The sequence below is a fragment of the Paenibacillus pasadenensis genome (assembly GCF_023715725.1).
Lineage (GTDB): Bacteria > Bacillota > Bacilli > Paenibacillales > Paenibacillaceae > Paenibacillus_O > Paenibacillus_O pasadenensis_A.
The window spans coordinates 230,159-287,829 of sequence record NZ_JAMBOT010000005.1 but is presented as its reverse complement, the minus strand read 5'-3'; the positions used below and the strand labels follow the sequence as shown (position 1 = coordinate 287,829).

Here is a 57,671-nt window from a genome sequence, read left to right as displayed (position 1 = left end):
CTTGGTCGGCTCTTCGGCAAAAGCAAACTTCCAGGAGCCGTTAAGCGACTTGCAGCTGCGGGACGCCGGGCGGTCGTTGCGGAGCGCTTCCTCCACGGAATCAAAAGGCATCAGCGTTGCGTGTGCTTTCATGCGGTTCAATTCAAAAATTTCCGGGTTATTGTTCCATTCCGGATAGCCGTTTGCCGGCGCGTTATACTTGAATTTCTGTTTCATCATCGGCAACCTCTTTCGTCTTTATTAATATAATTTTGACTATAAATTAGACTGAATGCGGCTGTAAATATAAGAAAAATGGCCTATATGAAACGATATTGATCATTTACATCTGACGCTTAAACAAAATAAACGCGCTCGTCTTTTTAAGATGAGCGCGTTCTTTTGGGCAGTCCCGTCCGCATGAACGGCAGCAGCACAGAATGCTTTTAAATTCCAAGTCTTTGAATCCGCCAGGCCGCCGCAAGCCGCAGTCAGCCGGCTTTATGCAGCCTTCGACCGACCGCCTCCCGGCAGAAATACCGCCAGCAGACCGGCCAGCGGCAGCACGCTCGTCCAGAGCATCATGCTTTGCAGGCCGTACAGATCGCCAAGCCTTCCCAGCACAACCGCGCCAAGCGCGCCCATGCCAAAGGCAAGGCCGGTAATCAGGCCGGAAGCCATGCCGACACGTCCGGGCATCAGCTCCTGCGCATAAATAACGCTTACGGAGAAACCGGATTGCAGCACAAGGCCAAGCAGCGCAATTGCCGGATAAATCCAGAACTGCGGAAGATGAGGCAGCAGCAGCGCAAACGGAGCCGAACCTAACAGTGAAAGCAGCATCATGCGCTTTGCGCCGATCCGGTCTGAAATAATGCCGCCAAAAAATGTGCCGATAACGCCAAAAATCATAAACAGATATACCGGAATCTGAGACGCCTTTGTTGATAACCCATAATCATGAATTAAATAAAACTGGTAAAAGGTTCCGATCGCCGCAGCGTACCAGGAGCGGGCGAAAACGAGCGTAATGAGCAGCGCAAGCGCTAGAGCCACCGTGTTTTTGCGTGCGCGTGCCCCCATCGCCGCTGCTCCTGCGGCAGCAGGTTTTTTAACCGGCCTTCCGTGCTCCTCCAGCTGTCCCCGGTACCAAGGCACCACTTTAAGCAGAACAATGATGCCTGCAGCCGCCAGTAAAGTGCCCCAAATGGCCCCTTGCTGTCCAAGCGGGATAAACACAAATATCGTCATGAGCGGAGCGAGCGACTGGCCGAAATTGCCGCCGACCTGGTAAATCGACTGAGCGAAGCCGCGCCTTCCTCCAGCAGCAAAATACACGACTCGAGAGCCTTCCGGATGAAAGACGGCCGAGCCCAATCCGACGAACACGATAAAAAAAACAAGCGACCAAAAGCTGCCGGCGAAAGCCAGTCCAGCCATGCCGATCATGCTCAGCACCATCCCGCCGGGCAGCATCCACGGCGACGGTTTACGGTCGGACATGAGACCGACTACCGGCTGCATTACAGAGGAAGTCATCTGCAATGCGAAGGTAAGCCAGCCGATCTGAGTGTAGGAGATGGACAGCGTATTCTGAAAGATCGGATATAAAGCAGGAATGACCGATTGCATGGAATCGTTCAACAGGTGAGCAGCGCTTATCGCGATTAAGATCGCATAGACGGTCCCGGTGCGGGCAGTGCCGATCCGGGCCGTTTGCGAGGCTGACATGGACAGGACTTCCTTCCTTTGATTTCTTCGTTAATTAAAGAAACTGGATGCAAACCGGAGATGGAACATTTAAAACCGTATTCGTCGCTTCCAGCAAACCTGTGTGCGGATCGCGGCGCAGCACGTTTACGCTTCCGCTGTTCTGGTTTGCCGCAAGCAGCCATTGTCCGTCCGGCGAAAGCGCAAAATTGCGCGGATAGCTTCCCCCAGTCGAGATATGCTGGATCGGCTCCAAGCGGCCGTCATGCTGCTGCACCGCAAATACCGCTATGCTGTCGTGACCGCGGTTGGACGTATACAGAAACCGGCCGTCATCCGACAAATGGATGTCCGCCGCCCAGCTCTCCCCTGCATAACCTTCCGGCAAAGCCGACAGCCTCTGTACCGTTTCCAGCGTTCCTTCGCTGCCGAGCTGCGCTACGGTGACATGTGAGTCCAGCTCGCCCATAATATAGATATAAGAAGATCCTTCGCGAACCGCCACATGCCTTGGACCGGAGCCCGGTTCCACCCGCAGCGCGGATGTTGTCAGCAGGGACCGGCCGTCAGCGGAACGGCGATGGATATATACCGTATCGGTGCCAAGATCGGCGACATAGACAAATGGCGTGCCCGGGATCGGAGCCGCGCTGTGGGCATGCGCCTTGTCCTGGCGGTCGCGGTTCGGCCCCAGCTCTCCCTCGCTGGCAATGACGGCCGAAGCCGGTTCCTCTAGTCTCCCATTTTCAGACAACGGAAATACAGCAGCGTTTCCTCCACTGTAATTCGCCGCATACAGGGTGAGCCCATCGGACGAGACGCTCACATAACAGGGATGCTCGCCATGCGTCAGCTGATCCTCCAAAACCTCCAGCTCCCCTGTTGACGGATCAAGCGAAAGCGCATAAACAGAACCGCCTGGCTCGCCTCTCGTCTCGCCGGTTTCACTGCAGGCGTAAAGAACGTTGCCGCTTGGATGGACAGTCAAAAAAGACGCCTGCTCGATACCTGCAACTCTCTGAAACACCTTCAATTTGCCGCTCTGACTGTCCAGTCGGCAGCCATACACGGTAGGATTTGCGGCTTCGCCGTAAGAACCGATATAAAAAATGCCGGAATTGTTAGCCAAAATCGTCGCCTCTTTTCATCCCTGGCGGGTCTGTTTTCAGTGAACATACCATAATCTGCCGACTCCTACAACCGCATGTCTCTTCGACTTTTTGCGCCAATCTCTTACATTAAACGTAAACATGATATACTTATTCATAGCTATTATTTCCCGGGAAAAGGGAGGGAGCTCGACGGATGAAACCTTTTGTCCGATGGTGCAGAATAACGGTTATAGCCGCCCTGCCGCTGTTCATCATGCTGATTTATACCGCCGGTCCGACGCCTAAAGCGCATGCCGGGCTTTGGAGCGATTTGAAAAGTATTTACGATACTCCCGCAAAGGTAGATGAGCTGGAGCAGCAATATAAGGATTCGATTGACCGCCTTCAGGAATTTTCCGACAAACAGGCGGAGCTGGAGGCTCTGCAACAAGAGCTGACTCGGCAAAATGAGGAATACCGGCTCCAAAACGAACGTCTGCTGGAGCAAAACAGAGAGCTTGAGGCGAAAATGCAGCAAGCGGAAGAACGCAGAGCGTCGCTGAAACAAGGCGTAGCCTGGACGGTGCTGGCCGTGTCCGCCGCGCTCCTTGCCTATATGGCGGCAACCCGCATTTGGCGTTACCGGGTATACCGGTCGCAGCGGCGCGACGAAGGCGGGACCGCGTTATGAAGGTTGAAGCCCCGCCGCCGCAAGGGCATGTCCGCATTGGACTTCAAGCGGATGAGGCGCTGCAAGTCCTTCATCCCAAGGCAATCCTCGCTTACCGCGGGGCGCCAGGAAGCCGCGAGGACAAGCTTATGGATGCTGCGGGCGTTTATCGCAAGCGCAAATGGATTCGCTCCCGGCTGCAAGGGCCGAGCGAGCTTCTGTTAGGCTTGCCGCCCGGTTATGGGCTGGAAGCGGTGGATGTGCCGGATGGAAGCGATCTGCTGTTCGATTTCCGCCATGTCATCTTTTACAGTGACAGTATGACGCTGAAGCCGCGCGTTCAGAAGCTCAAGACGGCCTGGATTACGCGTGAGCTGACCCGCATGCGTTTCAGCGGGCCCGGCACACTCGGCATTTTGACTGCCGGAGGTCTTGCTTCCATCGCCCTCTCGGAGGATCAGCCCCTTTACGCCGACGCCGCCTCGCTTGTCGCCTTCCCGGAATCCGCAAAGGTCCGCCTTGCGGTATACGGCAATCCGCTAGCAAGCCAGCATATGAACGTGCAATGGGAGCTGACCGGAAGGGGTTCCGCGCTAATTCAGACCGGCTCCTTCGACCGCTCGCTGCCGGAGCTGCTGGAGAAGGGCGGCTTCCTGCGCCGCACGCTTCGCGAGCTGCTGCCTTTTGGCGGCGTGTACATTAAATAAAACAAGCGAAGCCGCTGGCATCCTTTTGAGGATGAGCGGCTTCGCTTGTTTTTTCGGAGAGTCAGACCATCTACTTTCAGCGATAGAGATGAAGATGGATTAAGACCATTTTCGGTCTTATTTCAGGCTATTTGCCCTTGGCAGCCTTATTTAAGACCAAAAATGGTCTTATTCCAGACTTTTTGCCCATCGCAGCCTAAAATCAGACCATAAATGGTCTAATTTTGCTGTCAGCACCCTCCTCGCACGTCCCCGAGCAGAGAAATGGCTGGTCGGTGTAAGAACACCTCTGGCCTGTCGAGATCAACCACGCAGAGAACCGGGCTTTGACCCAACGAGTGTTTGTTATTCGCAGTGTTTGTTACCCAAAGTGTTTATTACCTGGAATTTTTGGTACCCGGACTTAAACCCTTCAAATCCAGCTCGGATGTTCAACATCCTCGCGGTTGCGGGCTTCTGACGGCGCGTAGCCCCGATATTTGCGGAAGGTACGGCTGAAATAGCTAATATCGTTATAACCGGCGGCCATCGCGATTTCGGCAATCGTTTTTTCGCTGCTGCGCAGCAAATATTCCGACTTGTTAATCCGGATCCGATTTACATAGTCGGTAACGGTACGGCCAGTCAGCTGGCGGAACAGACGGCTGAAATGAAACCGGCTGAGCGAGGCCTGCGCCGCCAAAGCCTCCACCGTAATATCCTCTGTATAGTGATTCTCGATGTAGTTAAAAATCGGCTCGAACCGTTCCAGATTGCGCAACCGCGTATGCGATTCATTCTCCGTAAGGCGCAGCTCCACATAACCCCTCAGCAGCTCCGTCAGCATGCCGTACAGCAGCGATTTGACCGACAGCTCAAAGCCCAGACGCCGATTGGCAAACTCATCCGACAGACGGTCGAGAATTGCGCTCAAACTGGCATCGCCGGAAATGTGGTTGCGGAACAGAATCCGGTTTTGAGCCATCGGAGTAATATATTTTGTTTCGGCCGCGTCAGGCGACTGGCTCTGCAGCAGCGTCAAATCGGCAATCAGGATATCGTACTCCACATGCTCCGACTGCAGAATTCCCATATGGATATCATTGCTGTTGAAAACAAGAATATCTCCAGGGCCCGCCTCAATCGGTACATAATTGACCTCCACGAGCGCATTCCCGGAGCGAAAACGCAGCAGCTCGATATGGTTGTGCCAGTGCGCGTTAAATAGCGTAATCCCTCTGCCGGACTGATGGGAAACACTGTGTTTAACCGGAAAATGAGGGTCCGGCATATTCATTGGCTCCCACAGGGATAATGGTCGTTGCTGCATCGTTCCGGCTCCTTCCGGTTCTTCATGCTCCAGCTGGCCGCGTCCGGGCGGCGGGCGAGTTGCAGCGGAGACTAGCATAATTTTAAAAGGCAAGATCCGGCGCAGCAGCAGCTTCCTCCTGCGCCCTTACGGCGAAGCGCACATTTGTGCAAATTGTGCGCATAATCGCCCATGCGGGATGCCGGGCGCGCCGTTATACTTGCCCTATATCAAGGTGAAACGCTGCCGCCGCTTTTAGTGTCACAGTGCGTTTCATTCCGAGAAATATAAGCTTCGTAAAATTTTACAATCTTATATTTCAAGGTTACCAAGTCAATAGGGAGTGAAGCAAGCATGAGTATTCGAATCGGAGTCATCGGAACGGGATCGATTTCGGAATTTCATTTAAGCTCTTATGCCGCCAACAAAAGCAGCGAGGTATACGCCATTTGCGATTTAAACCGCGAACGCGCGGAAGCGGTTGCAGCGAAATTTGGAGCCTCCAAAGTGTTTACGGATTATAATGAGCTGCTTGCCGACCCGGATGTCGATGCGGTTAGTATCTGCACATGGAACAATACCCATGCCGAGATCAGCATCGCAGCGCTTGAAGCCGGTAAACATGTGCTTGTCGAAAAGCCGCTCTGCCGCACCGTTGAAGAGGCTCTCCAAATTCAGGAAACGGTCCGCAAAACAGGCAAAAAGCTGATGGTCGGTTATGTGCGCCGTTATGACCCGAACGCTATGATGCTCAACTCCTTCGTTGAAGAGGGCGAATTCGGCGATCTCTACTTTGCTAAAGCGTCCTATATCCGCCGTATGGGCAATCCAGGCGGCTGGTTCTCCGACAAATCCCGCTCTGGCGGCGGCCCAGTCATCGACATCGGCGTTCACGTCATCGATCTGTGCTGGTATCTGATGGGCCGTCCGAAGGTCAAATCCGTGAGCGCCAACGAATATAAACATCTCGGCAACCGCGCCAACGTCAAACATTTGACCCGCTACATGGCGGCTGACTACAATGCAGAGCAAAACGACGTTGAGGATATGGCTAACGCCCTCATCCGTTTCGAGAACGGAGCCTCCCTGCTCGTTGACGTGAGCTTCTCGCTACATTCCGTCAAGGACGAGGGCATCGTCAAGCTGTTCGGTACAAAAGGCGGTTTCGAAATCGATCCGGCTGTCGTTATGGTAACCGAGAAACACGATACCATTATGAACATCTCCCCGCAAACGGACAGCTCCGGGCTGCAGATCGGCCGCGCCTTCCAAAGCGAGATCGACCATTTTGTCGACTGTATCGTGAACGACAAACAGCCAATCAGCCCGGTCGAAGACGGCGTTGAGGTGATGAAAATTTTGTGCGCGATTTACGAATCCGCAGCTAAAGGTGCCGAGGTGACCTTTTCATGAAAATCGGCCTGAGTACGTACAGCCTGTCCGGTGCAATCCACAAGGGTGAAATGACCGTGCTCGACGCCATCGATTTTACAGCTGACAACGGCGGCGAGCATGTGGAAATCGTCCCGATCGGCTTTGAGCTGACCCCGGAGCTTATCGGAGCGATTGTCGACAAAGCCGCTTCGCGCGGCATTGAACTGTCCAACTACGCCATCGGCGCGAATTTTCAAGGCCTGACGGACGAGGACTACCAGGCCGAGATTGAACGCGTGAAAAAACAGGTGGATGTCGCTCATGCGCTCGGCATCCGGTTCATGCGCCACGATGTCGCCAGCGACTCCGATCTGTCCATCCAGAACTTCAATCGTTCGCTCGACCGGCTCGCCGCTGCATGCCGTGAAATCGCCGATTATGCCGCCGGCTTCGGCATTACAACGAGCGTTGAAAATCACGGCTACTTCATTCAAGCTAGCGACCGGGTACAGGCGCTCGTCGCCGCTGTCGACCGCGCGAACTTCAGGACGACGCTGGACGTCGGCAACTTTATGTGCGCGGACGAAAACTCCGTTGCAGCTGTCCGCAAAAATTTGCCGATCGCCTCGGTCGTGCATGTGAAGGACTTTTATCTTCGTCCTTCCTACCGGAATCCGGGCGAGGGCTGGTTTACGACCGCCTCCGGCAACTTCCTGCGCGGAGCCGTCGTCGGCCAAGGCGATATCGATATGCCGGAAGTAATCCGCACGATTAAAGCTTCCGGTTACGACGGATACATTTCCGTTGAATTCGAAGGTCATGAGGACTGTCGGTTCGGCTCCCGCGTCGGCATGGCGAATGTCCGGCGCTTCTGGGAAGAAAGTTAGCTTCAACCTATAAAAAGGCTGCATTCGCGGCGCCGGAAAAAGGCGCTGCAAATGCAGCCTTTTTTATCACAACTATTAATCCTCTCTTTTCAGAGCAGCAGTCAACGTATGCATAAGGTAAAATCGGCGAACAGGCTTGACGAGCAAACCTATTGCCTGTTCATGCAGCTTCGGGACCAACTTAACGCCAAGCGGCGTTATGACGATAAGCGGTAAACTGCAAAGCTCCGCTTCCGACAAAAGAGCCAGAAACGCGCCCGATTCAGCGAAGCTATGATCAACAATTAGGACATCAAAAGCCGGCTCGCGCTGAAGCTGTTGAAGAGATTCAGCGGGACTGAGATTTGAAGTCACCTGGACGCCCCAGCTGCTCATTAAGCGGCTGAGAATGTTTGTCTGTTCTTCACTCTCGCCGAGAAGCAGTACTCTTCTGCCGGAGACAGGCTCGTGATTGAGCTGCACAAGGGGAGTTGGCTCGGCCCTCAGCTGCAGCTGGAGAAAGAAACAACTCCCTTTCCCGCTTTCGCTTGAAGCTTCCAGGCTGCCGTTCATCAGCTCCGCAAGCATCCGCGAAATATACAAACCAAGCCCGGAGCCCGGGTCTTGCTTGCGACGGTCTTCGTGAGGCCGGCTGTATTTGCGAAAAAGCATATCCTTTTCCACATCCGCCATTCCGATTCCGGTGTCAGAGACCGTAATCAGCACCTTCAAGGAGCCGTGTCTGTCTGACGCAGGCTCGCTTCTTACCCGAACCATAACACTGCCCTGATCTGTAAATTTAATCGCATTGCTGAGCAAATTCAGCACAATCTGCCTGATTTTCCCCGCATCGCCATACAGCAGAGGAAGCTCTTGATCCAGATCGAGCAGCAGCTCCAGATTTTTCAGCTGTGCCTGAGAAGCGTAAAGCAGCAGGCTGTCCTCCATTGTCGACAACAGATCCATCGGATGGACTTCGAGCATCATTTCGCCCTCATCCAGCTTGCTGTAATCCAGCATATTGTCGAGCAGCTGCAGCAAATTTTTGTTGCTCTCCTCCATAAAACGGATGTAGAGCTGCTGCTCCTCCGTCATTGGCGACTGCTGCATCAGCTCAGTCATGCCAACGGTTCCGTTGAGCGAGTTGCGCACCTCATGGCTCAGCATGGCAAGCAAATCGGAGCTGCGGTCCAGCTTCGCCTGATCGGACAGCTGCCGCTGCTTGAGCTGCTGCAGCTGTCTCTCCGTCTCCTGCTTGTGCCAAGCCAGCAGCTCGCTGCGCTTCTGCTGCCGGACGTTCTCGGCTTCAAGCTCAACGACGTACGCTAGGAACATCGCCATGGAGTGCAGCGTGCGAATCTCCCAATCGCTAAACGGATAGTCCGGCTTGTCCATTGCGCATAACGTGCCATACAGTGTGCCGTCCGAGCGGTGAATCGGCACGCCGAGAAAAGAGCTGTCGCCAAGCGCTTTCGTTACCGCCATCTCGGCTGCGGCGGGATGGCGCCGCGTGCTCGGAATTACAGCCGTGCCTCTTGCCGAGTTCGGCACAAGACTGCAATAGGCTTGTTTAAATGGCAGACTCGTTCCTTCCCGAACGAGCTGCCGGCTCCGGTTATGAGCTTTAATGATTCGATTGGTCCGGCCGTCATTGGTCGCGATAAACAAGGTGTCGAGATGCAGGACCCGGCTTAACACATCCAGAATATGATCAGCAGCTTCATCAAAAGAGCTGAAGATCAATTGCTCTCGATTCATTTTTCCACCCGTTTTCTTTTACGACGTTAATTGAATATCTTCATTATAACAGAGGGCACTGGGCTTTGATATGACTTGAGGCTCAGACAGCTGTGAAGCATCCTTAACGGCCATGTTCCATGCTGAAGGATATGATTGGTCATTTTTTATCGTGTTATGGTAAACAAGCACTGCACTCTTTCCAAAACCGTTTCGGTATGCTATGATATGTAAGCGTTATCAATTGTTATTTTAATATGTTCAAGGGGGAGACGGAATGGTTAACGTGCCATTAAAGGACCGCAACGTGTACGAGGACTTTGATGTTGAAACGGACATTCTGTACTATAAGCTCGGTTCCCTGGGTCTGGTCAGCTTTCACGGCAGCAACTACAATATAAAAAAGAAACTGTCTGCCGAACAGATTAACCGATTGCGCGGGATTGAGTCGTTCTATCCCGTAAACTCTGTCTGCTACATCAACACCGCACTGATCAGCTCCGTTGAAGACAGCACCGTCTTTTTCGGCAGCAAAGGTCCGGAAGCCAAACGCGTGCATCTTTCACGCTGGAAGGCCTATTTGTTGCGCAGCCATTTGAGCCGGGCTCAAAGCCATTCCGCTCAATAACCGACCGCAATCGCCTCAACCGACGAACAAGGAGCTCCCGCCGTCACATTTGTGACAGCTGGAGCTCCTTGTTCGTTTCACCGCTCCGGTTAAGGCAGCGGATGCTCGGAATCGGGGCGGCTTGATTTAAGTATTTTATATTCCGGCTCTGGTCCGTAAAGTTTGGAGTTAACCATGAACCAGCGGAATAGATGCGTTACAAATACTTTCAGGACAGCATATCCGGGAACAGCGAGAATAACGCCTAACACGCCGAACAGTTTGCCAGAGGTCAAAATGACAAAAATAATGGTAATAGGGTGAATGCTGAGCGTTTTGCCCATGATTTGAGGCGAGATAAATTTTCCTTCAATCAGCTGCACGATGGTCCAAACGGCAATCATTTTGAGCAGCATGACCGGTGAGGTGAACGCTGCGACGACAAGCGCCGGCGTAATTGCGATAGCAGGACCGATATAAGGCACAATGGCGGTGCAAGAAGCAACAAGCGCCAGTACAAGCGAATATTGAAGACCGATAACCAAATATCCGACATACAATAGTAATCCAATGCAAAGGCTAACGATGATCTGACCGCGGATGTAGGAGCTAATCTGATCATTGGATTCACTCAGTACACGCCGGGTTTCGGGACGAATTCCGGTTGGAAGCACCTTTAAAATGAATTCCGGCAGCTTTTTGCCGTCGCGCAGCATGTAAAACAGAATAAAAGGCAGCGTGACGAGCGCCAGCACAAATTCCGTCACTGTACCGATGAAGCCGCCAATATTGGTCAGTGTAGACTGGACAATTGTCCCGGCCCGCTGCGAAAGCTCATTCATAATCTTTTGAAGGTCAAAGTTGAAAAACTGCTGGAAATCCGTGGCGATATCGCTTCCGAGATATTCCGTAACCGTGTCCTGCACGTATTTCACATACATAGGAAAGTTTTGGATCAATCCTTCGATCTGTACGCGAATAACCGGAACAACGATGGTTATAAGCAGCGTCAAAAGGCCGATAATAATGATATAAAGCGCTGCGATGATCCATCCCCGCTTCATTCCGCGCTGTTCCATCCAGTTCACAAGCGGGTTCAGCAGGTAATAAGCGACGCCAGCCAGCAGCAGCGGCAGCAGTACGGTTTTCGCCAGGACAAGCAGCGGCGCAAATACAAACTTAATTTGTGAAAATAAGTAGATATTAACGGCAATCAGCAGCAATACGAGCAGAAACAGAACAAACTGGTTGTTAATAAAAAATTTGCGGAACCGGTTCAGGCGAGCAGCCTCCTGGCGTTCCTGCTGAGTTGAATCCACGTTTTTTCCCCCCGATAGCTCCAAAAATTACTGTTTCCCAAATCATAATCATCCAACGGCCTAACTGCAAATACTACGCAATGGATATCCTAGCTTATACGTCCGAAATGCCTTGGGGATTCAAGCCTTCATCCCTTTACGAACCATATGGTTCCGTTTATAATAAGTTTAAAGCGGTTTTGAAATGAAGTTTTACTGTATGAAACAGAAACCAATTTTGCAGCCAATGCCGGATTAATGGTTTCCCGGCGTTTTTGCATGCTCGCCGTGAGAATTCTGTTCCATGCCCTGCCCGGAGTCTCCCACCGCTCCCGCAGCCTACTTTCGTTTCAACAATTGCAAATCCGTCTGAGGGGAGCAAGCCAGATGCCATTGCAGAACCAGTATTCCGTCCGTTCTACGCTTGAAGTTGGCGGCAAGTCCTACACGTATTACCGCCTTCAAGGTCTTGAAGAAAAAGGACACGGATCCATCGCCAAGCTGCCAGTCTCCATTAAAGTCCTTCTTGAAGGCGCCATTCGCCAGTTCGATGGCCGCGGCATTACCTCCGAACACGTTCAACAGCTCATGAACTGGGCAGAGAAACGCGAAGACAAAGAAATTCCGTTCATTCCTGCACGTATCGTCCTGCAGGACTTGACCGGCGTCCCGGTTGTTGTTGACCTTGCCGCCATGCGCGAAACGGTCAAAAAAGCCGGCGGAGATCCAAAACAGATCAATCCGCTCGTACCGGTCGACCTCGTTATCGACCACTCCGTCATGGTTGACGCCTACGGTTCGCCTGACGCTCTCGAAATCAATCAGCGCATTGAATTCGAACGTAACGCCGAGCGTTACAAGTTTTTCCGCTGGGCGCAAACAGCGTTTGACAACTTCCGCGCTGTACCGCCGGATACCGGTATCGTCCACCAGGTTAACCTGGAGTACCTTGCATCCGTAGCGGCTACTAAAGTCATCGACGGCGAAACGGTTGTATTCCCGGATTCCCTCGTTGGTACGGACTCCCATACGACGATGATCAACGGTCTCGGCGTTGTAGGCTGGGGCGTTGGCGGCATCGAGGCGGAAGCCGGCATGCTCGGCCAGCCGCTCTACTTTGTCGCTCCTGAGGTTATCGGCTTTAAGCTGACAGGCATGCTCGCGGAAGGCGCAACAGCGACCGACCTTGCTCTGACGGTTACGGAAATTCTCCGTAAACGCGGCGTAGTCGGCAAATTCGTCGAGTTCTTCGGACCTGGCCTTTCCAACATCAGCTTGCCTGACCGTGCTACGGTTGCCAACATGGCTCCGGAATACGGCGCAACGGTCGGCTTCTTCCCGGTAGATGCCATTACGCTGAACTTCCTGCGGCAAACAGGCCGTACGGAAGAGCAGATCGAACTGGTTGAAGCTTACTACAAAGAACAAGGCATGTTCCGTACGGACGATACGCCGGATCCTAAGTTCACCGATGTGATCGAGCTGGATTTGTCCACAATCGTACCTTCCCTGGCTGGCCCGAAACGTCCTCAGGACCGTATCGAGCTGACCCAGATGAAGGAAGCTTGGAACAGCACTGTCCGCACTCCAGTCGACAAGGGCGGTTACGGACTTTCCGACGCCAAAATCGAAGAAGTTGTTGAAGTAAAACACAACAACGGCAAAGTAAGCCGCATGGGTACAGGCGCAGTTGTGCTTGCAGCTATTACAAGCTGCACGAACACCTCGAACCCGAGCGTTATGCTTGGCGCCGGTCTCGTTGCCAAAAAAGCAGTAGAAAAAGGCCTCGTTAAGCCGGAATACGTGAAAAGCTCCCTTACTCCGGGATCGCTCGTCGTAACCGACTATCTCGTGAAAGCCGGCCTCCTGCCTTACTTGGAGCAGCTTGGATTCCACGTTGCCGGCTACGGCTGTGCAACTTGTATCGGTAACTCCGGCCCGCTGCCGGACGAAACCAGCCAAGCGATTGCCGATAATGACATGACGGTTGCTGCCGTACTGTCCGGCAACCGGAACTTTGAAGGCCGTATCCATGCTCAGATCAAAGCGAACTACCTGGCTTCTCCACCGCTGGTCGTCGCTTACGCTCTGGCCGGCACGGTCAACATCGACTTCGCAAACGAGCCGATCGGTCACGATCAGCAAGGCGAGCCGGTATTCCTGCGTGATATTTGGCCTTCCTCCGAGGAAATTGCCAATGCCGCAAGCGCCGCGATTACGCCGCAAATGTTCCGCGACAAGTACGACAACGTCTACACGCATAATGAACGCTGGAACCAAATTCCGGTACCGGAAGGCGAGCTGTACGAGTGGGATGAAGATTCCACGTACATCGCTAATCCGCCGTTCTTCGATAACCTGGCTGACGGCATCCGCGATGTAGCGGATATCAAACATGCCAAAACGCTCCTGCTTATGGGCGATTCCGTTACGACGGACCATATCTCTCCAGCAGGCAGCATCCGTGCCGACTACCCGGGCGGCAAATACCTGATCGAGCACGGCGTCGAGAAGAAGGACTTCAACTCCTACGGCTCCCGCCGCGGTCACCACGAGGTTATGGTTCGCGGTACGTTCGCCAACATCCGTATCCGCAACCAGGTTGCTCCGGGAACGGAAGGCAGCTTCACGACTTACCTGCCTACGGATGAAGTCATGTCCGTTTACGAAGGCTCGATGAAATACCAAGCCGACAAAACGAACCTGATCGTAATCGGCGGTAAAGAGTACGGCACCGGCAGCTCCCGCGACTGGGCGGCTAAAGGTACGTTCCTGCTCGGCGTCAAAGCTGTTATTACCGAAAGCTTCGAGCGGATTCACCGCGCCAACCTGGTCGGCATGGGCGTACTGCCGCTTTGCTTCCAGGAAGGCCAAGGCTGGAAAACGCTTGGCATTACGGGCCGCGAAACGTTTGATATCGAAGGCCTGAACAATGATGTGAAGCCTGGCGACAGCGTAACCGTTACCGCTACCCGCGAAGACGGAAGCTCCTTCCAGTTCCAGGTTACGGTACGTCTGGATTCCCTTGTTGAGGTAGACTACTACCGCAATGGCGGCATTCTGCAAACCGTTCTGCGTCAAATGCTGAACGAGCAAAAATAATATTTATGCACAAGAAACGCCGGAGAGCCCTTAGGCTCCCGGCGTTTTTTTATATTTTCGGCCTCATTTCGGCCCTCCACTAGTCTGAAAATTGACTCTTATCACACTTCATTTCGGAATTTCCGCACATTTTTTTCTTACATAGCCCTCTCTTTCCAACGACATAATTCGACATTCAAGCCTGATTCAAGGAACCGAAGTATTAGATTTAGCGCTTCAATGGGTCAAAGAGAATCTCCCTCCTCCCTTCCGAAGGAACCAGATATGTCAGCTTTTCACGGGACTCCAAGCACGGGTACCAAAAAAGTGATCTAAACCGTATCCATACCAGAGAATCAATTATTAAAATTACCATTTTCTCTTATTTACCAAAAACTTTACGTCATGGTATAGTCATTTTCGCAACCTTAATCAACAATTAACAAAATGTTCACAATTAATGGTTGCGAATATTTATGCAAGGTGGGATGAATGTAGTTTGTTTCATCACTTTTTCATCACTTTTTCATCTTTTTTTAGTATTACAAAAAAACTTGTCAGGAGTGAATTTGTGTAATGAAAAAAATGGTTCCTACTCTTCTTGGCGGCGTTCTCCTGTTATCCTCTGCAGCTCAAATCCATGCGGAAGGACCAACGATGAGCGTCGTAACGGACGGTCAGCTTACCCCGCAATTCATTGAGGCGACCGATTCCAAAATCGCTCCGGGAACCTCGGAGGAAAAAGTATGGGCATTTTTGAGAGGGCAACAGGCTAAACTGGGCATTTCCGTAACGGATCTTGGAAATTCCATTCGAATCAAAGATAAAGAGTCTAACTCAGCCACCGGCATGGAACATTTCCGCATGCAGCAATTTGTAAATGGAATCCCGGTATACGGCGGAGACCAGACGATTCATTTGGATAAATCCGGTAAAGTAACTTCTTTCCTCGGCGCTGTTGTGCCGACTCAAAATAATAAAGCGCTGGCTGCTGCGGCTGCCGAAGCTCCTTCTCTTACAGCGGAAGATGCGATCGCTATTGCAGCGGATGAAGCTACCACCCGTGTCGGCGAGCTTGGCGAGCCTCAGATTGAGCCGTCTGCGAAGCTGTTTGTATATCCTGAAGGGGCTTCCTACCGCCTTGTATATGAAACAGAAGTCAACGTGCTTGAGCCTGAGCCGATGCGCACACGTTATCTCATCGACGCTAACGACGGCAGCATTGTGCTCCAATACGAAATGATGAACCATGCAACAGGCACAGGAACCGGCGTGCTTGGCGATACCAAAAGCTTCGAAACGACGCTGTCCGGCGGCATCTACTATCTCGTAGACCAAACGCGCGGCGGCGGCATCTATACTTATACCGGCAACAACCGCAGTACGCTCCCAGGAACGCTGTTAACCGACGCCGATAACAAATGGACGGATAAAGCGGCTGTCGACGCTCATGCCTATTCGGCAAAAGTATATGACTTCTTCAAAAACAAGCTGGGACGCGACAGCATGGATGACAACGGAATGGCGATCCGTTCGACCGTTCATCACCGCCTTAACTACAACAACGCAGGCTGGAACGGCGTGCAGATGATTTACGGGGATGGAGACGGCAATGTGTTCAGATCCCTGTCCGGCGACTCCGACGTAGTCGGCCATGAGCTTTCTCACGGCGTCATTCAATATACGGCGGATCTTCAGTACATCAACGAGTCCGGCGCGCTTAACGAATCCTACGCGGACATTATCGGCAACTCCGTCGAAGCGAAAAACTGGGTGATGGGCGAGGATGTATACACGCCTAACATTTCTGGCGACGCTATGCGCTCCTTCTCCAACCCGACTCTTTACGATCAGCCTGACCATTACTCCAACCGTTATGTCGGCTCCCAGGATAACGGCGGCGTTCATATCAACAGCGGGATTACAAACAAAGCGTTTTATCTGCTGGCGCAAGGCGGAACGCAAAGCGGCGTATCCGTTACAGGCATCGGCCGCGACGCTGCTCTGAACATTTTTTACAACACGCTTGCTTACTATCTGACTTCTACATCCAATTTCGTTGCGGCTAAAAACGCCACCATCCAAGCAACAAAAGATATCTATGGTGCGAGCTCCCCTTATGTAACCTCGGTTACGAACGCCTTCAAGGCGGTAGGCTTGCAATAATAAAATAAATGCCGGCGAGCCAATGGCTCCCGGCATTTTGTGTTATTCGCGTTTCTCCGTTATGTCCGTTGTCTCACTTTTGGCTGGCTGCAGTTGATTCCCTATTCCCTCAAGCTGCTTCAGTATCTCACGGCTCACCTTGAGCTGTTCACGATGCACGGCTTTCATTGCCACACTATCCGACTGAAGTTTAAGTAGCACAAATAATATAAGTCCGACCACGATAGCAAAATAAATGAGCATTTGCGACCTCCCTGCCTGTGATTGACGATTGAAGCAGCGCTTCCGGTGCTAATACTAAGCATAACCGGATTTTAACAAAGGAGATTTTACCATGGACTTCCAGGAAGAAACAACAACTTTTTCCAATAGACTCCCTGTACGTTTTATTAACACGATCGAAGAGATTGCCGGCACACATCCCGGTCAGCGGCGCGCGCATGCCCGCGGCATTTGCGCCAAAGGCGTGTTTACCCCATCTGGCCGAACGATCGGAATGACCTTTGCGGCGCATCTTCAGCAGGAGCCTTGCGAAGCTGTTATCCGCTTCTCCAACAGCGCACCTGACCCGGCCACCAGCGACCTGATGTCGCCAGTCAAAGGCATGGCCGTCGAATTTCAACGGCCGGACCGGCATGGCGTTAAGCCGGTTATCGTTGCTGCGACAATTCCGGTGTTTGTTACCCGGACGCCGGAATCCTTTCATGAAATGATGATTGCGGCAAGAGACTTGGCCAAGCAAGGCCATTCCTTTAAGGAAAGGATAAATGGACTTCTTCATCTTTTTCCGCATGCAGGTAAAGCACTTACGCTGCTTGACGACATAAAACCTCCCGCCAGCTTTGTTTCCATTCCGTACTATTCCGTTCATGCTTTTTACTTTGTGGATGAGAGCGGTACAAAAAGAGCGGTAAAGTATGAGTGGGTTCCCGATGCGGAGGCGCATATGCCGTTGATTAAAGCCGCAGTAAGCTCCAAGGATTATCTGGAGGACGAGCTGCGCGAGCGGCTTAATTCCTCTCCTGCAGGCTTTACGCTTAAACTGACGCTTGGCGAGGAAGGCGATTCTGTCGACGATTGCAGCGTGAGCTGGCCTAGCGAGCGGGAAACGATAGAGGCGGGCCATCTATCGATTCAACAGCTTATTGAAGAACCGGACGGGCTGTTAATGGACCCCACCGCTACAGGTGAAGGCATTGAGGTGACGCCAGACCCGATTCTGCTGTTTCGTCACGATGCGTATGCGGAAAGTTATAGGCGGAGGCAGGAAGGATGCTGACGCGAGTACCCGCAAAAGTTGAGACAAAAAAACCGCAGAGCTGCTGGAATTAATCCTGCAGACCGACCGCTGCGGTTATTGCTATTATTTCAGACGCATCCGATCCGCGCTGATTTTGTAATGCAGCGACTGATCGGTTTTCAGCTTATCAAAAGCGCCGAGATTTTGATTCGCAGGCGCTTGTCCGACGCCAACTTTGCCGAGCGGAGTGCGTCCGCCTTTATAGTAATTTTCGACTGCAAAACGCACACTAGGCACATCCCCGGCGATATCGTTAATGGAGAGCGCAAGCGTATACGTGCCCGCTTTAAGTCCCGCCGGCAGCGTAAAGCTTCCCGTGACGCGGTTTTTGAGCGGTTGAACGTCATAGCTTTGGGTGGCCGAATTCCACTTGTCTCCCGGAAGCCATTGGCGGATATCCGTGTTCTGGAACTTGCCTTTCCACGCGACCGATTTATCGGCTCTGAGCAGCGCAGCTTCAACCTTCCAGTTGTAATACATTGGCGCGGAGCCTGTATTGGTAACATCAAACGATACATCCAGCTTGCCGCCTGGAGCCGTCTGCTCACTGAAGCTCACTTCGTTGATGACATAACGGTACCCGAGCGTTTTTTGCATCTCGGCCGCACCGACTGCAACCTGCGGATCGTTCTGATCGTACTCCGAAATCCAGCCAAGGCTGGACGTATGGGTTTTGCGAATCCAATCGTTCAGATAAGCCGTATTATTTGGCACTTTCAGGCTGTCGTCCGGAGTTTCGCCGATATTGTCCCGCGTTCCCCAGTTATAGGCTACTTCGCCGCCATGAACCGCTGTTTTCCAGTTGTTTTTGGCGATAATGCCTTCGCCGGTCTCTGCATCTTCAGGCAGGCCGAAGGAATCCCAGAAAAAGCCGTAATTATAATTTTGGAACGTTTCCGGATAGCGAACCTGCACTTTTTTGTTTTTGAATGCAGTCTTCGCCGCATCTCCAAGCGCTTTCTGGAATTCCATCGTAATGCGGTCTCCGCCGTCCGCCATTACGGCCGGATAGATATGGTGCTCGCCCCAGTTGCCCCAGAGTCCAAGCTCGATATAAGCGACGCGGGAATCATAATCCCAGGCCTCGCCAAGCTTTTTAATAAAGCTCACGAGACGCTCTTTCACTTGCGGCGTCAGCCAGCGGGCCGCTTCCGCCTCTGGCGTGCTCTTGTCATGCGGAATATCGTTCGGCCAGTACTCGCCAACGTCAGGGTAAACGATAAAAACTCTAGGAATGACTTTGATGTTTTTCTTTTCAATTCCCGCCCACGTATTGTTGCTCCACAGTTTGATTTTTTCTACCGTGTCAGAAGCATTCGTTTCCAGATCCGAGTATTTAATATACTGTTTGTACACGGACCCGTATTCATGATCAACAAAAGAAGTATCATGCACGTACCGCGACGGGCGGAAGCCGATGAACGGATTTTTAAATGCTTCATCGGTTTCCTGCGGATTTACGGTAACGATTCCAGATTGCGCTTCAGCAGGCGGTACGAGACGCTCTCCTCCTGTTACAACCGACGTCAGCATTAACGCTGATGCGGCTGCCGCAGCAATTTTGATTCCAAGCTTTTTCATAACATGACCCCTTTGAATTTATAGCAAACGCTTTTGGCTTATGTTCGGCAGCGGATTCTATGTTTGCCGAAATTAACGATAACATAGCTTATTCGGCAAATCTCCATGTAGAAATTTACAGAAAAAGGTTGACCCTTCAATTAACTTTTAAATGGAATAGAGGGCGACCGAGTTTTCCGCTTCTGTTTCCTGTCAGAGAAGGTTAATCACCTAACACCAATCTATTACAACCTCCATATATTATTTTATCAAATAGGAGGTGATAGAGATGGCTATTCAATTTTTGGATCAACGCTTGTCCACTTATCTGATCGATAGCAGCGGTACCGGACTCATCGCCGCTACCCCGCTATTAATTGGAGATATTGGCCTCCAGGTTGCAGCCGCTCAAGACGTAAATAATGTTCGAGTGGCGCTGACTGGAATGGCGGGGATTGTAGCTAATTCAGAACTCGATGCAATCATTACGCTTGTCGTTGAAAAAAATGGGACGGATACGTTGGGTTCCGGCACCGTAATATTTAGTGAAGACTTTGAAACAAACTTTTTGTCTGCATTCAGCCCATTAGCCGTTGTTGCGGGTGACTCGCCTACTGCAGCGGAGGTATTGGCAGGGCAAATTCGCTATACCTTGTTTGCCAGCGCTTCAGCAGGAGCATTTGTAGTATCCGGTCCAGTAACTTTTAACGGCTCTGCTGCGGCTGGAACAACTTAAGGCCAGAAATTCCGTTATAAAGCAGTTATTGGCTGTCCCATTCACAAAAAGAAACAGCGGCATACTTAGACTAGAACATATAGTCTTAAGTTGCCGCTGTATTATTTAATCATCTATGTTCCTACTTTTAATACTCCAGACCCCATTGGGCGCGGACTGCGTCCAAAGTAGCCATAATGTCTACGCTTTCTTGAATCGGCATCACAGGACTTACCGTTCTGCCTTCGCGGATCGCTGTCATGCACTCTTGAGCCTCATGCACATATCCGTGGAATTTGCGGTCGTCCGTAACGATAACCGGTTCCTGATCTGGAATATGAAGCTCAACGCGGTTGGACCACAGGAATCCCGGGAGATAGATTTTACCCTTTGTCCCGTAAATCCAGGCTCCAGTATCCAGGTTCAGCTGAATCGATCCGTGCAGCGAAGCTGCTTTTCCGTTTCCATAGTCAAACAGTAAGGAGAACTGCTCGTCTACGCCGGTTTCGCCAATTTTCGCCACGCTGTGAATGCGCTCCGGTTTATCTCCAAAAACGAACGACGCAAAGGAGATTGGGTAAATGCCCACGTCGAGCAGGGTGCCCCCGCCTAGCTGTTTATCCAGCAGTCGATGCTCGGGATTCCAGCCCAAATCAAAACCGAATTCGGCCTTAAGCAGTTTTACCTCGCCAATGACGCCTTCGTCCAGCCATTTGCGCACCTGCACGATGGTTGGCAGGAAACGCGTCCACATGGCCTCCATGACAAATACGCCTTTTGCTGCGGCCGCCTCCATCACCTCGCGCGCCTCGTCCGCGTCCATTGTCAGCGGCTTTTCGCACAGTACATGTTTGCCGCCCGCAATTGCGTCGAGCATATTATCCTTGTGTACGGGATGCACCGTGCCGACATAAACAATATCTACCTCGGGATCAGCCGCTAGCTCCGCTGCACTCCCGTATGTGCGCGGAATGCCATGTTTTTCAGCAAACGCTTTCGTTTTCTCCGCGTTACGGCCCGCTACAGCCGTTACAACCGCACCCGGCACATGGCCGAGATCATTTGTAAAGCTGTCTGAAATGCCTCCCGGCCCCATAATTCCCCAACGGATTACCTGATCTTTATCGCTCATGATGCGCCTCCCTCTCCAGTTGCAGCTGTATGTCCCGCTACGAGTGTCTACTTGGACTTCATTCTGTTTCGCGGTAAAGAGGAAAAGTCCTGCCTGAACGCGTATTTTGTCAAGAATTTAAGAAATGCGCTTTATCGCGAGCGGGACGCAGAGTAAGGGACGTTGATAGGCCATTAGTAGAACTGCTAGGCTTCTATTTAGCCCGCAGGCTTTGCTCTCTGGCTTAGCTCTCCGGCGCTAACGCAACTGACAAGCGTTATTAGCGTATTTTGCACCTGTTTCAACTTCTAACGCAACTGACAGTCGTTATTTTGGCGTTTTTGGGCTTTCTAGCTACTCTTTCGCTCGAATAAGGCGTCTCAGTTGCGTTGCGCAGCAAAAAAGAGGAAAAACCTCGAATAAGCCCTTTCAGTTTCGTTAGAAATTTTACAGGATTCGATCAGGCCCCGTTTTCCAAGCCGCTCACGATCAAAATAAAAAAGCTTGTTAAACCGCCGCAGAGGCAGGTTTAACAAGCTTTTTTACAGGTGGCGCATCACAATTTGCTCGACATGCTCCAAATGAGCTCCCATCTCCGCTGCGGCCAACCCGGCATCACCGCGCTCCACCGCCTGCAAAATGAGTTCATGAGCATCAGCCAGCTGTCCGGCAACTTCGCGGCTGGCATATAGCTCCGCCCGTCGCACCGCGCGAATGGTGCGCTCGATGGGAGCCATGAGCGACTCGTACAGCTGCACCATCATCCGGTTATGCGTGGCATGGGCCAGCGCCAGATGAAATTCCATATCAAAGCGCTCACCGTCCAGATCGTCGCCGAGCGTCTGCCGCATGCCCTCCGCCAGCTCTCGCAGCCGGGCAATATCCCCATCGCTTCGCTTATGGGCTGCGAGCTGGGCGTTCGCCAGCTCCAACGAGCGGCGCGCCTCTAGCAGCTCCAGCAGCTCCTCGCGGCTGGCCTCAGCAGCGGCGAGCAGCGCAGGCGTTCCCGCCGCCATGCGCTCCTCCGGCGGGCGCACAATGCTGCCGCCGCCTTGACGGATGTCGATATATCCCATCGCCTTAAGCGCACTTAATGCCTCGCGCATCGTGGAGCGGCCGACGCCAAAGCGCTCGGACAGCTCCCGGGCCGAGGGCAGCTTATCGCCCGGGGCAACGCTGCCTTCGTCAATCAGCGTCCGGAGCTGCTCCGCAATCGCCTCATAATGATTTTGCTTGCTAAGCGGTTTGACCTGCACGGCATATGCCCCCTTCGCCCTTCATCCTAACCGATGATCAGAGCGTACACAATACCCGGCCCATGCACCCCGATCGTCAGGTCGTTCTCGATGTCCGCCGAGCGGCTCGGTCCTGATATAAAATGAATGCCTGCCGGCAGCGCTTCCCGTCCCGCCTCATCAAACGGCTTAAGCACTTCGCCGAGCCGCGTTTTGAGCCGGTCGCGCGGAATGAGCACAAACAGCGCCGTTGGCAGCAGACTGACGCTGCGTCCCTTATTGGCAGCTGACTTCACGACGACAGAGCCGGTATAGGCAACGGCATGATCGGCAAGCACCACGCCGAAATCAGCCTCCGCTGCATGAGCGAGCCAGCGCTCGCGGCTGTTTGATGCTGCACCGCCAGCGTTCGGCCAATCAGCCGTATTCGAAGCACTTACGCCCGGTGCTGCGTTGCCCGCTGTCCAATCCGCAGCGGCTGCGTCCAGCTCGACGCTGACCGCAGCCGCAGTATTTGCACCGGTCTCTCCGCTGTTCGCAGTGCCGTTCCCAGCGCTTGCACCCAGCTCGCCGCTGTCCGCAGCAGACTCGCCGTCACGGTTCCAGACGCGCACCTCCTGCTCCGGCAGCGCCGCTTCCAGGCCGAGCCGATCCAGCTCCGGCTGATCCTGGCGCAGCACCCGCTTCGCCTTCATCACACTTGCTTTCTCCGCAATGAAGTCTCGCGCCGCCGCCAAATCCGGCAGCTCCTCCACATATCCTCCAGCCGCCGTAAAATACTGCCGGAACCGCTCGGCGCGCTCCGCCTCGCTCCATTCAAAGCTGCGCCACAGCTCCGGCGCTCCACGGAACGGCTGCAGCGGCTTCTCCAGCTGGCGGGGCCGTCCGAGCTTAGCCGCGATGCCGTCCATGAACGATTGCTGACGCTGCTTGGACTGCTTTTCCAGCTCCTGAAGCCACAACCGGCGTTCTTCCGCCGTTACGGCCGATTCCCGTTTAGTGTCCGCCATGTCCGCTCTCTCCTTTCCGCTGCGCCGCCTCGCGGGCCTTTTTTGCTATTTCCTCCATGCGCCGTTTCGTCTCAGGGTTCATCTCTCTCAGCCCTGCCGTCAGCTCTTCCTCCAGCGTTCCCCAGCCCTCCCGGAACGTCTGCTTGGGCAATGCAGGCGTGACGCGGTACGTATTCCAGCCCTTAAGCGGGCCGATGCGCGCCTTAATCTCGCCGCCCCGGGCGACGAGCCGCTGACCGATTCTGCCCGCCTTAATCGCGGCTCCCATCAGCTTTGAGCTGCCGGCGACCGCTCCGAATCCTTTCATGCCAACCGTCTCCAGCGGATTTCCGCGTCCGGCCTCCACCTTGCGGCGGCGAAGAGAAACGAGCATGTCATGCAGCGGAATTTTGACCGGGCAAGCCTCGTAACAAGCGCCGCACAGGCTGGAAGCATTGGCGATATCGTCCCACTCCGCAACGTTGCTTTTCAAAGCAGGAGTGAGAACTGCGCCGATCGGCCCGCTGTAAGTGCCGCCGTAGGCATGGCCGCCGATATGGCGGTAAACCGGACAAGCATTCAAACAGGCGCCGCAGCGAATGCAGTTCAGCAGCTCCTGGAATTCCGGGTCGCCAAGCTGGTTGGAGCGGCCGTTGTCGAGAATGATAATATGCATCTCGTCCGGGCCGTCCGCATCCGCGCTGCGGCGCGGGCCGGAGATGCCGGACATGTACACAGTAAGCCGCTGGCCGGTCGCCGAGCGCGGCAAAAGCGTAGCCATCGTCTCTAAATCTTCCCAGGACGGAATAATCCGCTCCATTCCCATCAGGGTGATTTGCGTTTTGGGCACGGTGGATACCATGCGTGCGTTGCCTTCATTTTCGAACAACACCATAGAGCCGGTCTCCGCAATTGCAAAATTGCAGCCGGTCATCCCGATGTCCGCCTCCAGAAACTTCTCCCGCAGCTTGCGCCGCACAAAACCAGCCAATATCGTCGTATCCGGCGCGAGCGTCTCGCCCGCCTCGGCAGACAGCAAATCCGCGATCTGGTAGCGGTTTTTGTGGATGGCCGGAATGATAATATGCGACGGCGTCTCGCCAGCCAGCTGGATGATGTATTCGCCGAGGTCGGTCTCCACCGCTTCTACGGCGATTGACTCCAACGCATGATTGAGATGAAGCTCCTCCGTCACCATCGACTTGGACTTTACGACCGAGCGCGCTCCCGCCGATTCCGCAATGGCAAGCGACAGCGAGACGGCTTCCTCCGCCGTGGCGGCAAAATGAACATGCACTCCGTTCGCGCGGGCGTTATCGGCAAACAGATTCAGATAATAATCCAGATGCGCGATCGTATGCAGCCGGATTTGACGTCCCTGCTCCCGCCAGACGTCCCAGTTGCCATGCGCCTCCGCAGCATCCTTTTTGCCTGAGCGCAGCCGCTCAGTCGTAAACTTCACCGCCTGGCGGAGAAACTCGTCGTTCAGCGCCAGTCCCGCCCGCTCGCGAACGGTATCGGGCTGCTCTTTATGCGCCTTTTCCTGCGTAGGAACACTCATCCGGCCTTCACTCCTTCCTCAAGCAGCTCAGCCAAATGCATCACCCGAACAGGCTCGCCCCGGCGGCGTAGATTGCCCGCAATATTCATCAGGCAGGCCATGTCAAGACCGACGAGCACTTCGGCTTCGGTTTCTTTGATATGATCCGTCTTTTCCGTCACCATCGCTCCGGATATATCCGCCATTTTCACCGCAAACGTGCCCCCAAAACCGCAGCAGTCCTCCGCAAAAGGAAGCGGCACAAATTCCAGTCCGTCCACGCTCCGCAGCAGCTCCAGCGGCTCCTCCTTGACGCCGAGCAAACGGCTGCCGTGGCAGGACGGATGGTACGTCACTTTATGAGGAAAACGCGCTCCAACATCGGTCACGCCGAGCACCTGAACGAGGAACTGGGTAAATTCGTACGTTTTGGCGGCCAGCTCCCGCGCCTGGCGCTGCATCTCCGGCTCTTCCTTGAACAGCTCCTCATAGTGATGGATCATGTACGTGCAGGAGCCCGACGGGGAAACGACAAAATCGCTGTCGCGGAACGCGCTTAGAATCGTACGCGCCGTCTTGCGGGCCTCGTCCCAATATCCGCTGTTGTAAGCCGGCTGGCCGCAGCAGGTTTGTACCTTTGGAAAATCAAGCCGTATCCCTTGGCGCGCCAAAATGCGGGCCATCGCTTCCCCGACCCGGGGATAGATCGCATCGCTCAAGCAGGTGATGAACAAGGAAACTTTCATGAGTGCACCTCTCCAGAATAATTTATCAGGTTGTCAGACAAGTTAGAATGAGTACACTCAGTATACTTCAGGATTTCATTACTGAACAGAGAAAGTTCAGCAGCAGCAGAAAAAACCGGCGCTTCCGCAACCGGCTTACTTTTCCCACAATTTTTCTGCGTGGCTCAACCGAGACAAACCGGCTATATCCCGCTCCATCCGGCGCTTGGCTCCAGGGGATTGTTTAATAAGTGAATCGGCTCCGGCTCTTTTCCAGTGTATTGCTTCATTATAAGGTCCAAAATACTCTCCGTATCGTCAATCAATATAATCGCTATTCCTTCCGGCAAAGCAAGAGCGCGCCGCTTCGCGTACAGCTCCGGCCACAACAGAACTGCAGCCGCTTCATGCAAAGAAGGAAGCAGCTGGAGATCCTCCTCGCAGCGGGCGAGCAGAAGCTTGGGATAAATCTCCCGTTTAAATCCTTCGACCAAAATAAAATCCGCCTGCGGAGTTAGTCCGATTAGCTCCGCCAAGGTGCTGCCGCTCTCCATCACAACGACGGTGCGCGAAGAGGAGCTTACGGCGGACCAGTAAGCGCCAGCCTCCCGAAAACGCCGCGTATCGCAGCCCGGCCTCTCGTCTTCGAATTCATGGCCGTCATGTTTGATGGAGGCTACGGATAAACCCGTCAATCGAAGCTGCGCGGCAAGCCGGCAAAGCAGCGTTGTTTTTCCGGTATTTTTATAACCGACCAGCTGGATCACCGTTTTCATGCTGTTCCATCCTCTCCGCGAGTTCCAGACAAACCATGTATTCCTCCCTCGTATTCAGGTTCAGAGCGAACAGCGGCTTGTCGAATCCTTGCTCCAGCCAGTGCCCGGCATCCACCGTCTCCGCCTCCAGCAGCCCGAGCAGCCTTTGCAGACGGTACTCTCCCGCAGCCAGCAAAATTTCGGCAGCCGCAGCTCCTCCCTCACGCCGGTATACGCCATGCAGCGGCTGCAGCCGCCCGTCCAAAAGCGGCACAGCGCAGCCGGCGGAGCCGCTCCGCAGCTTTTCCGCGAGCTCAAGCGCACCAGGCGCAATCACAAACGGCATATCGCAGGCGACCGTCCATACATAAGGTGACTTCGCCGCCAGCAGCGCCGCATGCACACCCGCCAAAGGTCCGCAGCCGGCATACCGCTCCACAAGCGGCGGCGGCAGCTCCGGCGCCGCAGCCCGCACCCGCCGCGCCTGGACTTCGTCGGCTACGACGACGGTCACCCTGCTGCATACAGCGCCCATCCGCCGCGCGATACGCGACAGCAGCGTGCGACTGCCGAGCGTCAATCCGAATTTATCCTCGCCCATCCGCCGGGAAAGACCGCCCGCCAATATAACCCCCTCCAGCTCCATATCACCCGTCATTGCTCACCGGCCTCCTCTCCGCCTGAGCGGCGTAATTCGGACCGCTGTCGTTTTAAAACCCGGCATGCGGCACACGGGATCCAGCTCTGGGCGTGTCGCCAGATTGACGTTCTGTTTCCCGCCCCAGTGCATTGGAGCAAAAACCGTATCCTCGCGAATCCGGTCGTTAAGCCTGCTGCGGACGCTGAATTCTCCCTGCCGCGAGGAAACAGCAACCCACTCTCCGTCAGCAATGCCAAGCGCGGCCGCCGTTGCGGGATGAATTTCCACAAAGCTTTCCAGCTCGCGCGCGGCAAGCGAGGGGCTTCTCCGTGTCTGGACTCCGGTCAAATAATGAGGAAGAACGCGGCCGTTCGTCAGCAGCAGCGGATAGCCGGAGCCTGGTTCGTCCCTCGGGCCCGTTCCCGCCTCCGAGCGAACTCCGAACTGAGCGCGGCCGTTCGGCCTGGCAAAGCCGTCTGTAAACATTAAGCCGCAGCCTTCCTCTTCTTCGGACAGGCAGGGCCAATAGACCCCTCCCTCACCCCGGATGCGCTCATACGTAATGCCGTAATAATCCGCGTCCCCGCCCCGGCTCGCCCGCCGCAGCTCAGTAAAGATCGCTTCGGAGCTGCCGCAGTTAAAATGCTCGCCGCGGCCGAGTTTTGCTGCCAATTCGTTCAAAATAACCCAGTCGTGGCGGCACTCTCCCGGCGCTGGCAAAGCGGCTTCTCGAAGCAGAACCCGCCCCTCCAGATTCGTCAGCGTCCCTTCATTTTCAAGATACGATGTGACCGGCAGCACTACATCCGCCAGCAGCGCCGTTTCAGACATAAACATATCCGCGACAACAAGCTGATTCAGCCCGCGCAGCCCCTCCTCGACGAAGCCCGCGTGAGGGTTGGATACGACAGGATTGGAGCCCATGACAAACAGCGATTGAATGGTTCCGTCATGGACAAGCTCCATCATTTCAAAGGCGGATACACCTTTGCCCGGAATATCGCTGGGATCGACGCCCCAGATTCCGGCAATATATTCGCGGTGGGCCGGATTTTCAATGGACCGGTAGCCGGGCAGCTGATCCGCTTTCTGTCCGTGCTCCCTGCCGCCCTGTCCGTTGCCTTGGCCTGTAATCGCGCCGTAACCGCAGCCCTCGCGGCCGATGTGTCCTGTTGCCAGCACAAGATTAATGAACTGCCGCACCGCTTCGTGTCCGTCGGTCTGCTGCTCCACGCCCCGGGCTGTGCACAAAATCGCCGTCTCCGCTCCAGCGTAAGCGGCAGCCGCCAGCCGCACGTCCTCCAGCTTCACTCCGCATTTTTCAGCGGCAAAGGCTGTGTCGATTCCTTCAAGCTGCCGCACCGCCTCCTCGAAGCCCTCTGTACGCGCCTCGATAAATCCCCGGTTTTCCAGCCCTTCGTCCAAAATCAGACGCAGCATCAGCGCCGCCAGCCTTGCATCCTCGCCCGGCTTCAGCTGCAGGTGGATATCGGCCAGCTCGGCTGTTTTGGTACGGCGCGGATCCAGCACGATTATGCATGCGCCTCGTGCTTTTGCTTCATTAAAGTAAGGCATTAGGGTCGGCTGGCACTCCGCCACATTTGTTCCGGCCAAAATGATGCACTTTGCCTTTGGAATATCGGAGAGGCGAAACGTAAGACCGCGGTCAAGGCCGAAGCTGCGGACGCCAGCCGAAGCGGCAGCGGACATGCAGAAGCGCCCGTTGTAGTCGATTAACCGGGTGCCGACGGCTATCCGGGCAAATTTGCCGAGCCAATAGGCCGTTTCGTTGGTCAGCGAGCCGCCTCCGTAAAATCCGATGGAGTCCGGGCCGTCCGTAAGCATGAGCTTTTTCCAACCATCCGTTATTGCCTCCAGAGCCTCTTCCCAGCTGCAAGGCTCAAGCGTTCCTCCCCTGCGGATCAGCGGCTCAAGCAGCCGTTGGCCGTTAACGGCATGCTGATAAGCATTCAAGCCTTTTACGCAGGCACGGCCTTGCGAAGCCTCGTTTGGCAGTCCTTCCGATTTCATAAAAATCGAATCGGAAGCCCGTTCACTGCCAGCTTGTTGCGGCTCCGGGGTTAGAGCCAGCTTGCACTGCACGCTGCAATAAGGACACTGAGTATGCAATGTCTTTAATTCCGTTTCTAACGTTTTGACACTCATCATAGCCCCTCCTATCCCAGCTGCCCAGCTAAAGCGCCCGCAGCGGCGCAGGAGCACGCTCCGCCGGAGTGAACTGCTCCGCTTCAAGACGGAGCCGCTCCGCAAGGCTGCGCCTCCGGCCGAGATCGGCCAGCCTTTCGCGCAGCGCCAGCTCTCCGTTCCGCTCCAGCCACTGCCAAACCGGCTCGCCCCAGAACGCCTCGGAGCGGTACAGCTGCAGGCATGCGCTCGCCGCTTCCGCCGCCTCCTCCAGCGTATCCGCCACGGCCAGCAGTTGGCCTCCGCGCACAACTCCCTCGGCGCTGCCTCCTGCAGTCAGCTCCCAGCCGGACGGCGCGTGCGACAGGCCGATGTCGGCGACAAGCGTTCCCGCAGGAGCATGCGGGCCGGAAGACACTGCGGCGGTAAGCGGCGTTGGCCACGGAAGCCGCCTCCATAAACTTTCCAACGCGGCGGCAACCGCTGCTTCTCGATTCTCCCCAAGCCCTCCTGCAGCGGCGCGGCCTGCCCGTACCTTCAGTGTCCGCTGGCTTACAGGCCATTCCACTGCATCTCCGATAACCGGCCAACCGTTCCGCTGCGCATAATAGTTCAGCGCCGGACGGCAGTCCTCGCAGCCGGCCGAACTGCTCCAGCCCAGCCGGGACAGCGCCTCCTGCGGCGGGCATAAAGCCTTGGCCAGCCGGGACAGCGCCTGGGGCAGCTCCGCCGGAGCCAGCTCTGTGCAGCCGCATAACGGAAGCGGCCGGGACAGCGGTACAGCAGCCGTCTGCAGCATAGCTGGCTTCTGCTCCGACATATTATGACCCGACAGCGCAAGCTTGACGATCGATTCGACAACGGGGCGGCAGCCGCCGCAGGAGCCGGAAGCTCCCGTGCAGGCGCGCACCTCGTCCGCCGATCCACAGCCGCCGGAGACTGCCCGGACAATCTCCGCTTTGGCGACGGCGTTGCATTCGCATACGACAGCGGAATCCGGCATGGCCGCTGCTGCTGCATCGCGGGGACTCAGCCCGTCTGGCGCCGCCGCGGCGGAACCGCCGCTGAACGCCTTCTCAAGCTCCGCGATGGAGGCGTTCTTTTTGACGAGGCCAAGCAGCTCAGGACCATCCGACACATCCCCGTAAAGCACTGCGCCCGTTACAACGCCTCCCCGGCCAAAAACCCTCCGGTACGTACCTTTCAAACCGTCGAATTGCTGCAGCAGCGTCTCCTCTTCGCCATGCCCGCTCACGTCCCCGACAGAAAAAACCTCTGCTCCGGAAACTTTCAGCTGGGAATAGGGGACAGAACCTTCATATTGTTGTCCCTCAGCTCCCGCCAGCGTGGCGGCAAGCGTTTTGGCCTGTTCATACAACGGCGCAACCAGTCCGTATACGACTCCACGGTGCTCCGCGCATTCGCCAACCGCAAAAATATGCGGATCGCTGGTGCGCATGGAATCATCAACGACGATAGCGCGCGCCGCATTCAGCCCCGCAAGCTTCGCCAGCTCAATTCGAGGACGGATGCCGATGGCAAAAAGAATCAGGTCCGCTTTTAGAACGCCGCCATCGCGAAAACGCAGTCCGTTTGCCCGGGACAGCCCTGTCACCTGAAGCGTCTCCTTGCCCAGATGAAACTCCATGCCCTGCTGCTCCAGCTCCCGCCGCAGCAGCAGCGAAGCCATCGGATCCAGCTGGCGGTTCATCAGATGAACGGCATTGTGTACGACATGCGCTTCCATGCCGAGGTTAAGCAAACCGCGCGCAGCTTCCAGTCCGAGCAGTCCTCCGCCGATTACCGCCGCCCTTTTGCCCTCCCGGGACGCCTTCAGCATCGATTCGCAATCCGCGATGGTGCGAAACGCGATAACCCCCTTTTTGTCCGCCCCGGGAATGGAGGGAATGAAGGCTGAGGAGCCCGTTGCCAGCACGAGCCGGTCATACCGGTCCGTTCGTCCAGCCGAGGTGCGGATCGTTCTGTTAGGAGCGTCGATTGCCTCAACCGTTTCTCCGGTAAAAAGGCGGATTCCGCGCTCCTCGTACCAGCAGGCGGGCTTTAGCGTAATTTCCTCCATCGGGGTATCGCCCTGAAGAACCTTGGAAAGCAAAATCCGGTTGTACGCCGGAACCGGCTCGCTGCCATATACCGCAATATCATATCGCTCTGGCCCCAGCTTCATCAGTTCCTCCAGCAGCCTGACGCCCGCCATGCCGTTCCCGACGACAATGAGCTTTCTGCGCCTCTCTTCCATATGCGCTCCTCCTCTCCTGTAGCGGCTCCGCTTTGGCAACGGGGTTTGCGCTCAATCGCCGCTAAGTCCGATCCACCGGATCAGCTCGCCCTCGTCGGCTCCCCGGCCGCCTGCCGGTATCCGCACCAGCGCATCGGTGCTCGCAAAAGCGGCGACATTGCCGGAACGGTCTCCCGGCAGCGGCATCAGCAGCGGTTCGCTTCCCGCCTCCTCCAGCAGTGACGCGCGAATATACCGGGGATAAGGGCAGGGCTTGCGAATTGCTGCCCCAAGGCGTCCGCTCCTCCAATGCGGCTGCCAGTCGATCCTGCCTGCCAGCTTTAATACCAGCGGGCGTACGAGCAGCTCCATCCCGGCGTGACAGGCCGACGGATTGCCGGATAACGCCGCGAGCAGCTTTCCACCCGGCAGCCCATAGACCGATGTAGGCGTGCCGGGCCGCATCCGCACCTTTTGAATGACGGGCATTCCGCCCGCAAGCCTCGCTGCTTCATGCGCGTAATCGCAATCGCCCACGGATACGCCTCCCGCCGTCACAACGAGGTCGCTGTTCACTGCGGCTTCCCGGATTGCAAAAGCAAGCTGTTCCGGATCGTCCGCAACCGGGGCGTAACGCCGGACCTCTGCCCCTAGCTCCCGCAGCCTTGCGGCGAGCATAAAGCCGTTGGAATCGTAAATGGCCGCTTCTCCAAGCGGCTTCCCCGGTTCGCACAGCTCGCTGCCGATAGGAATTACGCTCACGCGAGGTTTTTGGCGGACAACCGCGGCATCCCTCCCGTCCGATGCCAAAAGCGCGATATGCCGCGCCCGCAGGCGCATTCCGCCGCCAATCAGCTTTTTTCCGGCTGGAACGTCCTCGCCGGCCTCTGCAATGTGAGACTGCGAACCCGCAAGCCTCTGGATATTCACCCGTCCGTCCTTTAACAGGACAACCGCTTCCTGCATAACGACGCGGTCATATCCCGGAGGAACAGGTGCGCCAGTAAAAATACGCAGCGTTGTGCCGAACCCGCTAGTACCTGCGCCGTTTGCTCCCATTCCCGGCCTGAGCTCGCCGCTCCTCCGCAGCATGACGGACTCGCCGCGTTCGAGAGGCGCTAGATCGTCCGAATACACCGCGTAACCGTCCATAGCTGCCCGGCGAAAAGGCGGCAGCTGCAGCCGGGCGATTAGCGGCTCCGCGAGCACGCGGCCGCATGCCTCCTCCAGAGCGACCTGCTCCGTCCCAATCTCCGGCGTATGTTCCGCGAGCAGGCGTATTGCGTCTTCAAGCTCCATTAGGCTATCGTTCACCATTAAATCCGCCTCCCGATTAAACAAAATAACTCCTGTCACTTCTGCCGGGCACGACCCTTTTCAGCAGAATGATTGCCGGCGCCGCGTATAAAAAAAGCCCGCTCCGCAGCGCGTCCAAGACGCGGGCGGAAGAGGGCTTCGTTGCACTCTTTGAGACAGCACAGCACTGTGCCGATTGAATTAGCTTCAGCTTAATGGATGCCAATGTTAATGTCAATATATCTAACATAATTACATGGATTTTGATTATTTGAAGTTAGGTATATTGACATATTTGTTCTTTCATCCTTATACTCGGTCTAGACTCTACAAGGCCGTACAGTCTCGCATACCGGTTCTCCGGCAATGAAGCCGCAGCTTTCCTATCATGGGAAGGATGCGGCTTTTTTTGATCGAGCGCCCTAATAGCTGCCGGCCGTACAAAGGAGAGGATAGGATGATGGAGAGAAAGAGCTTTTGGCAAAGCGGAGACAAAAAGACACTGCTGAGCGCTTTTCTGTATTTTGATGTGAGCTTTATGATTTGGGTATTGATCGGTCCGCTGGCTGTCGTCATCGCCGCCGATTATCCGATGGATCCGGTGCAGAAGGCGAATCTGGTGGCGCTGCCTATTTTAGGAGGATCAGTGCTGCGGCTTGTATTCGGTTTTCTCTCGGACTATATCGGCCCCAAGCTGACCGCCCAGATCGGCATGGTCATCTCAATTGTCCCGCTGGTGATGGGCTGGCAATTCGTCAACAGCCTGGAGCAGCTGTACATCGTTGCGCTGCTGCTTGGTTTTGCCGGCGCATCGTTCGCCGCCGCGCTGCCGCTGGCGGGGCAGTGGTATCCGAAGGAGCATCAAGGACTCGCGATGGGCATCGCCGGAGCCGGCAACAGCGGGACCGTCTTTTCCACGCTTTTTGCCAATCGGCTGGCCATGCACTACGGGAGCTGGGAAATTGTTTTTGGACTCGCAATCATCCCGATTGTTACTGTGTTAATATTGTTCACCCTATTTGCCCGCAACAGCCCGAGCCGTCCGGAGCCGCGCAAGCCAGCCGAATATGCGCTCGTCATGAAACAAGGCGACGCCTGGGTATTCTGCGCTCTTTATGCGGTCACTTTTGGCGGATTTGTCGGCCTCTCCAATTACTTGACGATATTTTTCAACTCCCAATACGGCCTGGCTCCCATCCGAGCCGCTGATTTCACAACGTTATGCGTCATTGGAGGCAGCCTTTTCCGACCGATTGGCGGTTATTTGTCCGACAGAATCGGCGGCGCTCGCATGCTGACGATTTTATACGGAGGCGCGGCGCTCATGCTTGCCTGCGTTGCTTTTATGCCGCCGCTGCCCGTTGTGCTTGCGCTGCTGTTCGTCGGCATGATGTGCCTTGGCGCGGGCAACGGCTCCGTATTTCAGCTGGTACCGCTGCGCTTCGGACGCGAGCTGGGCCTGATGACCGGCATCGTCGGCGCGGCTGGCGGACTCGGCGGTTACGCCTTGCCGCTCGTGCTTGGCCAATTGTACAAATCCGTCGGCAGCTACGCTCCGGGTTTCCTCTGCCTCAGCGCTGTCGCCGCCGGAGCGATGGGCCTGATTATAGTGAAGCAAATCGGCTGGCGAAAGGGCTGGCTCTCGCGGTCGGACAGCGGCAACGGCGCTCCCGCAGCGGCATCCGGCGTCTCCACCGCTTCAGCCAAGCTCTAGCACTACGAGTCATGCGTCTCCGTAGCTCAGCCAGGCTCTAGCAATTCGGTTATGCGTCTCTGTAGCTCAGCCAAGCTCTAGCAATTCGGTTATGGTCGGCGGTCGCGATTATCGCGGTCCGCAAAGCTGAGGACGATCAGTTCTTGTCTAGGATTTCTGACACTCATCTCGCAAGGTGATGGAAATACGCACTAAGGGGCGAGTAACAGTGACAGCTCTTCGAGCACTGGCTGTGGGTTAAGGGCATTTGACGCCCTTATCTACGTCCATCCGATCGGATTCTCGCTAGTTAAGGGCGTTTGACGACCTTAACTACGCCCTCTCGCTCGGATTCTCGCGAGTTAAGGGCGTTTGACGCCCTTATCCGCACCCTTTCGCTCGGATTCTCGCTAGTTAAGGTCGTTGGACGCCCTTATCCGCACCCTTTCGCTCGGATTCTCGCGAGTTAAGGTCGTTTGACGCCCTTATCCGCACCCTCTCGCTCGGATTCTCGCTGCTTAAGGGCGTTTGACGCCCTCAAGCACCCCGTCATTCGCAAGCCCTATATCAATCAGCGACAACGGCGACTCACCAGCTCAATCTGCGCCCTCGGCGGCCCCGACACCCTGCTCATGCAGGTTGCCGGGGCTGCCTTTTGAGCTTCTTCCAGCCAGCGCCTCGCTGTTATAGAAACCTCTTAAACTAAAAAAGCCTTCTGCAGCACCGCCGCGCATCCGGCAGGTACCGCAAAAGGCTTTATGCTTTTTAACGCGCCGCGAGAGCTTTGGACTCCGGCAGCTCCAGCGATTTTTTCCATGCCTGATACTTCCCCCAAGCCGCGCCGCTCTCCAGCAGCTCCTTCGCGATGTACACGCCCTCCTCCAGCGAATCCGCGCGCCTCGCCAGCTGCAGCCGAAGCGCGGCATTCAGCAAAACCGCGCCTGCATGGGACATCGAGCCCTCACCGCCCAGCACTGCTTCCCCGGCCTGCAGCTGCTCAGCCGCTGTCCAATCGCGCTCCTCCTGCTCCAGATCCAGGCCAAGCGCTTCAGGATCGACAACCTGCAGCTCCGCCACTCCGTTTTCAACGATATACAGCCGGGTCGGCCGGTTCAGATGCAGATCCTCCGAACCCTCCGCTCCCTGAATGAGAAGGGATCTTTCATACCCCAGCCCAGTCAGAAGGCGCGCCAGCCGTTCAAAAACCGTGTTGTGAAATACGCCGAAGGCCAAATAAGGCGACCCGCCGTAATCCAGCAGCTTTTCGGCCGTATTTAACACCGTCCGCAACCCGAGCTCCTCGCGGATCGGCCGCAGCCGCCCGAGCGCCGGGCACCAGCTCTCCGCCGGAACGTACAATACCCCGGTCTGACGAGCCGCTGCCTGGAGCGCCTCCCGCGAAAGCCGGTCCGGGTCCAGCCCGGCGGCTTCAAGAAGCGAATGCAGCGTCACGCCCCATTTGGGAGGAAGCGGCGCGGAACCGTGCAGCGTCACCGGCAGCCCTGCCGCCGCAAGCACAAACGCCGTCGGAAAAGTCGCGATGAACGTCCGCTTCCGTCCGTCATACGGCCCCGCAAAATCAATGCCTCCCTGCAAGCCGTCCCGGCGGGCATGAGTACGGCAGACGCGCACAAAAGCCTCGATTTCCTCAACGCTTTCCATTTTGATCCGCTCGGCGATGAGAAAAGCCCCGATTTGGGCTGGCGTTGCAGCCCCCCCTAATATAGCTTCGGCCGCAGCAGCGGCGTCGTCGTATCCGAGATCCTTAGCGCCGCGTTTGCCGCGGCCGACTTCTTTCAGCAGATGGATCATATACGGCCCGCCCCTTTTTTCGTATTGTGCTGAAGCAGCTCATACACCTTCACAATCGACGTTGCAACATCCACCATCCGTTTGCGCTCCTGCATCGCCTCCGAACGAAGCAGCTCATAAGCCTCGGCCTCGCTCAAACCGCGAGATTCGGAAAGAATCCCTTTAGCCATTTCGATCCATTTCCGTTCCTCCAGCCGCTGCAAAAGCCGCTTGCGCTCTCCCTCCCACTGCCGCCTCTCCATGCAGGATTTTCCCGCCAGCTGCAGCGCCCAATGGACCTCTGCGGCACTCATGCCGGGAGTAATCAGGCCGTCTAAACGGACATCATCCTCGCAAGCTTCCGCCGAGCCACCCATTGCCTCAGGACTGCACCACCAGAGCAGCGGCAGCTGCCGCTGCTCCGCCACCGCATCACGCCAGGAGCGCACTTGCGGAAGCGCCATATGAAGCACGGCCGCGTCGGCCTCTGGCAGCACCGTTGCAGCCTGTTCCTCCGTTACCGCTCGAAGCACGGCGTAGCCGCAGCCTCGAAGCAGGCTTTCCGGGGACGCTCCCGCCTTGTCCGGCGTGTCCTGCAGCCGGGAAACTTCTTGGTTCCGTGGGGTAATGACGACAATTGATCGCATCGACAGCGGCTCCTCTCCGCATCCAGAGCCGCCGTCTCCCCCGTTCGAAGAAAGGGTTAAACGCCAACCTCGGAATTCATGTAAATTTATATAACACAATAACTTTCGTTTTGTCGATATAATCCCTTGAATTTGGATGAAATCCTGAATTTTATGTTATGTATATTGACATTAAAGAGATTGTGCCTTATAGTGAGCCTAATTCAATCATCTATCTGAGGATACAACGATGTATCCCTTCCAGCGGCAACGAAGCCTGCAGGAATTCCGGAGGACGGATCAATCCGTCCCGGTATTCCCGCAGGCTTTTCTGCTTTTATTCTCGGCAAACTCGCCTATCCGAAAGGAGCTTGAAGGATGAACACGTCCAACTCCCAAAAACTCGTCATGATCGGCAATGGAATGGCCGGAATACGCTGCATCGAGCATCTGCTTAAGCTCGCTCCCGACGCCTACGAAATTACGGTTTTCGGAGCCGAGCCGCATCCAAACTACAACCGCATCCAGCTTAGCACGGTGCTGGCCGACGGAGGCTCCGGTTTGCAGGACATCGTCCTCAATGACTGGAGCTGGTACGCGGAGCATGGCATTACGCTGCATGTCGGCCATACCGTAACCTCTATTGATACACAAGCCAGGACGGTCGCCTCCGACCAAGGGCTGACGGTCAGCTACGACGTGCTGCTAATAGCTACCGGCTCGCGCGCATTCATGCTGCCCGTCTCCGGCGCGGACAAAGAGGGCGTCATCGGGTTTCGCGACATTCGCGATTGCGAGACGATGCTTGAGGCTTCCCGGACCTACCGCCGCGCCGCCGTAATCGGCGGCGGACTGTTAGGATTGGAGGCCGCCCGCGGGCTGCTCAATCTCGGCATGGACGTCACCGTCATCCATAATTCCAGCGCGCTGATGAACCGCCAGCTCGATCCTCCGGCCAGCCATATGCTGCGTCATGAGCTGGAGATGCAGGGCATGAAGTTTCTAACAAACATGCAGACCCGGGAAATTACCGGAGCTGACCGGGTTACCGGCATCTCTTTTAAAGACGGGAGCTTTCTGGAAACGGATTTGGTCGTTATGGCCGTCGGCATCACGCCTAACGCCGAGCTGGCCGCCCGCTCCGGCATTGCGGTCAAGCGAGGCGTACTCGTTGGCGATGATCTGTCCACGAGCGTTCCCGGCGTGTATGCGCTCGGCGAATGCGCCGAGCATAACGGAATCACGTACGGCCTCGTCGCCCCCCTTTACGAACAGGGAGCCGTGCTGGCGAAACATCTCGCAGGCGTTCACTCCGAAGGCTACAAAGGCTCCGTCACCTCGACAAAGCTGAAGGTATCCGGCGTTGATGTATTTTCGGCAGGAGATTATATCGGTCTTGAAGGAACCCGCTCGCTGTCATTTAAAGACGAGGTGGACGCCGTTTACAAAAAACTGGTGCTGCGCGGCGATTTGCTGGAGGGAGTTGTGCTTTTTGGCGACATCAACGACGGGCCGATGCTGTTCAATCTGATGAAAACCGGCGAATCGGTCGCAGGTCGGGAAAAGCAGCTGCTGCTTGGATTTGCTCCCGGCGCAACCAGCGCGGCTTCGCCTCTGGAGCGGCTGTCCGCGATGCCCGGCGACGAGATCGTATGCGGCTGCAACGGCGTCAGCAAGGATGACATTGTTGACGCCATCGCATCCAAGGGCTGCACAAGCCTGTCGGCTGTCAAAAGCTGCACGAAAGCTTCCGCCTCATGCGGCGGCTGCAAGCCGCTAGTGGAAGATCTGCTTACATTAACTGCCGGAGATTCCGTCGTGAAGGCCAAAGAAGGCATTTGCGGCTGCACCCCGCTCGACCGAAACAGCATTCTTGAAGCGATTAATGCAATGGGGCTTACCTCGGTGAAGGAAACGATGAACGTGCTGGAATGGAGCCAGCCCGAAGGCTGCTCCAAATGCCGTCCAGCTCTGAACTATTACTTGGGAATGCTGAAACCCGGGGAGTACCGCGACCAGAAGGAATCCCGTTTTACGAATGAGCGTTATCATGCCAACATCCAGAAGGACGGTACCTATTCGGTCGTTCCCCGGATTTACGGCGGCGTGACCAGCCCGGCGGAGCTGAAGCATATCGCCGACGTGGCGGAGCGCTTCCAGGTTCCGCTGGTAAAATTCACTGGCGGACAAAGGCTCGATCTGCTCGGCGTGCGCAAAGAGGATCTCCCGCGTATGTGGGAAGAGCTCGGCATGGCTTCGGGCAGCGCCTACGGCAAAGCTTTGCGCACGGTAAAAACATGCGTCGGCGACACCTTCTGCCGTTTCGGCACCCAGGATGCTATGGGCATGGGCATCAAGCTGGAAAAAGCGTTTGAGCGCATCAGCACACCGGCGAAGTTCAAAATGGCCGTGTCAGGCTGCCCGCGCAACTGCGCTGAAGCAACGATCAAGGACTTCGGCGTTGTCGCCATCGACGGGGGATGGGAGCTTCATGCCGGCGGCAACGGAGGCGTTAAAGTCCGGGCGACGGATCTGCTGACGGTTGTGCGGACGGAGGAGGAAGTCATGGAATGGTCTGGAGCCTACCTGCAATATTACCGGGAAAATGCAAACTGGAACGAGCGTACCGCCCATTGGGTAGATCGAATTGGAATAGATGCGATTCGCGAGGCTTTGTCTGACCGGGACGAAAGACTCGCCCTCGTCGACCGTCTGCAGACAGCTCTCTCCGGCCTTGAGGACCCATGGCATGAAATCGTGGATAATGCTGAGCTGCGCAAAAACTTTGAGCCGCTTGCGGCGGCGGGGAGGAATTCACAATGAGCGAATATCATGTCGGACATACCGGGCAAATTGATCCTCTCGGCTCCCGAACCGTAACGGTAGAAAAAGAGGAAGTCGCCCTCTTCAAGCTTTCCAGCGGCGAAATTGCGGCGGTGGAGAACCGCTGCCCCCACAAAGGCGGCAAGCTGTCGGAGGGCATGGTTTGCGGCTCCTCGGTCCACTGTCCGCTGCATGACTGGAAAATCGACCTGCGCAGCGGGCGCGCGGCAGCGCCGGACGAAGGCTCGGTCAAGGTGTATCAGGCTCAGGTGGACAAGGACGGACGTATTATTTTAGTCAAAAACGAGGTCTGCCCTGCTGTTCATCCTTAAGCGTCGACGAATTAGACGTCTTTCGGCGCAAACCCGACAGCGGCAGTACACTATTTGTCATAAACCAAAAGAAGAATCCTTTAATTGGATTAAAAATGGACACTTTTCCGGCAGCATCCATCGTTTGCTTGAATGGTACAATGACGTTGGCCGTTACAATTGCGCCTTAACCTAACGATTCATTCCTAACCTTGGAAAGGAGAGTTAAGCCGTCATCGTATCCAATTCACGCACAGCCCTGCGCCTGCTCGTTTGTGCAGCAGCAGCAGCCATTGTTTATGCTCTAGTTAAAAATTATGTTCTCGATCCTCAGGCCGCCGAGTTTCTGGGGCACAAACCAGAGTCTTCCCTGCCGGACAACGGCGGCGCTTGGCTCATCGTCCTTTATATTCATATCGCAGCCGCTTGCCTGGCTACACTATCCGGCCTGCTCGGCTTTTTGCCGCGCACCCGACGGACAGCGGCAGCGCTCCGTTTCCACCGGTGGAACGGATACGTCTATTTAACTAGCATAATCATTATTTGCATATCATCGGGCTATATGGCTCCTTACGCAACCGGGGGCAAATGGACCAGCATTCCGTTTAACTTGCTGAACATTTTTTGGCCGGCGATTACGATTTTTGCTATACGCAGCGCAAGGAAGCGGCGGCTCGCCAACCATAAACGCGGCATGATTCGCAGTTACGCGTTTTGCTTCAATAATTTGACGCTGCACATATTCACGACCTTGTTTTATTCCGGATTCGGCCTAGATTACACGCTTGGTTATACCATTGCGCTTTATGTCAACATCGCTTTCCTGCTGGCGGCTGGCGAAATAGTCATACGGATGCTTAAAATTCCGAAGGACCAGCGGCGGGCGTGAATGTGCTCTTTGACTATCTTAGCTATTCGCGCGGTTTCACGCTCCGTAAGGGCGTTTGACGCCCTTACCGACGGCTGTTCACGCGGTTTCACGCTCCGTAAGGTCGTTTGACGCCCTTACCGATGGCTGTTCACGCGGTTTCACACTCCGTAAGGGCGTTTGACGCCCTTACCGATGGCTGTTCACGCGGTTTCACACTCCGTAAGGTCGTTTGACGCCCTTACCGACGGCTGTTTGCGCGGTTTCCTGCTCCGTAAGGTCGTTTGACGCCCTTACCAGAAGCTTTTCCGCTCGTCTCGCCCTTACGGAGGCTCAGCACCATTTGTTCTTATGCAGCTGGCTTTTCCCATTCAACTACTTTCCACACAGCTTAAAAAACGCAGCAAAAAGCGCCGGTTTCCGCCGGCGCTTTTCCTTTACGGTTTACTGTTTCATTCGCGGATCCAGCACATCCCGCAGACCGTCTCCCATCAGATTGAAGCCGAGCACGGTTAGCATAATGGAAAGGCCGGGAAAAACGACCGTCCACGGTGCTTTTTGAATAAACTGGCGCGAATCGGACAGCATTTTGCCCCATTCCGGATCCGGCGGCTGAGCGCCAAGGCCAAGGAAGCCCAGCGCAGCCGCTTCAATAATCGCCGTAGCGATGCCGAGCGTGCCCTGCACGATGATTGGCCCAAGGCAATTCGGCAAAATATGCTGCAGCAAAATACGGGAATTCCTCATGCCGAGCGAACGCGCGGCCGTAATGTACTCCTCCTCACGCAAGCTCAAAACCCTGGCCCGGACAAGCCGGCCGAACACCGGCACGTTGACGATGGCGATTGCGATCAGCGCATTTTGCAGCGATGGCCCGAGCGCGGCGACAATACCGATTGCCAGCAAAATGCCGGGGAACGCCAGCAGGATGTCAAAAAGGCGGGATATCAGCGCATCGATCCAACGACCGTAGTACCCGGCAACAATGCCCAGCAAAGTACCGGACGCAATCGATCCGAGCACGCTGCTGACGCCAACCCAAAGCGAGATGCGCGTCCCGTAAATGATTCGGGAGAAAATATCCCGCCCGAGATCGTCCGTGCCGAACCAATGCTCGCCGCTCGGCGCCTGCAGCCGGTCAACCAAATTCTGCTCCTTGTAATTGTACGGCGCCAGCAGCGGCGCCATTAGCGCGACAAGTATAAAAAATATGATAATGCCAAGCCCGATCATCGCCATGCGGTTGCGGCGGAAGCTGCGCCACGCATCTCTCCACGGGGAGGAGACTTCCGCTTGCGGCGGGACGGCCAGTCGGATAGCCGGTTGTGACACGCAATCTCCTCCTATTTGTAGCTGATTCTTGGATCGACCGCGGCGTACAGCAAATCTACCAGCAAGTTAATAAGCACAAAGATTAACGCGATGATCAGAATGCCGGATTGGATGACGGGATAATCCCTGGCGCTGATTGCGTCGAAAATATAGCGCCCGACGCCCGGCCAGGCGAAAATGGTCTCGGTCAGCACCGCTCCGCCGAGCAGCAGCCCGAACTGCAGGCCAACAACGGTCAGGACGGGAATGAACGCATTGCGCAGCGCATGTTTATAAATAACGCCCAGTTGCGATATCCCTTTAGCCTTTGCCGTGCGGATATAGTCCGAACGCAAAACCTCCAGCATGCTGGAGCGGGTCATCCGCGCGATAATCGCCATCGGAATGGTGCCCAGCGCGATGCCAGGCAAAATCAGATGTTTCATGACCGTCCAGAACTGATCCATCCGCCCTGCCAGCAGCGTATCGATCAGATACAGGCCGGTGACGGAATCGACCGGATCGCGGGGATTCATCCGGCCGATTGACGGGAGCCATTTGAGCTCAAGCGCGAACAGCCACTGCTCCATCAGACCAAGCCAGAAAATCGGCATCGACACCCCGATCAGCGCGATCAGCATGCTCGTGTAATCAAACCAGGAGTTTTGCTTCCAGGCGCTTAAAACGCCGGCGTTAACGCCGATGATAATCGCAAACAGCATGCTGAAAACAGTCAGCTCCAGCGTTGCCGCAAGATAAGGTCCCATCTCCGACGTAATCTCCTCACGAGTGCGGATTGACTTGCCCAAATCGCCGCTCAGCAGATTGCCTAGATAATCTCCGTATTGGATATACAGCGGCTGATCCAGCTTGAGCTGCTGGCGCAGCGCCTCCTTGGAGGCGTTGCTTGCTTTTTCGCCAAGAATGACTTCAGCAGGGTCGCCTGGAATGGCATGAATGATGGAAAATACGATGAGCGTCATGCCCAGCAGCACGGGAATGAGCATCAGCAAACGGCGTATCGTGTAATTCAGCATATTGGTTGCTCCTTGCGGTCAGCATCGGCCTATTCGAAATAAACTTCACTGTACGGCTCCGAGCTCGTCGGAGAAGGCACGTAGCCTTTCAAATTCGCCTTGGCAGCCAAAAGCGGCGTGGAGTGAACAAGCGGAATCCATGGAGCGTCCTGCTTGATTAGCAGCTGGGCCTGTTTGTAAAGCTCCTCGCGCTTGGCCGAATCCGCTTCCGACTGGCCTTGGCTTAACAGCTTGTTCACTTCCTCGTTGGAATAGAAGCTGTAATTGTTGCTGCCGATGGCGTCTTTGTGCAAAAGAGTAAACAGGAAGTTGTCCGGGTCGCCGTTGTCGCCCGTCCAGCCAAGCATGAACAGGTCTTCCTTCTCGCCTTTTTTCAGATCGGCCAGATAGGTCGCCCATTCCGGCGATTCAATCCGCGTTTTTACGCCGATTTTCTCAAAGTCGGCCTGAATGGCCTCGGCCACTTTTTTGCCATCCGGCATATAAGGACGCGCAACAGGCATCGCGTAGAAAACAAGCTCATTCGGCAGCCCGTCCGGATATCCGGCGTCGGCCAGCAGCTGTTTCGCTTTTTCCAGATCGTACGGGTAATCCTGCACATCCTTGTTGAAGCCGAGCGTAGTCGGCGGCATCGGGTTGACAGCCATTTCCGCCAAACCGCCGTAAAAAGCTTGAATGATGCCTTCCTTATTCACGGCGTGGTTCAGTGCAACGCGCACCTTCGGATCATCAAACGGCTTTTTCTTCACGTTGAAGCCAAGGTATCCGACGTTAAAGGACGGGCGCACGATCTTTTGCAGCTCGGCGTTGCTCTCCAGCGCGGTCAGGTCGTCGGGGTTCACGCCCTCCATCAGATCGATCTCGCCGTTTTGCAGCGCTGTAAAACGAGCTGTATTTTCCGGAATGACCGTAATAATAACGCGGTTCAGCTTCGGCAGCCCCTCCTGCCAGTAATCCGCGTTTTTCTCCAGCGTGACGGACTCATTGCGTTTCCACTCCTTGAAAACAAACGGCCCGGTTCCGACAGGCTCGCTCTTGAACTTGTCCTTTTTTTCCTGAACCGCCTTCGGAGAAGCGATGCCAAATGCAGGCATGGCGAGGTTTTGCAGGAACGGCGCCTGAGGCTGGTTCAGCGTGAACTGCACGGTCGCGGGATCAACCGCCTTCACTTCCTTGATGACGCGGGAGCCGTCAGGGCCGAACATTGAATCGTAATAGTCGAAGGAATCACCCTCGAATTTGTACGGGCTGGCCGGATCGAACCAACGGGTGAAGTTGAACACGACCGCGTCAGCGTTGAAGTCTGTTCCATCATGGAACTTAATGCCCTGGCGCAGCTTGAACGTGTACGTTAGGCCGTCCTCCGACACCTCATAACTTTCGGCAAGAGCAGGCGCCACTTCCGTCGTACCGTTTTTGTACGTCAGCATCCCCTCGAAAATTTGCTCCGTCACCTTCATGGACTCCCCGTCGGTAACGATTGAAGGGTCAAGCGCTGCGGCGTCTCCGCCGCGCGCCATAATTAGCGTATCCTGGGAGCCCGCCCCTCCGGATGGAGCCGGACTGCCGGATGGCGATTCGCTTGTTGACGGCGAGCTGTTGTTAGCCGCTGGCGAGTTATTGCCGCTGCAGCCGGTAAAGACGATGACGGAAGCGAGCAGCAGAGCCGCTCCGGATTGCCATTTTTTCAAGTTCATTGCCTCCCTTTGGTTTCAAAATCCGATCAAGCTCTATATGCTGCAATCCCACTCCGCCGCTGGCTTAGGAGTAAAGATGACAAGCCGTTGCATGTCCAGGGGCTACCTGCTTCATCACCGGGCGCTCGTGTCGGCAAATGTCCATTGCTTGCGGACAGCGCGTATGGAACACGCAGCCTGCCGGAGCGTTAGCCGGGCTCGGAACCTCGCCCTGCAGCATAATCCGCTCGGAGGCTTTCCCCAGATCCGTGCTCGGCACTGCGGACAGCAGCGCCTTCGTATAGGGATGTTTGGGCTCGGAATAGAGCGGCCGTTTGTCGCCAAGCTCCACAATCCGCCCCAGATACATGACCGCCACCCGGTCGCAAAAATGTTTGACAACGCTCAAATCATGCGCGATAAACACATAAGTAAGCCCCATCTGCTCCTGCAAATCGTGCATCAGATTCAGAATTTGCGACTGGATGGACACATCCAGCGCCGACACAGGCTCGTCCGCTATGATCAGCTTCGGCTCCAGCATAAGCGCGCGGGCGATCGCAATCCGCTGCCGCTGCCCGCCGGAAAACTGATGCGGATAACCCTCCAGCTGCCAAGCGCTTAACCCTACAGTCTCCATCACCTTGGCGACCCGCTCCCGGCGCTCGGCCGCGTTCCCGATGCCATGCACGATTAACGGCTCCTGCAATATTTTTCCGATGCGATGGCGGGGATTAAGCGAAGCAAACGGGTCCTGGAAAATCATCTGCATGTCCCGGCGCATCTTCCGAAGGCCGCTTTCGCCGAGACTGCCCAATTCCTGGCCATCGAACCGCACGGTGCCGCCGGTCGGCTCGATGAGCCGAAGCAGCGAGCGGCCTGTCGTCGATTTTCCGCAACCGCTTTCACCAACGATTCCGAATGTCTCCCCGCGTCGGACCTTAAAGCTGATTTTATCCACCGCCTTGACCTGCCCCGTTACCCGCTGCATAATGCCTGTGCGAATCGGAAAATAAGTACTCAGCTCCTCCGCCTCAAGCAGCGCATCCCCGCTGTCAGCCAACGTCGCTCTGCTCAATTCGCCACCTCCTGCGTCGTGTTCAGCCAGCAGCGGGAGCGATGGGCGGCATTGGCCCCTGCAATCAGCTCCGGAAGCTGCGCCCTGCATATGTCCATGGCATATTCGCAGCGCGGCGCAAAACGGCAGCCCTGCGAGATCGCGCCGGGCTTCGGCACTTGGCCCGGGATGGAATAAAGCCGGCTGCGCTCCTCATTCATGCTGGGAATGGAACGGATCAGACCTTGCGTGTAAGGATGGCGCGGATTGGCGAAAATGTCCTTCACCGCGCCTTCTTCGACCACCTTGCCGGCATACATGACCACGACCCGCTCGCAAATTTCAGCGACAACGCCCAAATCATGGGTAATCATCATAATGGCCGTCCCCGTTTCGCGATTGAGCTTTTTCATCAGGTCCAGAATTTGCGCCTGGATTGTCACATCAAGCGCCGTTGTCGGTTCGTCGGCAATGAGCAGCTCCGGCTCGCAGCAAAGCGCAATGGCAATCATGACCCGCTGCCGCATTCCGCCGGACAGTTGATGGGGATACGAGCGGACAATGCTTTCGGCACGGGCGATGCCAACCTTGCGCAGCATATCAACCGCGCGGGCGGCCGCCTCCTTTTTGCCAATCGGCAAATGCACGCGGAGAGTCTCCATAATCTGCTCGCCGACTGTCAGCAGCGGATTAAGCGAGGTCATCGGCTCTTGAAAAATCATCGAGATTTCATTGCCGCGAATCTGCTTCATTCTTTTTTCCCGGGCATGAATCAGCTCCTCGCCCTTGAAACGAATCGATCCCCCGGCGTATTTGCCGGGAGGCTGCGGCAGCAGCCGCATGACGGACAACGACGTGACGCTTTTGCCGCAGCCGGATTCTCCGACAACGCCGACGATTTCGCCTTTACGGATGGACAGATCCACTCCGTCAACCGCAGGAATTTCGCCTCGCTCCGTCACAAAATGAGTATGCAGATCCACAATCTCCAGCAGGTGAGGCTCCATTCGTCCGCCCCTTTCACTTTAATTCATTAATGCATTATAAATAGAACGCGTTACAGTTAATTCATGATTTTCTTAAATTGTAAGGAAAAATAAGGGTTACTAAAATTCAATGAACACCCATCTTTCATGAGTCAGGTTTTATCACAGTGATTGTAAATCAGAAACGTAAAGTTCGTAAATATTGAATTTTTATTCATAGTTCGTGCTCGAAAATTAAATTGAAACTCGAATTCCCTCGAAATATAGGGGTGAAAACTGAATTCCATAAGACTTCTGAATCAAACCTCTATTTAAAAAAGCTATCAAAGATAGGAAATATGACATAACAGGAAGCGTTTTCAACATTAATTTTCATGCAGTATTACTACATAACATTCCGGATAAAACCAAAAAAATGATTAATTTATTTTCAAAATAACGCGAATTGTATAACCTTCAACCTCTCTGCATAAAGTCAGCAAAGCAAAAACACCCTCCCGAATGGGGAGGGTCTAAACAACGTTTTTTAGACCTTAAACTGCGAAACCTTTTCCATCAGACTTTCCGTGCCAGCTTTAATTTCATACATCTGGGCGACGATTCCGCCGGAGCGTTCGATAATGCCTTCTGTTTTGCCAGCGATGCTTTCGGCCCCTGAAGCGCCTTCTCCGGTCGCAATCGTCGTTTCGTGAATTGCGCTCAGCATGTTCTGAATGGAGGCAAGTAGCTGCTGCGACGTCGCGCTAAAATCGGTAGCGAGCGTCTCCAGATAAGCGGCGTCCTCGCTGTAGCGCTCACCTGTCTCAAGCATGTCCTCGTAATCCGGCAAAACCTCGCGCTCCATGAAAGCGAGAATATGCTCCGACGCCGAAACAAGCTCAGCTACAGCTGTCGTAACACTAGCCGTCACAGTTTGAATTTCCGCTACAGATTGGCTGGAATGCTCCGCCAGCTTGCGGATTTCTCCAGCTACAACCGCAAAGCCGCGGCCCGCTTCTCCGGCGCGCGCGGCCTCAATGGAAGCATTAAGCGACAGCAGATTCGTCTGGGATGCGATGCCCAGAATTGAAGACGCCAGCTGATTAATCTGCTCGATTGAAGCGGATTGCTGGATTGCGTCGCGCAGTCTTTCACCCGCTGCGCCATACATGCGCTCCGCTTCCTGGCGCGATTGCAGCGCCTCCTCCTTCAGCCGCAAAGCTCTTCCGTTGATTCCAACGGCCGTTTCCGCGCCTTCTTGAGCTTTGCGGGCGATGCTTTGCACAGCGGATTCAATCTCAATGGTAGACGCGTTCATTTCCTGCATCGAGGCTGCAGTCTGCTCCAATCCGGCTGACAGCTGCTCCGTCGTAGCTGAAATGTCTCCAATATTTTCGTCCAAGCCGGATACACTCTGCTCGGTGTACGCTATCGCTTCGGAAATGCTGCGCGAGTTAAACTTAATGTTCCCGATCAGCTGCTGCTGCGTCGCAATCAGATCGTTGAAGCCGTCAATCAGCATCGCGATTTCCCCGGTATCCTTATGTTCAACCCGCGTTGATAAATCTCCGTCCCGCGCCCGCTGAAAAGCGGCCGTAAGCACCGGAATCTGCTTGAGAAGCTTCGTTGTAATGGCGTACAGCACGATGGATAGGAGCAAAATAAACGCCGCGACAGAAATGACAAAAATCGTCTCAAACGCTCTTAGCTCCTTTTCTGCTACGAATGCCGGAACGACGAGGCCGACCGACCATCGTCCCTGGAGCACTTCATCGTAAGATACATACTGTTTCTCCCCGTCAAGCTGTTTGCTCACACTGCTGGAATCGCCACTAAGCATGCTTTCGCCAATTTCGGTCCAGCTGCCTCCCAGCTCGGTAATCTTTTTCGTCATCCGGTACTCTTCGTTTGGATGGTAGATAAACATGCCTTTGTTATCGACCAAGACCGCATATCCGGCGCCTCTGTAGTTGAAAGAGCTAAGCTGCTCTCCCAAACGGTCAATAGCGATATCCGCCAATGCGGCGCCAAGCAGCTCTCCATCTTTGTTTTTAATGGGGCTGCTGACCGTAATGACCAGTTTGCCGGTATTTTCGTCCTCGTACGGCTCGGAAATCGTCAATCCTTCATTTTTTAGCGTATCAATGTACCAGGTCCGCTCTTTCATGCTGTAGCCGTCGGCCAATTTCATCTCTTCGCTGCCCAAAAGCCAGTTTGCGCCGTCCAGCGCCACATAGGTATGAAGGATATCGGGGTTGTCCTCCTCGATAAGACCGAGCGTCTCCATCGTTTCCTTGTACCCCGGCGTTGTCCGCACTTTATCCGTCGAATTGGCGTTTTCCATGTAGTTTAAAATGAACACATTTCCTTTAATCCGCTCTATGGCTTCCCCGGCCGGAGCGGCTAAGGCGTTCACCTGCCCAGCAATCTCTCTTTTTTCATAGTAGAGCGCATCGTTTACATTTCGGGTAATCGTCTGCTGAGCATTATAGTAAATGACAAACGAGACGCCTATGAATATCACCAAGGTCGAAGCAACCGCACCTATGACCAGCTTGCCCCGCAAGCCCGTGTTGAGGACCCGGTTTTTCGCTTTGGCGGCTAAACTTTTTATTTTTTGAAACAACCTAAACCCTCCTTCGACATATTTCTACTCTGCATGACATTTTTCGGCAAGGAGGAGGGTTAGCTTAAGGAGATTTTGAAATATTTTTGAACTTCATTGAAAATACATTGTTATCGAGATCAGGTTGAGATATTGATATCGCTTACATAATGGAATGCCGGGAAAGTGTTTTTTGGTTAGCTGGAACATGATGCCTGCCAGACTAAAGCTATGGCAGGTATGTTAAGCGCTTTACTATGTCGAAGAGATGGAAATCGAGTAGGATGGGGCGCCAAGCCCCCGACCTCTCACACCACCGTATGTACCGTTCGGTATACGGCGGTTCATGTCCTATTCCGCAATTGATCGTATCTGTCCTCGCATTTCCCCACTCATAAGCTTTCTGTTTCGGTACTCCCATCGACAACAGTTTTCTAACCTTCGTCTTTGGTCGCTTCCATTGCTTCCAAACACACATCCGAAGCCTTCTTCTTGTCCATTCATCCAACTCTCGGAACACGCTTTTCGTATCTGTCAGGGCATAATAACCGCACCAACCTGTCAGATATTGATTTAACTCCTTTATTCGCATCTCGATTGGGATCGCTTTGCTGCGTGAGGAACTTTCGTTTCCATGTTGAGCCATAACCGAATGGAGAGCAGCGTCAAAAAAGCCTTGAACATGCTCGCTGTTTTTTCATAGCGTGTAGCCAAGCGTCGATAGTTCTTTACCTCTTTTTTTGTGTATAAAATTTTATTAAAAGGCGATATATCCATAAATTCGTCATTATTATCAAAATAAAAAAATTCACACTCCGTAATCATTAGTGGAGTGTGAATTTTTATAATCATGTCAGTTTTTTACCTAAACCACAACAACATCCAGTCCCGCCTCGCGCAGCGCCGCTGCGCTTTCCGGCGTGATCCGATCGTCGGTGATAAGCGCGCCGACCTGGCTCAAGCTGCCGAACCGCGTAAACGACTGCAGGCCAAGCTTGCTGGCATCAGCCAGCAGGAACACCTCGTCGGCCATCCGCAGCATCTGCCCTTTCACCCTGGCCTGAAGCTCGTTCGACTCGCTCAGTCCCCGCTCCGCATGCAGCCCTTTGCAGGAAAGAAAGGCCTTGTCGACGTGATACTCCTCCAGGGAGCGCTCCGCCGACGGGCCGACGTAGCTGAGCGAGCCGCGCGACAGCTGGCCGCCCGTGGAGATGACCTGAATCTGCTCCTTCGAGGCAAGCTCAAGCGCCACCTTGGCGGAGTTAGTCAGTACGGTCAGCGGCATATCCGGCAGTTCCCGGGCCATATACCACGCCGTTGAGCTGGCATCCAGCAAAATGCGCTCGCGCGGCTGCACCCGCCGCGCCGCTTCCGCCGCAATGCGCCGTTTTTGAGCCGCAAAGGTCACCTCACGCTCTGCAAACGGCACTTCCGGCTGCGTCTCGCGCACGCTCATCGCGCCTCCGTGGGAACGGCGCAGCCTTCCTTCCTGCTCCAGCCGGTCGAGATCCCGGCGGATCGTCTCCTCCGTCACCCGGCACAGCTCGCTCAGCTCGGTTACCCGAATGCTGCCGCGCTCGTTGACGAGCTGCACAATCTGCTCATAGCGCTCTGCCGCCAGCATATTCCTTTCCTCCTGTTCCTTTAAAGCGTCTGCTGCTTTTGTCCGGCGCTGTCCTTCATGCGCAGGAATCGTCCGTAGTCATCCGACGCCCTGCCGTCTGCGGACGGCTCGTATTCTACAATGTCAAACGAGCTGCGGATGACGCGGCGCGCCTCCCGCAAGCCGGAAAGCTCGCCGCCGGCAATCCACTGCACCGCCAGGTTGCCGATGGCGCTGCCTTCCGCAGGCCCCGCCCATACCGGCAAACCAAGGCTGTTCGCCGTCCACTGGCAAAGCAGCCGGTTCTGGATGCCGCCGCCGACCATATGCAGCCCGTTGAAGCGGCGTCCGCTCACCTGCTGCACCTGTTCGAAGATATACCGATATTGTAAAGCCAAGCTTTCCAGAATACAACGCGCATACCCGCCATAACCTTGCGGCTCCGGCTGGCCGGTCTCGCGGCAGTAGTCGCGAATGCGCGGAGTCATCGCCCCGGCGTGAAGAAAGCGAATGTCGTCCGGATCGATGAGCGGACCGCCGGCAGGCAGAGCCTGCGCTTCCTGCAGCAGCTCGGCGTAATCCGGACAATGACCTTCGCGCTCCCACTCGCGGCGCGTTTCTTCCAGAATCCACAGCCCCATAATATTTTTAAGCAGCCGCCACGTGCCTTCCACGCCGCCTTCGTTCGTAAAATTATACCGCAAAGCCTCGTCGCTCAGCACCGGCTCCGGCACTTCCGTGCCCATGAGCGACCAGGTCCCGCAGCTCAAATAGGCAAAGCTCTCCTCCAGCGCCGGAACGGCAACAACGGCGGATGCCGTATCATGCTCGGCGGCGCAGAGCACCTGCACGGACGCGCTCAATCCAAGCTCAGCGCAAACCGCTTCGGAAAGTGTGCCCGCCGCATCCCCGGGCTGGGCCAGCGGCGCGAACAGCCGCACCGGCACTCCGGCTGCCTTGAGCAAATCGTTGTCCCAGCGGCGGGTCGCCGGGTCCAGCAGGCCGGTCGTCGTTGCGTTGGTGAACTCCTGCCGCTTCTCTCCGGTCAGGAAGTAGCGAAGCAGATCCGGGATCATCAGCAGCGTCTGAGCCTGCTTCAGCTGCGGCGATTTCTGCTCCGACATCGCGGCGAGCTGATAGATCGTATTAAACGGCAGAAACTGCAGCCCGCTGCGGCTGAACAGCCATTCGTCCCCGTACTGGGAGCGCATCCGTTCCATGACGCCGTCCGTGCGCCGGTCCCGGTAATGAACGGGATTGCCGAGCAGCTCGCCGTCCGCTCCGAGCAGGCCGAAGTCTACCGCCCAGGAATCAATGGCCAGGCTTGCCGGCTCCGCGCCGCCGTTATGCCGCTTCGCCTGCAGCAGCCCTTGCTTGATTTCATGCAGCAGCCGCAAAATATCCCAGTGCAGGCGCGGACCGGCCTGAACCGGCTGATTCGGAAACCGGTGCACCTCCTCCAGCTCGATGCCCCGGTCTCCGAGCCGCCCCAGAACGGCGCGGCCGCTGCCCGCTCCCAGATCAAAGGCTAAACGCGCCGTCATACGCGTGCTTCCTCGCCGCGGGGGAGCTGAACCTCCTGCTCATACGCTTTAACATCCGACAGCCAATCCTCGCGGGCCGGCACGCCGTTCTGCTCGCAGTAGTAATCCCACACAGCTCCGAACGGATAGGACTTGAACTCCTCCGCCAAAGCGAGGCGGGTTGTATAATCCCCGGAAAGCTCCGCTTCGCGAAGCGCTTGAACCGGCTCCAGCAGTGCGCGCAGAAGCGCTTTCAACGTGCTGCGCGTGCCGATTACCCAAGCCGCAACGCGGTTAATGCTGCCATCGAAGAAATCGAGGCCGATATGCGTGCGTCCCAGCAGCTGTCCGCGCACCAGCTCGCGGCCGATTTCCAGCAGCTCATCGTCCAGAATGACGACATGGTCGCTGTCCCATCTCATCGGACGGCTCACATGCAGCAGAATGCCAGGCGCAAACAGCGACAGCGCACTCAGCTTGTTCGAAATCGGCTCCGTCGGATGGAAATGCCCGGAATCGAGGCAGATCAGCTTGTTATTTTGCAGCCCGTAACCCATGTAGAACTCATGCGAGCCGACGACGTAAGCCTCCGAGCCGATGCCGAACAGCTTGCTCTCCACCGCATCCAGGTTAAACGCCTCGTCCAGCTGCTCCGCGAACACCTCATCCAGCGACTCCTTCAAACGAACGCGCGGAGCGAGACGGTCTGCCGGAATATCCTTGTAGCCGTCCGGAATCCAGACGTTTGTCACGCATGGCTGGCCGAGCGATTCGCCAAAATAAGCGCCGATGCGGCGGGAAGCCTTGCAATGATCGATCCAGAACTGCCGGATAGCGGGATCGGAATGGCTCAGCGTGAAGCCGTCATCTGCTTTGGGATGCGAGAAGCAGGTCGGATTGAAATCAAGGCCGAGCCCTTTTTGCGCTGCCCAGTCAACCCATGCCTGAAAATGACGCGGCTCCAGCTCGTCCAGGTCAACTTTTTCGGAGGTATCGGCGTAGATCGCATGAAGGTTGACCTTATGCTTGCCCGGGATGAGCGAAAAAGCTTTGTCCAAATCGCTGCGCAGCTCCTGCGGCGTACGGGCTGCACCAGGGTATGAACCTGTAACGGAAATGCCGCCGGACAGCTCCTGCTCCTTGAAAAGGAATCCGCGCACGTCGTCGCCTTGCCAGCAGTGGACGGACAGCTTGATGCGGGACAGCTCCTCCAGCACCGCGTCGGTATCAATACCATGCGCGGCATATTGCTTCCGCGCCAGTTCATAAGCTTCTTGAATGATTGGTTTCAAGCGGCTTCAGCCTCCTTGATCGGGTATGGGAATTGGGTTTTGAGCAGCTGCGCTCCCGGTAACCGGCCGCCTGCCTGCCAGCGCAAATGGCGCCGCTGCAAGCAGCCGGAACGGGAGCGTCGAGATGCCGAATTGAAAGGGCGGACGCTGCGGCCCGCCGCCTGTTGTTGAGCTTGAAATTGGCGGGTGTTAAAGCCCGCAGACGGTTTATCGCGTAAATGCCGCCGGAACGCCGCCGTCAATTGTCAGCATGCAGCCGGTCGTTTTGGCCGAACGGGCCGAAGCGAAAAAGACGATGCCTTCCGCGATATCACGCGGATAAATGTTCACCAGCAGCGTCGTGCGCTTGCGGTAATATTCCTCCAGCTGGTCCGGCTCGATGCCGTAAGCAGCCGCGCGCTCCTCGCGCCAGGAAGAATTCCAGATCGCCGAGCCCTGGAGGATGGCGTCAGGAAGAATTGTGTTTACGCGGATGCCCAGCTCGCCGCCCTCTGCCGCGATGCAGCGTGCCAGATGCGCCTCAAGCGCTTTGGCCGCACTGTAGGCGGAGGCGTTTTTGCCGGCGTAGACGGAGTTTTTGGAGCCGACGAACACCATGCTGCCGCCGCGCCCCTGATCCTTCATTTGACGGAACGCCTCGCGGGCGACGAGGAAATAACCAGTGCCAAGCACGTTCAGGTTCAGATTCCATTCCTTGAGCGTCGTCTCGGCAAAGGGACTGGAGGTTGCGAGTCCGGCATTGTTGACGATAATATCTACGCCGCCGTAAGCCAAAGCCGCCTCGGCAAAGGCTGCCGCAACCTGCTCTTCGCTGGTGACGTCCATTTTGACTGCGATTGCGCGGCCTTCTCCGAAACGGGCAACGATGTCGTCCGCAACTTTCTGTGCGCCCTCCAGGTTAAGGTCGGCCAGCACGAGATGCGCGCCGCCTTCGGCGAAACGGCGGGCAGTCTCGCTGCCGATGCCGCCTGCGCCGCCGGTAATAAAGGCGATTTGGCGCGAAAATTCCGCTTCCGCAGGAGCGAGCGACAGCTTATACAGCTCAAGCGGCCAGTATTCGACGTTGTAGGATTCATTTTCGCTCAAGGATACAAATTGTCCAAGCGCTGTTGCGCCGCGCATAACCGCGACCGCCCGATGGTACAAAGCGCCGCTGACGCGGGAGTTGACTTCGCTTTTGCCCGTGTTCACCATGCCGACGCCCGGAATGAGAATGACGCGCGGCGCAGCCTCGAAGCGTGTGTCGCCCTCGTTGCGGTTGCGCTCGAAGTACGCCTTGTAGTTCTCCTTGTACGCCTCAATTCCTTCCTGCAGGCGGGTTTTTAGGCCGTCGGTATCAGACGCGTCCGGCGTCCAGTCCACGAGCAGCGGCACAACTTTTGTATGCACCAGATGATCCGGGCAAGCTGCGCCGACCTGCGACAGCTGCGGCGCGTCCGCGCCTCCGGCGAAGGCGAGAATGTCGTCTCCGTCGTCAAACGTAAGCACCATGCGCTTCTCATCGCTTACGGCTCCGCGAATGAGCGGCATGACGGCTGCGGCGATGCGGCGGCGTTCCTCTGCGGGCAGCGGGGCATGTTTCAAGCCGCCGAACAGCTTCGCTTCGTCAACACGCGCCTCAATGAACGCTTCCGCTTCTTTAATAATGCGGATCGTCTGCGCGTAACACTCCTCCTGCGTTTCTCCCCACGTAACGAGCCCGTGTTTTTCCATCAGCACCAGCTCTGCGTTCGGGTTGGCGCGCACGCCGTCGGCGATCATTTTGGAGAGCGAGAAGCCCGGACGGATGTAAGGCACCCACACGAAGCGGTCGCCGAAAATGTCCCGCGCCAGATCGCGGCCATTGTCCGCGCAGCAGAGCGAAATAATCGCATCGGGATGAGTGTGGTCCACATGCTTGAACGGCAGAAACGCGTGCAGCAGCGTCTCGATAGACGCGCGCGGATGGCGCGAATCGATCATGCAGTTAGCAAGGTAAGCGACCATATCCTCATCGCTCATCTCATCGCGCTCGATCAGCGGGCGCACGTCGTCAAGGCGCAGTCCCGTGAAGTTGCCTGCTTTCATCGTCGCCAGGTCGGAGCCGCTGCCTTTAACGTACATCACCTCAACCTCACGGCCGCGGAAGTCGGTTACAACCGTCTTCGTCGACGTGTTGCCGCCGCCCCAGTTGCATACCGAGCGGTCTGCGCCGATCAGATTTGAGCGGTAAACGAGTCCCGCCAGCCCTTCGAGCGGAGAGCCTGCGTTGTCAGCCGCCTTTTGCGCGTCCTGTTGTTGCCATAAGCTTTGCACCATGTTGAACTTCCTCCGATTTTGTTTGAATGATAGTCTGAAACGGAAATGAGTGCGTATAACCATGTTTGAATTTGCTTGATCTCACTATATCATGTTTGAATTTATTTGAATATCTGTTTTTAAGTTTGAATTTATGTGGTGTAAAAAAGCTCCGCCGCTATTTCAACGCTGACGAGCGGATAAATCCGTCTAAACGCTGTTATAGCGGTGGAGCCAGTGAAAGTGCTGGGCCTTATCTCGGCCCAGCAGTGAGCGAGCGGAAGACAACGGATTGTTTTCGGCGGTTTTCGGTTTTGCAGAAGCCCGTTAGCAATGCTCGTTCGTGTAACGCAACGGAGTGACGCTATTGGCCTATTTTTGCCGCATGAAATATTTTAGCGCAACTGAGACGCGTTATTCGCGGGTTTTCGGTGCTATTTGGAGTCAAAAGTGAGGAATAACGCCGCTCAGTTGCGTTACAGTTTGAAAAACTGCAAATCGGAGCAAAATCGCCCCCGGCCGCCATATGCAGCAACAGCATGCTCCATCTTGCTGCTAACCATCAAGTTACCTCGGCTCTGTCCGTCCATCTCACTGCTAACCATCACGTTACTTCGGCTCCATCCGTTTCATCTAACGACGCCCCAACGTTTATCTCCCCATGAACGCAGAGAGTAAAGGCAAACACAATACATCAGCGCATTAATCATCCCGCATAAAGGCATGAACAACTCCGAAAGCCCCAGGTCAAAATCACCGCTCGTAGCATTTCCTTCATCCATAGCAGTTGAGTACGCGGCAACAAGCAGCCAGCCCGCCGCCCCGTGCAGCAGCAGGGACAGAAAAAAGCGGCCTCTCCGCATCCGCCTTAAAGCAAGCTCAAGTATCAACGACGCAGGAAAACCGATCATCGCAACGCCAATCCAGCTAAATATCAACACAAAAATGTACATGTAAATACTCATGAAGAATAACGAGATGATACCAGCGCTTAAAATTGGCGCTATGAGGACCGCAAGCAGCGTTGAGATGACTAAAACCTTCATTGTATAGTGCGGTTGGATGCTGCATTCAGGCCTAGTGTCAGGTTTCATCCTGAATTGCGTGCCATGCTCAGCATCAGGATCGTCACTAAGCTCACCTCCAGATTGCGCTCTAAGTTCCATATTCGTCTGCGATCCAGTTTGGATATCAAAATCCGCGTCAATTTGCCCTGCAGATTCCGTACCAGGCTGCCCTCCAGCCCCCATGCCAGCTTGCATATCCGTCTTTGTCCCAGGCTCCCGGCCTGATTCCGTGCCAGTTCTTTTCTCTCTCATAACTCCCCATCCTTCCCCGTTCCTCGAACGTCGCACCCCTACTTTAATTCCAGAACGGCAGAACAGCACAGTA

The 57,671-nt window shown here is 55.4% G+C and carries 44 protein-coding genes and 1 pseudogene (1 of these 45 cut by a window edge); 13 read left to right on the top strand and 32 right to left on the bottom strand.

Going from position 1 to position 57,671, the window contains the following annotated elements; all coding sequences use genetic code 11:
- The 3 genes from M3223_RS14980 to M3223_RS14970 all read right to left on the bottom strand — a co-directional run.
- A protein-coding gene (locus tag M3223_RS14980) for a glycoside hydrolase family 2 TIM barrel-domain containing protein (protein WP_251563018.1) crosses the window boundary here: on the bottom strand, positions 1-216 show its beginning. Its footprint begins 2,907 nt before the window's first position; the window shows 216 of its 3,123 coding nt (coding positions 1-216); it begins with the start codon at positions 214-216; its stop codon lies off the left edge, out of view.
- A 264-nt stretch (positions 217-480) separates the two neighbouring features.
- Positions 481-1,710, bottom strand: a complete 1,230-nt coding sequence (locus M3223_RS14975; protein ID WP_251562832.1) for an MFS transporter — start codon at positions 1,708-1,710, stop codon at positions 481-483.
- A 34-nt stretch (positions 1,711-1,744) separates the two neighbouring features.
- Entirely contained in the window at positions 1,745-2,818 is a 1,074-nt protein-coding gene (locus M3223_RS14970; RefSeq protein WP_251562830.1) for a lactonase family protein, read from the bottom strand.
- Positions 2,819-2,994: 176 nt separating this feature from the next.
- On the opposite strand from M3223_RS14970, the gene M3223_RS14965 reads away from it, so the two are divergent.
- Both M3223_RS14965 and M3223_RS14960 read left to right on the top strand, forming a co-directional pair.
- Entirely contained in the window at positions 2,995-3,471 is a 477-nt protein-coding gene (locus M3223_RS14965; RefSeq protein WP_251562828.1) for a hypothetical protein, read from the top strand.
- Positions 3,468-4,157 (top strand): AIM24 family protein, encoded by a 690-nt coding sequence (locus tag M3223_RS14960; RefSeq protein ID WP_251562826.1) that lies wholly within the window; start codon positions 3,468-3,470, stop codon positions 4,155-4,157. Before M3223_RS14965 ends, M3223_RS14960 begins: the two co-directional genes overlap by 4 nt.
- Before the next feature lie 412 nt (positions 4,158-4,569).
- Here the strand turns inward: M3223_RS14960 and M3223_RS14955 are convergent, their stop codons facing one another.
- Positions 4,570-5,466, bottom strand: coding sequence for an AraC family transcriptional regulator (locus M3223_RS14955; protein ID WP_251562824.1), 897 nt, complete (start codon positions 5,464-5,466; stop codon positions 4,570-4,572).
- Between the two features lie 333 nt (positions 5,467-5,799).
- On the opposite strand from M3223_RS14955, the gene M3223_RS14950 reads away from it, so the two are divergent.
- Both M3223_RS14950 and M3223_RS14945 read left to right on the top strand, forming a co-directional pair.
- Complete coding sequence (locus M3223_RS14950; protein ID WP_251562822.1) at positions 5,800-6,858, top strand: Gfo/Idh/MocA family protein; 1,059 nt, start codon at positions 5,800-5,802, stop codon at positions 6,856-6,858.
- A complete protein-coding gene (locus M3223_RS14945; RefSeq protein WP_251562820.1) occupies positions 6,855-7,706 on the top strand; it encodes a sugar phosphate isomerase/epimerase family protein in 852 nt (283 codons plus the stop codon). The genes M3223_RS14950 and M3223_RS14945 overlap by 4 nt, the downstream gene beginning before the upstream one ends.
- A 75-nt stretch (positions 7,707-7,781) precedes the next feature.
- Here M3223_RS14945 and M3223_RS14940 read toward each other — a convergent pair whose 3' ends face one another.
- The gene (locus M3223_RS14940) at positions 7,782-9,443 is read right to left on the bottom strand and encodes an ATP-binding protein (protein ID WP_251562818.1); all 1,662 of its coding nucleotides are present in this window, start codon (positions 9,441-9,443) and stop codon (positions 7,782-7,784) included.
- 256 nt (positions 9,444-9,699) lie between these two features.
- On the opposite strand from M3223_RS14940, the gene M3223_RS14935 reads away from it, so the two are divergent.
- A complete protein-coding gene (locus tag M3223_RS14935) occupies positions 9,700-10,050 on the top strand; it encodes a hypothetical protein (RefSeq protein WP_251562816.1) in 351 nt (116 codons plus the stop codon).
- Positions 10,051-10,139: 89 nt separating this feature from the next.
- On the opposite strand, the gene M3223_RS14930 is transcribed toward M3223_RS14935, so the two are convergent.
- The gene (locus M3223_RS14930) at positions 10,140-11,348 is read right to left on the bottom strand and encodes an AI-2E family transporter (protein WP_251562813.1); all 1,209 of its coding nucleotides are present in this window, start codon (positions 11,346-11,348) and stop codon (positions 10,140-10,142) included.
- 366 nt (positions 11,349-11,714) lie between these two features.
- Between M3223_RS14930 and acnA the strand changes: the two genes are divergently transcribed.
- Both acnA and M3223_RS14920 read left to right on the top strand, forming a co-directional pair.
- On the top strand, positions 11,715-14,429 hold the full coding sequence (acnA, locus tag M3223_RS14925) for an aconitate hydratase AcnA (RefSeq protein WP_251562811.1): 2,715 nt from the start codon (positions 11,715-11,717) through the stop codon (positions 14,427-14,429).
- 555 nt (positions 14,430-14,984) lie between these two features.
- Positions 14,985-16,574, top strand: coding sequence for a M4 family metallopeptidase (locus M3223_RS14920; protein WP_251562809.1), 1,590 nt, complete (start codon positions 14,985-14,987; stop codon positions 16,572-16,574).
- A 42-nt stretch (positions 16,575-16,616) separates the two neighbouring features.
- Here M3223_RS14920 and M3223_RS14915 read toward each other — a convergent pair whose 3' ends face one another.
- Positions 16,617-16,817 carry a hypothetical protein gene (locus tag M3223_RS14915; protein WP_251562807.1) on the bottom strand — a complete coding sequence of 67 codons (201 nt, stop codon included), beginning with the start codon at positions 16,815-16,817 and terminating at the stop codon, positions 16,617-16,619.
- A 91-nt stretch (positions 16,818-16,908) separates the two neighbouring features.
- Between M3223_RS14915 and M3223_RS14910 the strand changes: the two genes are divergently transcribed.
- Positions 16,909-17,853, top strand: coding sequence for a catalase (locus M3223_RS14910; protein ID WP_251562805.1), 945 nt, complete (start codon positions 16,909-16,911; stop codon positions 17,851-17,853).
- An 84-nt stretch (positions 17,854-17,937) separates the two neighbouring features.
- Here the strand turns inward: M3223_RS14910 and M3223_RS14905 are convergent, their stop codons facing one another.
- Positions 17,938-19,455, bottom strand: a complete 1,518-nt coding sequence (locus M3223_RS14905; RefSeq protein ID WP_251562803.1) for a DUF4832 domain-containing protein — start codon at positions 19,453-19,455, stop codon at positions 17,938-17,940.
- Positions 19,456-19,723: 268 nt separating this feature from the next.
- Here M3223_RS14905 and M3223_RS14900 point away from each other — a divergent pair, with 268 nt between their 5' ends.
- Positions 19,724-20,170: a hypothetical protein gene (locus tag M3223_RS14900; RefSeq protein ID WP_251562801.1), complete on the top strand. Its 447-nt coding sequence runs from the start codon at positions 19,724-19,726 to the stop codon at positions 20,168-20,170.
- A 127-nt stretch (positions 20,171-20,297) separates the two neighbouring features.
- On the opposite strand, the gene M3223_RS14895 is transcribed toward M3223_RS14900, so the two are convergent.
- The 10 genes from M3223_RS14895 to M3223_RS14850 all read right to left on the bottom strand — a co-directional run bounded on the left by M3223_RS14895 (position 20,298) and on the right by M3223_RS14850 (position 32,842).
- Complete coding sequence (locus tag M3223_RS14895; RefSeq protein WP_251562799.1) at positions 20,298-21,281, bottom strand: Gfo/Idh/MocA family protein; 984 nt, start codon at positions 21,279-21,281, stop codon at positions 20,298-20,300.
- A gap of 521 nt (positions 21,282-21,802) precedes the next feature.
- Complete coding sequence (locus M3223_RS14890; RefSeq protein WP_251562797.1) at positions 21,803-22,516, bottom strand: FadR/GntR family transcriptional regulator; 714 nt, start codon at positions 22,514-22,516, stop codon at positions 21,803-21,805.
- 26 nt (positions 22,517-22,542) lie between these two features.
- The gene (locus tag M3223_RS14885; RefSeq protein ID WP_251562795.1) at positions 22,543-23,505 is read right to left on the bottom strand and encodes a LutC/YkgG family protein; all 963 of its coding nucleotides are present in this window, start codon (positions 23,503-23,505) and stop codon (positions 22,543-22,545) included.
- A complete protein-coding gene (locus tag M3223_RS14880) occupies positions 23,492-25,045 on the bottom strand; it encodes a LutB/LldF family L-lactate oxidation iron-sulfur protein (RefSeq protein ID WP_251562793.1) in 1,554 nt (517 codons plus the stop codon). Before M3223_RS14880 ends, M3223_RS14885 begins: the two co-directional genes overlap by 14 nt.
- The gene (locus M3223_RS14875) at positions 25,042-25,770 is read right to left on the bottom strand and encodes a (Fe-S)-binding protein (protein WP_251562790.1); all 729 of its coding nucleotides are present in this window, start codon (positions 25,768-25,770) and stop codon (positions 25,042-25,044) included. The genes M3223_RS14880 and M3223_RS14875 overlap by 4 nt, the downstream gene beginning before the upstream one ends.
- A gap of 182 nt (positions 25,771-25,952) precedes the next feature.
- Positions 25,953-26,525, bottom strand: a complete 573-nt coding sequence (gene mobB, locus M3223_RS14870) for a molybdopterin-guanine dinucleotide biosynthesis protein B (RefSeq protein ID WP_251562789.1) — start codon at positions 26,523-26,525, stop codon at positions 25,953-25,955.
- Positions 26,494-27,162: a molybdenum cofactor guanylyltransferase gene (mobA, locus tag M3223_RS14865; RefSeq protein ID WP_251562787.1), complete on the bottom strand. Its 669-nt coding sequence runs from the start codon at positions 27,160-27,162 to the stop codon at positions 26,494-26,496. The genes mobB and mobA overlap by 32 nt, the downstream gene beginning before the upstream one ends.
- Before the next feature lie 3 nt (positions 27,163-27,165).
- Positions 27,166-29,310, bottom strand: coding sequence for a molybdopterin oxidoreductase family protein (locus tag M3223_RS14860; protein WP_251562785.1), 2,145 nt, complete (start codon positions 29,308-29,310; stop codon positions 27,166-27,168).
- Positions 29,311-29,338: 28 nt separating this feature from the next.
- Positions 29,339-31,546 (bottom strand): nitrite reductase large subunit NirB, encoded by a 2,208-nt coding sequence (gene nirB / locus M3223_RS14855; RefSeq protein WP_251562783.1) that lies wholly within the window; start codon positions 31,544-31,546, stop codon positions 29,339-29,341.
- Positions 31,547-31,597: 51 nt separating this feature from the next.
- Entirely contained in the window at positions 31,598-32,842 is a 1,245-nt protein-coding gene (locus M3223_RS14850) for a molybdopterin molybdotransferase MoeA (RefSeq protein ID WP_251562781.1), read from the bottom strand.
- A 439-nt stretch (positions 32,843-33,281) separates the two neighbouring features.
- Here M3223_RS14850 and M3223_RS14845 point away from each other — a divergent pair, with 439 nt between their 5' ends.
- A complete protein-coding gene (locus M3223_RS14845; protein WP_251563016.1) occupies positions 33,282-34,535 on the top strand; it encodes a nitrate/nitrite transporter in 1,254 nt (417 codons plus the stop codon).
- A gap of 744 nt (positions 34,536-35,279) precedes the next feature.
- Here M3223_RS14845 and M3223_RS14840 read toward each other — a convergent pair.
- The gene (locus M3223_RS14840) at positions 35,280-36,326 is read right to left on the bottom strand and encodes an anthranilate phosphoribosyltransferase (RefSeq protein ID WP_251562779.1); all 1,047 of its coding nucleotides are present in this window, start codon (positions 36,324-36,326) and stop codon (positions 35,280-35,282) included.
- Positions 36,323-36,952, bottom strand: a complete 630-nt coding sequence (locus M3223_RS14835) for an ANTAR domain-containing response regulator (protein ID WP_251562777.1) — start codon at positions 36,950-36,952, stop codon at positions 36,323-36,325. Before M3223_RS14835 ends, M3223_RS14840 begins: the two co-directional genes overlap by 4 nt.
- Before the next feature lie 357 nt (positions 36,953-37,309).
- On the opposite strand from M3223_RS14835, the gene nirB (M3223_RS14830) reads away from it, so the two are divergent.
- The 3 genes from nirB (M3223_RS14830) (at position 37,310) to M3223_RS14820 (ending at position 40,954) form a co-directional block, all read left to right on the top strand.
- Positions 37,310-39,754 carry a nitrite reductase large subunit NirB gene (gene nirB / locus M3223_RS14830; RefSeq protein ID WP_251562776.1) on the top strand — a complete coding sequence of 815 codons (2,445 nt, stop codon included), beginning with the start codon at positions 37,310-37,312 and terminating at the stop codon, positions 39,752-39,754.
- On the top strand, positions 39,751-40,086 hold the full coding sequence (gene nirD / locus M3223_RS14825) for a nitrite reductase small subunit NirD (protein WP_251562773.1): 336 nt from the start codon (positions 39,751-39,753) through the stop codon (positions 40,084-40,086). The genes nirB (M3223_RS14830) and nirD overlap by 4 nt, the downstream gene beginning before the upstream one ends.
- A gap of 214 nt (positions 40,087-40,300) precedes the next feature.
- Positions 40,301-40,954 carry a DUF2306 domain-containing protein gene (locus tag M3223_RS14820; protein WP_353057704.1) on the top strand — a complete coding sequence of 218 codons (654 nt, stop codon included), beginning with the start codon at positions 40,301-40,303 and terminating at the stop codon, positions 40,952-40,954.
- A 423-nt stretch (positions 40,955-41,377) separates the two neighbouring features.
- Here M3223_RS14820 and M3223_RS14815 read toward each other — a convergent pair whose 3' ends face one another.
- From M3223_RS14815 to M3223_RS14760, 12 genes and pseudogenes are all read right to left on the bottom strand, one after another.
- Entirely contained in the window at positions 41,378-42,265 is an 888-nt protein-coding gene (locus M3223_RS14815; RefSeq protein ID WP_251562770.1) for an ABC transporter permease, read from the bottom strand.
- 11 nt (positions 42,266-42,276) lie between these two features.
- Entirely contained in the window at positions 42,277-43,281 is a 1,005-nt protein-coding gene (locus M3223_RS14810; protein ID WP_251562768.1) for an ABC transporter permease, read from the bottom strand.
- Positions 43,282-43,310: 29 nt separating this feature from the next.
- The gene (locus M3223_RS14805) at positions 43,311-44,978 is read right to left on the bottom strand and encodes an ABC transporter substrate-binding protein (RefSeq protein ID WP_251562766.1); all 1,668 of its coding nucleotides are present in this window, start codon (positions 44,976-44,978) and stop codon (positions 43,311-43,313) included.
- Between the two features lie 64 nt (positions 44,979-45,042).
- Positions 45,043-46,035: an ABC transporter ATP-binding protein gene (locus M3223_RS14800; protein ID WP_435368020.1), complete on the bottom strand. Its 993-nt coding sequence runs from the start codon at positions 46,033-46,035 to the stop codon at positions 45,043-45,045.
- Entirely contained in the window at positions 46,032-47,021 is a 990-nt protein-coding gene (locus M3223_RS14795; RefSeq protein ID WP_251562764.1) for an ABC transporter ATP-binding protein, read from the bottom strand. Before M3223_RS14795 ends, M3223_RS14800 begins: the two co-directional genes overlap by 4 nt.
- 505 nt (positions 47,022-47,526) lie before the next feature.
- Positions 47,527-49,605 carry a methyl-accepting chemotaxis protein gene (locus tag M3223_RS14790; RefSeq protein ID WP_251562762.1) on the bottom strand — a complete coding sequence of 693 codons (2,079 nt, stop codon included), beginning with the start codon at positions 49,603-49,605 and terminating at the stop codon, positions 47,527-47,529.
- A gap of 355 nt (positions 49,606-49,960) precedes the next feature.
- Positions 49,961-50,206 (bottom strand): annotated as a pseudogene (locus M3223_RS14785) (group II intron maturase-specific domain-containing protein); the annotation flags it as partial.
- A 243-nt stretch (positions 50,207-50,449) separates the two neighbouring features.
- The gene (locus M3223_RS14780; RefSeq protein ID WP_251562760.1) at positions 50,450-51,208 is read right to left on the bottom strand and encodes a DeoR/GlpR family DNA-binding transcription regulator; all 759 of its coding nucleotides are present in this window, start codon (positions 51,206-51,208) and stop codon (positions 50,450-50,452) included.
- 20 nt (positions 51,209-51,228) lie between these two features.
- The gene (locus M3223_RS14775; RefSeq protein ID WP_251562758.1) at positions 51,229-52,731 is read right to left on the bottom strand and encodes a rhamnulokinase; all 1,503 of its coding nucleotides are present in this window, start codon (positions 52,729-52,731) and stop codon (positions 51,229-51,231) included.
- Positions 52,728-54,002 carry an L-rhamnose isomerase gene (gene rhaA / locus M3223_RS14770; protein ID WP_251562756.1) on the bottom strand — a complete coding sequence of 425 codons (1,275 nt, stop codon included), beginning with the start codon at positions 54,000-54,002 and terminating at the stop codon, positions 52,728-52,730. Before rhaA ends, M3223_RS14775 begins: the two co-directional genes overlap by 4 nt.
- Before the next feature lie 207 nt (positions 54,003-54,209).
- The gene (locus tag M3223_RS14765) at positions 54,210-56,300 is read right to left on the bottom strand and encodes a bifunctional aldolase/short-chain dehydrogenase (RefSeq protein ID WP_251562754.1); all 2,091 of its coding nucleotides are present in this window, start codon (positions 56,298-56,300) and stop codon (positions 54,210-54,212) included.
- A 608-nt stretch (positions 56,301-56,908) separates the two neighbouring features.
- Positions 56,909-57,598, bottom strand: a complete 690-nt coding sequence (locus tag M3223_RS14760; RefSeq protein ID WP_251562752.1) for a hypothetical protein — start codon at positions 57,596-57,598, stop codon at positions 56,909-56,911.
- Positions 57,599-57,671 lie beyond the last annotated feature (73 nt).

What these genes read in the sequence shown, in the direction of transcription:
- M3223_RS14975 (WP_251562832.1), bottom strand. Translation starts at nt 1,710, where the DNA reads ATGTCAGCCTCGCAAACGGCCCGGATCGGCACTGCCCGCACCGGGACC.
- M3223_RS14965 (WP_251562828.1), top strand. Translation starts at nt 2,995, where the DNA reads ATGAAACCTTTTGTCCGATGGTGCAGAATAACGGTTATAGCCGCCCTG.
- M3223_RS14960 (WP_251562826.1), top strand. Translation starts at nt 3,468, where the DNA reads ATGAAGGTTGAAGCCCCGCCGCCGCAAGGGCATGTCCGCATTGGACTT.
- M3223_RS14955 (WP_251562824.1), bottom strand. Translation starts at nt 5,466, where the DNA reads ATGCAGCAACGACCATTATCCCTGTGGGAGCCAATGAATATGCCGGAC.
- M3223_RS14950 (WP_251562822.1), top strand. Translation starts at nt 5,800, where the DNA reads ATGAGTATTCGAATCGGAGTCATCGGAACGGGATCGATTTCGGAATTT.
- M3223_RS14945 (WP_251562820.1), top strand. Translation starts at nt 6,855, where the DNA reads ATGAAAATCGGCCTGAGTACGTACAGCCTGTCCGGTGCAATCCACAAG.
- M3223_RS14940 (WP_251562818.1), bottom strand. Translation starts at nt 9,443, where the DNA reads ATGAATCGAGAGCAATTGATCTTCAGCTCTTTTGATGAAGCTGCTGAT.
- M3223_RS14935 (WP_251562816.1), top strand. Translation starts at nt 9,700, where the DNA reads ATGGTTAACGTGCCATTAAAGGACCGCAACGTGTACGAGGACTTTGAT.
- acnA (WP_251562811.1), top strand. Translation starts at nt 11,715, where the DNA reads ATGCCATTGCAGAACCAGTATTCCGTCCGTTCTACGCTTGAAGTTGGC.
- M3223_RS14920 (WP_251562809.1), top strand. Translation starts at nt 14,985, where the DNA reads ATGAAAAAAATGGTTCCTACTCTTCTTGGCGGCGTTCTCCTGTTATCC.
- M3223_RS14915 (WP_251562807.1), bottom strand. Translation starts at nt 16,817, where the DNA reads ATGCTCATTTATTTTGCTATCGTGGTCGGACTTATATTATTTGTGCTA.
- M3223_RS14910 (WP_251562805.1), top strand. Translation starts at nt 16,909, where the DNA reads ATGGACTTCCAGGAAGAAACAACAACTTTTTCCAATAGACTCCCTGTA.
- M3223_RS14905 (WP_251562803.1), bottom strand. Translation starts at nt 19,455, where the DNA reads ATGAAAAAGCTTGGAATCAAAATTGCTGCGGCAGCCGCATCAGCGTTA.
- M3223_RS14900 (WP_251562801.1), top strand. Translation starts at nt 19,724, where the DNA reads ATGGCTATTCAATTTTTGGATCAACGCTTGTCCACTTATCTGATCGAT.
- M3223_RS14895 (WP_251562799.1), bottom strand. Translation starts at nt 21,281, where the DNA reads ATGAGCGATAAAGATCAGGTAATCCGTTGGGGAATTATGGGGCCGGGA.
- M3223_RS14885 (WP_251562795.1), bottom strand. Translation starts at nt 23,505, where the DNA reads ATGGCGGACACTAAACGGGAATCGGCCGTAACGGCGGAAGAACGCCGG.
- M3223_RS14880 (WP_251562793.1), bottom strand. Translation starts at nt 25,045, where the DNA reads ATGAGTGTTCCTACGCAGGAAAAGGCGCATAAAGAGCAGCCCGATACC.
- M3223_RS14875 (WP_251562790.1), bottom strand. Translation starts at nt 25,770, where the DNA reads ATGAAAGTTTCCTTGTTCATCACCTGCTTGAGCGATGCGATCTATCCC.
- mobB (WP_251562789.1), bottom strand. Translation starts at nt 26,525, where the DNA reads ATGAAAACGGTGATCCAGCTGGTCGGTTATAAAAATACCGGAAAAACA.
- mobA (WP_251562787.1), bottom strand. Translation starts at nt 27,162, where the DNA reads ATGACGGGTGATATGGAGCTGGAGGGGGTTATATTGGCGGGCGGTCTT.
- M3223_RS14860 (WP_251562785.1), bottom strand. Translation starts at nt 29,310, where the DNA reads ATGAGTGTCAAAACGTTAGAAACGGAATTAAAGACATTGCATACTCAG.
- nirB (WP_251562783.1), bottom strand. Translation starts at nt 31,546, where the DNA reads ATGGAAGAGAGGCGCAGAAAGCTCATTGTCGTCGGGAACGGCATGGCG.
- M3223_RS14850 (WP_251562781.1), bottom strand. Translation starts at nt 32,842, where the DNA reads ATGGTGAACGATAGCCTAATGGAGCTTGAAGACGCAATACGCCTGCTC.
- M3223_RS14845 (WP_251563016.1), top strand. Translation starts at nt 33,282, where the DNA reads ATGGAGAGAAAGAGCTTTTGGCAAAGCGGAGACAAAAAGACACTGCTG.
- M3223_RS14840 (WP_251562779.1), bottom strand. Translation starts at nt 36,326, where the DNA reads ATGATCCATCTGCTGAAAGAAGTCGGCCGCGGCAAACGCGGCGCTAAG.
- M3223_RS14835 (WP_251562777.1), bottom strand. Translation starts at nt 36,952, where the DNA reads ATGCGATCAATTGTCGTCATTACCCCACGGAACCAAGAAGTTTCCCGG.
- nirB (WP_251562776.1), top strand. Translation starts at nt 37,310, where the DNA reads ATGAACACGTCCAACTCCCAAAAACTCGTCATGATCGGCAATGGAATG.
- nirD (WP_251562773.1), top strand. Translation starts at nt 39,751, where the DNA reads ATGAGCGAATATCATGTCGGACATACCGGGCAAATTGATCCTCTCGGC.
- M3223_RS14810 (WP_251562768.1), bottom strand. Translation starts at nt 43,281, where the DNA reads ATGCTGAATTACACGATACGCCGTTTGCTGATGCTCATTCCCGTGCTG.
- M3223_RS14805 (WP_251562766.1), bottom strand. Translation starts at nt 44,978, where the DNA reads ATGAACTTGAAAAAATGGCAATCCGGAGCGGCTCTGCTGCTCGCTTCC.
- M3223_RS14795 (WP_251562764.1), bottom strand. Translation starts at nt 47,021, where the DNA reads ATGGAGCCTCACCTGCTGGAGATTGTGGATCTGCATACTCATTTTGTG.
- M3223_RS14780 (WP_251562760.1), bottom strand. Translation starts at nt 51,208, where the DNA reads ATGCTGGCGGCAGAGCGCTATGAGCAGATTGTGCAGCTCGTCAACGAG.
- M3223_RS14775 (WP_251562758.1), bottom strand. Translation starts at nt 52,731, where the DNA reads ATGACGGCGCGTTTAGCCTTTGATCTGGGAGCGGGCAGCGGCCGCGCC.
- M3223_RS14765 (WP_251562754.1), bottom strand. Translation starts at nt 56,300, where the DNA reads ATGGTGCAAAGCTTATGGCAACAACAGGACGCGCAAAAGGCGGCTGAC.
- M3223_RS14760 (WP_251562752.1), bottom strand. Translation starts at nt 57,598, where the DNA reads ATGAGAGAGAAAAGAACTGGCACGGAATCAGGCCGGGAGCCTGGGACA.